The sequence below is a fragment of the Mesorhizobium sp. IMUNJ 23232 genome, from assembly GCF_044326205.1.
Lineage (GTDB): Bacteria > Pseudomonadota > Alphaproteobacteria > Rhizobiales > Rhizobiaceae > Kumtagia.
This window is the reverse complement of sequence record NZ_JBIRCY010000051.1, coordinates 1-52,006: the sequence shown is the minus strand read 5'-3', so window position 1 is coordinate 52,006 and position 52,006 is coordinate 1. Positions and strand designations below refer to the sequence as shown.

46 protein-coding genes are annotated in these 52,006 nt (G+C 64.4%); 16 read left to right on the top strand and 30 right to left on the bottom strand.

All coding sequences use genetic code 11. From position 1 onward, the window contains the following. The 5 genes from ACH196_RS28795 to ACH196_RS28775 all read right to left on the bottom strand — a co-directional run. The coding region (locus tag ACH196_RS28795; RefSeq protein WP_396650279.1) for a DnaA N-terminal domain-containing protein at positions 1-311 on the bottom strand (311 nt) is incomplete at its 3' end. An 878-nt stretch (positions 312-1,189) separates the two neighbouring features. Then, positions 1,190-1,456 carry a 30S ribosomal protein S20 gene (rpsT, locus tag ACH196_RS28790; RefSeq protein WP_396650278.1) on the bottom strand — a complete coding sequence of 89 codons (267 nt, stop codon included), beginning with the start codon at positions 1,454-1,456 and terminating at the stop codon, positions 1,190-1,192. Between the two features lie 167 nt (positions 1,457-1,623). Then, the gene (locus ACH196_RS28785; RefSeq protein WP_396650277.1) at positions 1,624-2,397 is read right to left on the bottom strand and encodes an enoyl-CoA hydratase; all 774 of its coding nucleotides are present in this window, start codon (positions 2,395-2,397) and stop codon (positions 1,624-1,626) included. A gap of 32 nt (positions 2,398-2,429) precedes the next feature. Then, positions 2,430-3,323, bottom strand: coding sequence for a bifunctional DNA-formamidopyrimidine glycosylase/DNA-(apurinic or apyrimidinic site) lyase (gene mutM, locus ACH196_RS28780; RefSeq protein ID WP_396650276.1), 894 nt, complete (start codon positions 3,321-3,323; stop codon positions 2,430-2,432). Then, entirely contained in the window at positions 3,316-4,554 is a 1,239-nt protein-coding gene (locus ACH196_RS28775; RefSeq protein ID WP_396650275.1) for a phosphopentomutase, read from the bottom strand. The genes mutM and ACH196_RS28775 overlap by 8 nt, the downstream gene beginning before the upstream one ends. 621 nt (positions 4,555-5,175) lie before the next feature. Here ACH196_RS28775 and ACH196_RS28770 point away from each other — a divergent pair. Continuing rightward, complete coding sequence (locus ACH196_RS28770; RefSeq protein ID WP_396650274.1) at positions 5,176-6,087, top strand: SMP-30/gluconolactonase/LRE family protein; 912 nt, start codon at positions 5,176-5,178, stop codon at positions 6,085-6,087. A 32-nt stretch (positions 6,088-6,119) separates the two neighbouring features. Here ACH196_RS28770 and ACH196_RS28765 read toward each other — a convergent pair whose 3' ends face one another. Further along, the gene (locus ACH196_RS28765) at positions 6,120-6,854 is read right to left on the bottom strand and encodes a cation transporter (RefSeq protein WP_396650273.1); all 735 of its coding nucleotides are present in this window, start codon (positions 6,852-6,854) and stop codon (positions 6,120-6,122) included. A gap of 272 nt (positions 6,855-7,126) precedes the next feature. Between ACH196_RS28765 and ACH196_RS28760 the strand changes: the two genes are divergently transcribed. Beyond that, positions 7,127-9,286: a calcium-binding protein gene (locus tag ACH196_RS28760; protein ID WP_396650272.1), complete on the top strand. Its 2,160-nt coding sequence runs from the start codon at positions 7,127-7,129 to the stop codon at positions 9,284-9,286. A gap of 172 nt (positions 9,287-9,458) precedes the next feature. Here the strand turns inward: ACH196_RS28760 and ACH196_RS28755 are convergent, their stop codons facing one another. After that, on the bottom strand, positions 9,459-10,166 hold the full coding sequence (locus ACH196_RS28755; RefSeq protein ID WP_396650271.1) for a response regulator: 708 nt from the start codon (positions 10,164-10,166) through the stop codon (positions 9,459-9,461). Positions 10,167-10,447: 281 nt separating this feature from the next. Between ACH196_RS28755 and ACH196_RS28750 the strand changes: the two genes are divergently transcribed. Beyond that, on the top strand, positions 10,448-15,184 hold the full coding sequence (locus ACH196_RS28750; protein ID WP_396650270.1) for a PAS domain S-box protein: 4,737 nt from the start codon (positions 10,448-10,450) through the stop codon (positions 15,182-15,184). Then, the gene (locus ACH196_RS28745; RefSeq protein ID WP_396650269.1) at positions 15,181-15,876 is read left to right on the top strand and encodes a response regulator transcription factor; all 696 of its coding nucleotides are present in this window, start codon (positions 15,181-15,183) and stop codon (positions 15,874-15,876) included. The genes ACH196_RS28750 and ACH196_RS28745 overlap by 4 nt, the downstream gene beginning before the upstream one ends. Before the next feature lie 12 nt (positions 15,877-15,888). Here ACH196_RS28745 and ACH196_RS28740 read toward each other — a convergent pair whose 3' ends face one another. The 12 genes from ACH196_RS28740 to ACH196_RS28685 all read right to left on the bottom strand — a co-directional run bounded on the left by ACH196_RS28740 (position 15,889) and on the right by ACH196_RS28685 (position 28,077). Continuing rightward, complete coding sequence (locus tag ACH196_RS28740) at positions 15,889-16,839, bottom strand: GGDEF domain-containing protein (protein WP_396650268.1); 951 nt, start codon at positions 16,837-16,839, stop codon at positions 15,889-15,891. A gap of 233 nt (positions 16,840-17,072) precedes the next feature. Beyond that, positions 17,073-18,395, bottom strand: coding sequence for an MATE family efflux transporter (locus tag ACH196_RS28735; RefSeq protein ID WP_396650267.1), 1,323 nt, complete (start codon positions 18,393-18,395; stop codon positions 17,073-17,075). Positions 18,396-18,435: 40 nt separating this feature from the next. Further along, positions 18,436-19,527 (bottom strand): NAD/NADP octopine/nopaline dehydrogenase family protein, encoded by a 1,092-nt coding sequence (locus tag ACH196_RS28730; protein WP_396650266.1) that lies wholly within the window; start codon positions 19,525-19,527, stop codon positions 18,436-18,438. A 73-nt stretch (positions 19,528-19,600) separates the two neighbouring features. Then, entirely contained in the window at positions 19,601-20,206 is a 606-nt protein-coding gene (locus tag ACH196_RS28725) for a helix-turn-helix domain-containing protein (protein WP_396650265.1), read from the bottom strand. 34 nt (positions 20,207-20,240) lie between these two features. After that, entirely contained in the window at positions 20,241-20,816 is a 576-nt protein-coding gene (locus ACH196_RS28720; RefSeq protein WP_396650264.1) for a peroxidase-related enzyme, read from the bottom strand. Further along, a complete protein-coding gene (locus ACH196_RS28715; RefSeq protein WP_396650263.1) occupies positions 20,813-21,247 on the bottom strand; it encodes a CMD domain-containing protein in 435 nt (144 codons plus the stop codon). The genes ACH196_RS28720 and ACH196_RS28715 overlap by 4 nt, the downstream gene beginning before the upstream one ends. Positions 21,248-21,319: 72 nt before the next feature. Continuing rightward, positions 21,320-22,783 (bottom strand): NAD(P)-binding domain-containing protein, encoded by a 1,464-nt coding sequence (locus tag ACH196_RS28710; RefSeq protein WP_396650284.1) that lies wholly within the window; start codon positions 22,781-22,783, stop codon positions 21,320-21,322. 26 nt (positions 22,784-22,809) lie between these two features. Further along, positions 22,810-23,895, bottom strand: coding sequence for an ABC transporter ATP-binding protein (locus ACH196_RS28705; protein ID WP_396650262.1), 1,086 nt, complete (start codon positions 23,893-23,895; stop codon positions 22,810-22,812). Further along, positions 23,895-24,689: an ABC transporter permease gene (locus ACH196_RS28700; RefSeq protein ID WP_396650261.1), complete on the bottom strand. Its 795-nt coding sequence runs from the start codon at positions 24,687-24,689 to the stop codon at positions 23,895-23,897. The genes ACH196_RS28705 and ACH196_RS28700 overlap by 1 nt, the downstream gene beginning before the upstream one ends. Next, entirely contained in the window at positions 24,689-25,672 is a 984-nt protein-coding gene (locus ACH196_RS28695) for an ABC transporter permease (protein WP_396650260.1), read from the bottom strand. The genes ACH196_RS28700 and ACH196_RS28695 overlap by 1 nt, the downstream gene beginning before the upstream one ends. An 88-nt stretch (positions 25,673-25,760) precedes the next feature. Then, a complete protein-coding gene (locus ACH196_RS28690) occupies positions 25,761-26,867 on the bottom strand; it encodes an extracellular solute-binding protein (RefSeq protein WP_396650259.1) in 1,107 nt (368 codons plus the stop codon). Positions 26,868-27,246: 379 nt separating this feature from the next. Next, positions 27,247-28,077 carry an alpha/beta fold hydrolase gene (locus ACH196_RS28685; RefSeq protein ID WP_396650258.1) on the bottom strand — a complete coding sequence of 277 codons (831 nt, stop codon included), beginning with the start codon at positions 28,075-28,077 and terminating at the stop codon, positions 27,247-27,249. Between the two features lie 121 nt (positions 28,078-28,198). Here ACH196_RS28685 and ACH196_RS28680 point away from each other — a divergent pair, with 121 nt between their 5' ends. Both ACH196_RS28680 and ACH196_RS28675 read left to right on the top strand, forming a co-directional pair. Next, positions 28,199-29,182, top strand: a complete 984-nt coding sequence (locus ACH196_RS28680) for a GlxA family transcriptional regulator (protein ID WP_396650257.1) — start codon at positions 28,199-28,201, stop codon at positions 29,180-29,182. Between the two features lie 420 nt (positions 29,183-29,602). Further along, entirely contained in the window at positions 29,603-30,466 is an 864-nt protein-coding gene (locus ACH196_RS28675; protein ID WP_396650283.1) for a hypothetical protein, read from the top strand. Between the two features lie 192 nt (positions 30,467-30,658). Here the strand turns inward: ACH196_RS28675 and ACH196_RS28670 are convergent, their stop codons facing one another. The 6 genes from ACH196_RS28670 to ACH196_RS28645 form a co-directional block, all read right to left on the bottom strand. Continuing rightward, entirely contained in the window at positions 30,659-31,684 is a 1,026-nt protein-coding gene (locus tag ACH196_RS28670; RefSeq protein ID WP_396650256.1) for an aldo/keto reductase, read from the bottom strand. 24 nt (positions 31,685-31,708) lie between these two features. After that, positions 31,709-32,806: an ABC transporter permease gene (locus ACH196_RS28665; RefSeq protein WP_396650255.1), complete on the bottom strand. Its 1,098-nt coding sequence runs from the start codon at positions 32,804-32,806 to the stop codon at positions 31,709-31,711. Continuing rightward, positions 32,803-34,380 carry a sugar ABC transporter ATP-binding protein gene (locus ACH196_RS28660; RefSeq protein ID WP_396650254.1) on the bottom strand — a complete coding sequence of 526 codons (1,578 nt, stop codon included), beginning with the start codon at positions 34,378-34,380 and terminating at the stop codon, positions 32,803-32,805. The genes ACH196_RS28665 and ACH196_RS28660 overlap by 4 nt, the downstream gene beginning before the upstream one ends. Positions 34,381-34,449: 69 nt before the next feature. After that, positions 34,450-35,406, bottom strand: a complete 957-nt coding sequence (locus ACH196_RS28655) for a substrate-binding domain-containing protein (protein WP_396650253.1) — start codon at positions 35,404-35,406, stop codon at positions 34,450-34,452. 314 nt (positions 35,407-35,720) lie between these two features. Beyond that, positions 35,721-36,179, bottom strand: coding sequence for a GFA family protein (locus tag ACH196_RS28650; RefSeq protein ID WP_396650252.1), 459 nt, complete (start codon positions 36,177-36,179; stop codon positions 35,721-35,723). Positions 36,180-36,246: 67 nt separating this feature from the next. Further along, positions 36,247-36,729 carry a hypothetical protein gene (locus ACH196_RS28645; RefSeq protein ID WP_396650251.1) on the bottom strand — a complete coding sequence of 161 codons (483 nt, stop codon included), beginning with the start codon at positions 36,727-36,729 and terminating at the stop codon, positions 36,247-36,249. Between the two features lie 329 nt (positions 36,730-37,058). Between ACH196_RS28645 and ACH196_RS28640 the strand changes: the two genes are divergently transcribed. Next, positions 37,059-38,318 (top strand): DUF763 domain-containing protein, encoded by a 1,260-nt coding sequence (locus tag ACH196_RS28640; RefSeq protein WP_396650250.1) that lies wholly within the window; start codon positions 37,059-37,061, stop codon positions 38,316-38,318. A 42-nt stretch (positions 38,319-38,360) separates the two neighbouring features. On the opposite strand, the gene ACH196_RS28635 is transcribed toward ACH196_RS28640, so the two are convergent. The 4 genes from ACH196_RS28635 to ACH196_RS28620 form a co-directional block, all read right to left on the bottom strand. Next, positions 38,361-39,473: an enolase C-terminal domain-like protein gene (locus tag ACH196_RS28635; protein WP_396650249.1), complete on the bottom strand. Its 1,113-nt coding sequence runs from the start codon at positions 39,471-39,473 to the stop codon at positions 38,361-38,363. Continuing rightward, positions 39,473-40,561, bottom strand: coding sequence for a malate/lactate/ureidoglycolate dehydrogenase (locus tag ACH196_RS28630; protein WP_396650248.1), 1,089 nt, complete (start codon positions 40,559-40,561; stop codon positions 39,473-39,475). The genes ACH196_RS28635 and ACH196_RS28630 overlap by 1 nt, the downstream gene beginning before the upstream one ends. 84 nt (positions 40,562-40,645) lie before the next feature. Then, positions 40,646-42,124: an ABC transporter substrate-binding protein gene (locus ACH196_RS28625; protein WP_396650247.1), complete on the bottom strand. Its 1,479-nt coding sequence runs from the start codon at positions 42,122-42,124 to the stop codon at positions 40,646-40,648. A gap of 61 nt (positions 42,125-42,185) precedes the next feature. Then, the gene (locus tag ACH196_RS28620) at positions 42,186-42,551 is read right to left on the bottom strand and encodes a hypothetical protein (protein ID WP_396650246.1); all 366 of its coding nucleotides are present in this window, start codon (positions 42,549-42,551) and stop codon (positions 42,186-42,188) included. Between ACH196_RS28620 and ACH196_RS28615 the strand changes: the two genes are divergently transcribed. Further along, positions 42,543-43,283, top strand: coding sequence for an NAD(P)-dependent oxidoreductase (locus ACH196_RS28615; RefSeq protein ID WP_396650245.1), 741 nt, complete (start codon positions 42,543-42,545; stop codon positions 43,281-43,283). The two genes, ACH196_RS28620 and ACH196_RS28615, sit on opposite strands and share 9 nt — an antisense overlap. Before the next feature lie 53 nt (positions 43,284-43,336). Here the strand turns inward: ACH196_RS28615 and ACH196_RS28610 are convergent, their stop codons facing one another. After that, on the bottom strand, positions 43,337-44,107 hold the full coding sequence (locus tag ACH196_RS28610; RefSeq protein ID WP_396650244.1) for a FadR/GntR family transcriptional regulator: 771 nt from the start codon (positions 44,105-44,107) through the stop codon (positions 43,337-43,339). A gap of 135 nt (positions 44,108-44,242) precedes the next feature. Here ACH196_RS28610 and araD point away from each other — a divergent pair, with 135 nt between their 5' ends. Genes araD through lhgO form a run of 8 tightly spaced genes read left to right on the top strand, consistent with a single transcriptional unit; the run spans position 44,243 to position 51,648 of the window. Further along, complete coding sequence (araD, locus tag ACH196_RS28605) at positions 44,243-45,967, top strand: L-arabinonate dehydratase (protein ID WP_396650243.1); 1,725 nt, start codon at positions 44,243-44,245, stop codon at positions 45,965-45,967. 25 nt (positions 45,968-45,992) lie between these two features. After that, positions 45,993-46,718 carry a ribonuclease activity regulator RraA gene (locus tag ACH196_RS28600; protein ID WP_396650242.1) on the top strand — a complete coding sequence of 242 codons (726 nt, stop codon included), beginning with the start codon at positions 45,993-45,995 and terminating at the stop codon, positions 46,716-46,718. A 39-nt stretch (positions 46,719-46,757) separates the two neighbouring features. After that, the gene (locus ACH196_RS28595) at positions 46,758-47,807 is read left to right on the top strand and encodes an ABC transporter ATP-binding protein (protein WP_396650241.1); all 1,050 of its coding nucleotides are present in this window, start codon (positions 46,758-46,760) and stop codon (positions 47,805-47,807) included. Continuing rightward, positions 47,704-47,916: a hypothetical protein gene (locus ACH196_RS28590; protein ID WP_396650282.1), complete on the top strand. Its 213-nt coding sequence runs from the start codon at positions 47,704-47,706 to the stop codon at positions 47,914-47,916. Before ACH196_RS28595 ends, ACH196_RS28590 begins: the two co-directional genes overlap by 104 nt. Further along, positions 47,861-48,655, top strand: coding sequence for an ABC transporter ATP-binding protein (locus tag ACH196_RS28585; protein WP_396650281.1), 795 nt, complete (start codon positions 47,861-47,863; stop codon positions 48,653-48,655). The genes ACH196_RS28590 and ACH196_RS28585 overlap by 56 nt, the downstream gene beginning before the upstream one ends. Then, the gene (locus ACH196_RS28580) at positions 48,652-49,572 is read left to right on the top strand and encodes an ABC transporter permease (RefSeq protein WP_396650240.1); all 921 of its coding nucleotides are present in this window, start codon (positions 48,652-48,654) and stop codon (positions 49,570-49,572) included. The genes ACH196_RS28585 and ACH196_RS28580 overlap by 4 nt, the downstream gene beginning before the upstream one ends. A gap of 2 nt (positions 49,573-49,574) precedes the next feature. Then, entirely contained in the window at positions 49,575-50,444 is an 870-nt protein-coding gene (locus ACH196_RS28575; protein WP_396650239.1) for an ABC transporter permease, read from the top strand. A gap of 19 nt (positions 50,445-50,463) precedes the next feature. After that, positions 50,464-51,648, top strand: coding sequence for an L-2-hydroxyglutarate oxidase (gene lhgO, locus ACH196_RS28570; protein ID WP_396650280.1), 1,185 nt, complete (start codon positions 50,464-50,466; stop codon positions 51,646-51,648). Positions 51,649-52,006: the final 358 nt, after the last annotated feature.

Below are 52,006 nucleotides of genomic sequence, written 5' to 3'. Positions count from 1 at the left end.
GCCTTGCGCGGGCCGCGCGCATCGCCGTCGGCCATCGCCGGCGCCGGGCGCGTCGCGCTGCGGATCACGAACTCGACCCTGAGCACGTCCGGGTCTTCCTGCTTCCAGATATCCAGCACAAGGTCGAGATAATGGCCGTTGATCCACGACCGCAGGAAAGCCGTCGGCACTGAGATGCGCACAAGCCCCTTGGCGGTCTCCGCGAGCTTCATGCGGGCGAACCAGCTCGAATAGACCTCGCTCCCCAGCCGGGCCTTCAACTGCGTCTTCACGCGTTCGAACACGCCGTCCACGCCGCTGGATGCCGCCATGCTGTTATTTTCCTCGATGAGATTCATAGGCAAAAGAAAGCCCGTCCTGGCTTTCCTCTCGACGCTGCTTTGCATTTGGTCCACCTCGTCTCCCTTCGCTGCCGTGCCCAGGTCCCCACCCGTACCCGCATCGGCAAGCCTCGTATGGTTCGCGCGCCGCAGCGCAAACCGCCCGCATCTTCTGTTTCGGCCCATGGCCGGACGACACCGCGCTTTCACCGCGCGGCAATAAACACCTCCCCCCGGCCGAGACCGAAGCGAACTCGTCTGCGATACCCCTAACCCCACTCGTCAATCGCTCGAAAGACGCATACCTTCTACGCGCACGGAAAACACCCGTGTCACACATCCCGCCGCTTTGTCAGGATTGGTTGGCCGCAAGCCCGTCTTATCGATGGGCAGACATTAACGAACCAAAGGGGGCTCTCGCAAGGGACGTATAAACTGTTTTTTAAACTTTGCCGGCAACGAAAACTCCTATTTCGGGCGCCATCCAATGGAATGCTGAAGCCAATGCGTTGTGATTCAAAATCTTATCCAAATCACCCTGCAAACAAGCGCGCCGGCGAAATAATTTAAAAGAATCTACTTGACAAAAACGCAAGCCCGGAGACCGGTTTGATGCTTGGGGATATCCTGTGGATAAATACAAGCCAAGAGACTGATTTCTAAAGGGAAAAATGCCTGTGGCAAATTTATGAACGTCATAATCGGCCAAGATGAACATTAGTAAAAAGAGATACGCGACGGTACTTTTGAGCGTGCCGCAACGTCACCTCCGGCGCGCCTAAAAAATAGCACGGGCAGGGCTTCGACGACAAACAAAAACCCGGCCTGGAAGGCCGGGTCGCAACGTCGCTGGAAAATGCTGTTTCAGGTCAGGCGGAAAGCGCCTTGACGCGCTGCGCGAGGCGCGAAACCTTGCGCGAAGCGGTGTTGCTGTGCAGCACGCCCTTGGTGGCGGCGCGCATCAATTCGGGCTGTGCCGCCTGGAAGGCGGCGGCTGCCGCGGCCTTGTCGCCGGAAGCAAGAGCCTCTTCGACCTTGCGGACGAAGGTGCGGACGCGCGAGCGGCGGTTCTTATTGATCGCGGCCCGGCGGGCGATCTTGCGCGTAGCCTTTTTGGCCGAGGACGTATTGGCCATGATGCCTCTTTCGTGTCTTAATGGTGGGCGCTCGAACGGGATCGTCCGGAGCACAAAAAATTCCGGGCAGCCAAAGGCCGCCCTGACTGGCGCGGCTTATAGTCGAGCTTTCCAATTCCGTCAACGTGGTTTCGCAGAGTTCTCGGCCCGCCGCAAACCGTGCCGGTTTAGCGGTTCTGGAAATTCGCCAACCGCTTCTCGGCGAAGGCGGCCATGCCTTCCTTCTGGTCCTCGAAGGCGAACAGCGAGTGGAACAGCCGCCGCTCGAAGCGCAACCCTTCGCCAAGCGTCGTCTCGTAGGAGCGGTTGACCGCCTCCTTGGTCATCATCACGGCGGGCAGCGAGAAGCCGGCGATCTTGGTTGCGGCCTTCAGCGCCTCCTCGATCAGCTCGCCCGCCGGCACGACGCGCGACACCAGGCCTGAACGCTCGGCTTCCGCCGCATCCATCATCCGGCCGGTCAGGCACATATCCATGGCCTTGGATTTTCCGACGAAACGGGTGAGCCGCTGCGAGCCGCCCATGCCGGGCATGACGCCCAGCGTGATTTCCGGCTGGCCGAATTTTGCCGTATCGGCGGCGATGATGAAGTCGCACATCATGGCGAGCTCGCAGCCGCCGCCCAGCGCATAACCCGCGACCGCCGCGATGATCGGCTTGCGCAGCCGCGTGAACTGTTCCCAGCCGCTGAAGAAGTCGGCGAGATACATCTCCGCATAGGTTGCCGACTGCATCTCCTTGATGTCGGCGCCGGCGGCGAAGGCTTTTTCCGAGCCGGTCAGCACCAGCGCGCCGATCTTGGCGTCGGCCTCGAACGCCTGCACGGCGACCAGCAGTTCCGAAAGCACTTGGGTGTTCAGCGCGTTGAGCGCCTTGGGGCGGTTGAGCGTGATCAGGCCGACCTTGCCCCGCGTCTCGACGATGATGTCCTGATAAGCCATGTGATCTCTCCCGTTCGCGCCAACCGAGTAAGCTATTTCTGGCAGGACCGGCAATAGAAGGTCGAGCGGCCGGATTGCACCACGCGCTCGATATGGCCGGGACAATTGGGGCGCAAGCAGGGCTCGCCCTCGCGGTCGTAGACCGAGAACGAATGCTGGAAATAGCCGAGCGAGCCGTCCGTCTGGATATGGTCGCGCAGCGACGATCCTCCGGCTTCGATGGCTTCGGCGATGACCGAGCGGATCGCCATGGCCAGCGCATCGCTGCGCGCGAAAGCCTGCTTGCCCTTGACCGCGATCGTGCCGGCGGCGCGCATCGGCGAGAGTTTTGCGCGCCACAGCGCCTCGCAGACATAGATGTTGCCGAGGCCGGCGATGGTGCGCTGGTCGAGCAGCGCGGCCTTCAGCGGCGCGATGCGGCCGATGAGCAGGTCGCGCAGCATGGCGCCGTCGAGCGCATTGCCTGTCGGCTCCGGGCCGAGGCCGAGGAGCATTGGATGGTTGTTCGCGCCATCCTCGGCAAACAGCATGAAGCCGAAGCGGCGAGGGTCGTTGAAGATGACCCGTGCCGGGTTCCCGGAAGGTTGGGCGAGGTGGAACACGACGTGGTCGTGCGCCGCCGCCTTCGAGCGCTCGTGTTGGAACTGGCCGGGCAGGGCGGCTGGTTCCTCGTCGCGCTCGATGCGGAACGAGCCGGACATGCCGAGATGGCAGATCAGCGCCGGTCCATCCTCGACCTCGACGATCAGATATTTGGCGCGGCGGCCGAGCGAGGTGATCGTTCGGCCGGCAAGCCTTTTGGCGAAGCGCTCGGGAAATGGAAAGCGCAGATCCTTGCGGCGAAGCTCGACGCGGTCGATGCGCGCGCCCTCCATGACCGGCTGCAGCCCGCGCCGCACCGTCTCGACTTCCGGCAGTTCAGGCATGCGCGGCAATGATCTCCGCGAAGGAAGTGCCGTGCGCACCCTTGTCCAGGCCGAGATACGCGGCGACTGTCTCGCCGATATCGGCATAGGTTTTTCGCAGGCCGACCGAACCGCCCACACCGCCGGGGATCATGCCGAAGATCGGTACGCGCTCGCGCGTATGGTCGGTGCCGCGCCAGGTCGGGTCGCAACCATGGTCGGCGGTCAGCAATAGCAGGTCGCCTTGCCTGAGTTTTGCGATTGCTTCCGGCAGCCGCCGGTCGAAGGCTTCGAGCGCTGCCGCATAACCCGCGACGTCGCGGCGATGGCCGAACTCGGTGTCAAAATCGACGAAATTGGCGAAGACCAAATCACCGTCGCCGGCGTCGTCCATCGCGACAAGCGTCTTGTCGAATAGCGGAAGATTTCCCGCGGCCTTGCGCACTTCGCTGACGCCGCGATGGGTAAATATGTCGCCGATCTTGCCCATGCACAGCGTGCGTCCGCCGGCCGCGACCACGCGGTCCAGAATGGTCGGCTCCGGCGGCGGGACGGCAAAATCCTTGCGGTTCGGCGTGCGCTCGAAGGTTGCGGCGGTCTCGCCGACGAAAGGCCGGGCGATGACGCGGCCGATGTTCAGCGGGTCGACCAGTTTTCGCACGGTCTTGCAGAGCGCCAGCAGCCTTTCGAGCCCGAAATGCTGCTCGTGCGCGGCGATCTGGATGACGGAATCGACCGACGTGTAGCAGATCGGCTTGCAGGTCCTGACGTGTTCCTCGCCGAAGCGTTCGATGACCTCGGTTCCCGATGCGTGGCAATTGGCAAGGATGCCGGGAACTTCGCCTTCGCGGATGATCGCCTCGACCAGCTCGGCCGGGAAGGCAGGCACGGTTTCGGGAAAATAGCCCCAGGCGAAGGGCACCGGCACGCCGGCGATCTCCCAGTGCCCGGTGATCGTGTCCTTGCCGTTAGACAATTCCTGCGCCGATCCGTGGAATGCGCCCTCGGCAAGCTTCGCCAATGGGAACGGGTCCTCGCCGGCGGCGACGCGCGCCGCCTGGCCGAGCCCGAGCGATGCCATCACCGGCAAGGCCAGCGGGCCGCTGCGCAGACCCTGGCGGTCGGCGGCCCCGGAAGCCGCGGCCCGCGCGATATGGCCGAGCGTGTCGGAGCCATCATCGCCGAAGCGCTCAGCGTCGGGCGCACCGCCTATGCCGAAGGAGTCGAGAACGAAGAGGAAGGCGCGCGCCATGATGTTTCGGCCCGGAGGGAACAGGCTGCTACACATAGGACTGGCGCAAAGGAATGGCAAATGGCGGCACCGGGGACGAATCCGCCATGTTCTACCCATTGCGTTAACGGTGTCGGAAACCAGATGCCGGGAATGCGGTCGGAAATATTTGAATTAACATTTCATAAAGGTGTTTGAACTGAGGCTGAACGGGCCAGCCGGCCTGGGTTCAGGACCGATGGCGCAAAAGAGGGCATGTCCAGTTCGAGGGAATGCCACATGTCTGTTGTGCGTATCGGCGCGGTCCTGCTGCTCGCGCTTTGTTTCGGTGTCCTTCTGTCGAGGGTCGTCAGCCTCGGTGTCGATCCTATGGAGACCCGGTCGACAATGAACCTTTGTGATTCCGGCGGCCGGCGGCCTTGCCCCTGAGAGGCGACGGCTGATCCTCGCCGGTTCAGCGGGCTCGGAAGGCGTCGGATTTTCCAAGGGAACAGGGCTCAATTTTGAGCGCGGCCGCCGAAAGGTTGCCGCTTGCAAGCCTGCCGGATCTCGGGAATATCGGTGGCCACGCAAAATCCGCGGGCGGCGGGCGTGTCGGCGGATGCCGATATGCCCGGACCGGCACTGACACGAGGGAGGACCATGGGCACCTATCACGAGATTCTCGACCCGCGCTTCGCGCGCCTGTTCAACGGCAGCGCTCAGGTGGACAAGCTCTTCACCGGATGCCGCTGGGCGGAAGGCCCGGCCTATTTCGCCGCCGGGCGCTACGTGGTCTGGTCCGACATCCCCAACAATCGCATGCTGCGCTATGACGAGACCGATGGCGGCGTCAGCGTCTTCCGCGAGCCATGCGGCAATACCAACGGCAACACCACGGACCGGCAGGGCCGGCTGGTGAGCTGTGAGCATAGCGGCAGGCGCGTCAGCCGCACCGAGTTCGACGGTTCGATCACCACCATCGCCGACCGCTGGAACGGCAAGCGGCTGAATTCGCCGAACGACGTGGTGGTACGCTCCGACGGCTCGATCTGGTTCACCGATCCGGCCTATGGCATCGAGACCGACTATGAGGGCGACAAGGCCGAGAGCGAGATCGGCGCCTGCTACGTCTATCGCGTCGATCCGGGAACGGGCGCCGTCGAGGCTGTCATCACCGACATGGTTCGGCCGAACGGTATCGCCTTTTCACTCGATGAGCGCCAGCTTTACGTGGTCGACACCGGCCGCACCCATGGTGCACACCACCCCGCCCATATGCGGGTTTTCGACGTCGATGAGGCCGGCAAGGTGTCTGGCGGCCGGGTGTTCGCCGAGTGCACGGCCGGGCTGTTCGACGGTTTCCGCCTCGACTCCGACGGCCGCATCTGGACGAGCGCGGCCGACGGCGTCCACTGCTACGATCCGGACGGCACGCTGATCGGCAAGGTCAAGGTGCCGGAAGGCGTCGCCAACGTCGTCTTCGGCGGGCCGAAACGCAACGTGCTTTATATATGTGGCACGACCTCGCTCTACAGCGTCCGCCTGATGGTGAACGGCGCGAAGACCTATTAGGCCCTCGTCGGTTCCCAGACAGCCTCGTAGAGCTACAGGCTTTCCGCGGCGGGCCGCCGGTTAGCCCTCCGCTTCGCCAGCGCGGCGGAGCGCGCCGACCTGCGCAGCGCGGTTCGCATGGCAAGCACTGTCTCGCGAACGACCGGGATCGCCCAGCGCGCCGTCGCGGCCGCGATGAGCAGACTGGCGACGGGATCGATGAAACGCGCCAAGGCCGTGTCGCCGAGCGTTATGGTCGCGACGAGGGCGGCCGCGATCAGCACATTCGACGACAGCTTGTCGGAGAACAGGCAGATCTGCGAGCGGACCAGCGCGGATGGGGCGTCGCGCCCCCGCGCCCTCCAGCGGCGGAGGATCCAGAAATTCATCACTCCATAGACGACGTTGAGTGCGGCCCCCAGCATGACGCCGCCTCCCTGCGGCACCATCCCGCCGGCCATGATCCTCTGAACAGCGACGATCGCCACGATCGTCATCGAAAGCGTCATGCACAGCGCTACCAGCGCGCTGGCGATCGTCTCGCCGCGCGCATGGCTGGAACTGCCGCCCGATCGCCGGTGCCGGCGCTCGGCCAGAACCCACACCGACACCAGGGCGGTCATGTCGAGGAAGGTCAGCGCCAGATCGGCGCGGATGGTCAGCGATGTGGAACTCGCCGCGGCAATCGCCGTCAGCACCAGGCCGGGCGCTGCCGCCAGCAGCGCATGGCGCGCCGTCCGCACGATCTGTTGCGTGTCGTTGCGTGTGCAAGGCGTATCGGTTCGCATCGGTCCAAAACCCTCCCGTGGTCCTGGCCGTGCTGATGAAGGTGTGATGTTGCCCGGATTTGCCTCGACCGGGCCTTATCGTTTCAGTTGTGTCGCGGAGGTTTCAGGCTGTGTTTCGGGCCGATGTCGCCCGGCCGGTTCACGACAGAGTTGAAACGAAGGGAGCAGGATTCCCGTCAAGCGCGACAAATCGTTGAAACAAACCGTTCCTAGGTCACCGCCCCGATCGGGCCGCGTCGTGCGGCCCTCCAACAACAGAACGGGATTTGACCATGGCCGTTTCGACCTGGAGCGCGGAAGCGCTCATCAACAACAACATTACCGGCAACCAGACCGATTCCTCGGTCGCCGCGCTGAAGGATGGCGGCTTCGTGGTGGTTTGGACCGACTACGACTCCAACCAGTTGCATGGCGGCGACGGCAGCGCCTCCTGCATCAAGATGCAGCGCTACGACGCCGCCGGCCAGAAGGTCGGCGACGACGAGATCGTCAACTCGCTCTCGCCGGAGGGCGTGCAGCAGCACCCCGACGTGGCGGTACTGGAGGACGGATCCTTCATCGTCGTCTGGGAAGACGGTTTCGGCTCGACTTCGACCGACCAGGCGATCGGCTGGAAACAGTTCTCGGCCGACGGTCAGCCTCTGTCGGACATTGCCCATTGGATTCCCAGCGCCTCGGTCAACTTTATCGGCCCGTCCGTCGTCGCCAAGTCCGATGGTGGATTCGCTATCCTGGTGGACAAGCTCGATGCCAATGGCCACTCGGTTTTCAACTACGACTCGGACGGCAATCCCGACGGCGTCGACTACAACTCGACTTCCGCCTTCTGGGACGAGCCGGAGTTGGCCTTCCTCAGCAACGGCCAGCATGCAGTGGCCTATGACAACGACAGCACCGGCAACATCGAGGTGCGGGTGAGTCAGGCCGACGGCAGCATTCGCCAGGTCGCCGTCTCGCAGACGGCAATGTCGTCGAACAGCGAGCCGGCAATCGTCGCGCTGAAGAACGGCGGCTTCGTCGTGACGTGGACGGACGAGAGCCAGACCAAGACCGACAACGACCAATCGGCGGTGTTCGGGCGCGTTTTCGACAATGAAGGCAACGCGCTTGGCGCCGAGTTCCAGGTAAACCAGCTCGTCACCGGCTACCAGAACGAGTCGGACCTCGTCGCCCTTCCGAGTGGCGGGTTTGCCGTCGTCTACTATGGGTTCAGCAACATTCGCGGCTCGATCTTCGACGCCAGCGGCCAGCGTGTCGGCGGCGAATTCAACGTCAACACGGACAACGGCACCCAGAATCGGCCGTCCATCGACGTGCTGGCCGACGGGCGGCTGGTCTTCACCTGGACGGACATGAATGACGGCACCGGCGATGGCGACCAGGGCGGCGTGGTGGTGAAAATCCTCGACCCGCGCGACGGCTCGATCTCCGGCACCGACTACGGCGAGACGATTTACGGTTCGGTCGGTGACGTTGCGGACACGATCAGCGGGCTCGGCGGCGGTGATACTATCCATGCCGGCGAAGGCAATGACATCGTCAAAGGCGGGCTCGGCGCCGACCATCTTAACGGCGGCGACGGCATCGACACGGCGTCCTATGCCAATGCCACCAGCGCGGTGGTCGCCAGCTTGGCCAATCCGTCGATCAACAGCGGCGAGGCGGCCGATGATACCTATGCCTCGATCGAGAACCTGGTCGGCTCGGCCCATGACGATGCGGTCAACGGCGACAATGCCGTCAACGTCATCCGTGGCCGCAATGGCCAGGACACGATCAAGGGTTATGGCGGCGACGACACGCTCCATGGCGACGACGCCAACGACGTGCTGATCGGCGGGACGGGAGCGGACACCCTGATCGGCGGCGCCGGCAGCGACACCGCCTCCTATGCGGGCGCCGGCGCGGGTGTGATCGCCAGCCTTGCCAACCCCGCCATCAACAGCGGCGACGCCGACGGCGACAGCTATTCGTCGATCGAGAACCTGACCGGTTCGAGCTTCGACGATTCCCTGTTCGGCGACAACAATGTGAACGTGCTGTCGGGCGGCGGTGGAGCCGATGTGTTCAAGAGCTATGGCGGCAACGACACTGTCACCGGCGGTGCCGGCGCGGATATCTTCGTCTTCAACGCGGCGCTCGATGCGGCAACCAATGTCGACACCATCACCGACTACAGCGTGGCCGGCGACACGATCCATCTGGAGAACGGCATCTTCACCGCCCTGATCGCGACCGGCGCGCTCGCCGCTTCCGCCTTCAAGGACATCGCCGTCGCCGCCAAGGACGCCAACGACCGCATCATCTACAACTCCGACACCGGCGCGCTCTATTACGACGCTGACGGCTCGGGTGCCGCCTTCGGCAACGTCAAGTTCGCCACGCTGAGCGGCGAGCCCGGCCTGACCGCGGCGGATTTTGTGGTGATCTGAACACGAGAACCGCCGGCCGCCGGGCACCCCGCGGGTGTCCGGCGGCCGTTGCCGCGTGCAATCGCGTATGCACGCATGGGCCGGAGGCTCGGCTGGAAACGTTAGAGAAGCACAAGGGCGGGCCGCAAACATTTGTTTCGCCCGCCCTCATCCTTTTCCGGTCAGTCACACTCTAGGAATGCGGCTTGGGAAAGACATATCCCGCGCCGCGGAGTGTCTTGATCAGGTCCGGTTTGGACGGGTCGGTTTCGAGGCGGCGGCGCAGCCGGTTGATGCGGCTGTCGATGCTGCGGTCGAACGGGTCATCGCCGCGCGGCGGCGCGAGGTCGAGAAGCTCGTCGCGGGTGAAGACGCGACCGGGATGGACGGCGAACGCCGCCACGAGGTCGAGTTCCATCTGCGTCAGCACGACGGGCGTGCCGGCGGGATCGGTGAGGTCGCGCTTCTTCGGATCGAAGACATAGGCGCCGAACGCCACGCAGCCCGGCGGCAGCGAGGGCAGGCCCTCGGCGGCGCGCGGATTGCGCCTGCGCAGGATGGCGGCGATACGCGCCTCCAGCTCCACCGGAGCGAAGGGTTTTGCGATATAGTCGTCGGCGCCGACTTCGAGGCCGGCCACCCTGTCGAAGGCCGAGTCGGCGCCGGTCAGCATGACGATGCCGAGATCATGATGCTCACGCAGCCAGCGGGCGAGCGCAAAGCCCGTCTCGCCCGGCATATTGAGGTCCAGCACCACCAAATCGGCGGGTTTGGCGGCAATTACCGCGCGCAGTTCCGCGCCGTCATGGGCGACGCGCACGGCATGGCCCTTGGCGCCGAGATAGTCGCCCACCATCAGCGCCACGGCCCGGTCGTCGTCGACAACGATGATGTCGGCCATTCCTCCCCCGGTCAGCAACCACGCATAGCTATAGCCGCCGGACGCCTTGACGCAACCGAGGCGGGGCGGCGATCGACACAATTGTTACAAACGGGCCGGTATCGGCATCGCCTTGAAACAAAAGCGGGCCTTGCTCGACCCCCGATCGATCAGGCCCAAACCCCGCGATGCGCAGTCTTCGACCGACAAGACTTGACAGTTCGCGAGCGCAATCGTCCCTTGCCGACGGTCGGGCGCGCGTGGCCGTTGGGACCGGCGGGCCGGCGACCGGGGTAGGGGCAATGCTGTCGTCTTCATATCTTCCGCTGTCGCGCCGCTATGCCGCCGTGGTCGCGGCATGCGCGCTGCCGCTGGTGCTGATCATCGGTGGGCTCGCTTATTTCCAGTCTGAAAGCCTGCGGCGCGCGCAGCTCGAGACCTTCGCCTCCGACCTGGCCGAGGCCAAGCTGGTCGTCGACGGCGTGACCAAGGAGGCACTCGACCATGTCAGCCAGTTGAAGGCGCAGGCGGAGGACATCCTTTCCGGAAGGATCGATGCCGGCAGCGCGCAACTGTCGGCGCTGCTCACCGCGCCGAGGATGCGGTCCGGCGAACCGGTTGCCGACGCGCTGACGCTCGACGGTATCAAGGGTACGCCGTTCGAACCAAGACTGGGCACGCTGCTGGCCGCGCCGAGCCGGCTGGGGCGTGCAGAACCGCATGAACTCGACATGGCGCTGGCCCTGTTCGAGCCGATGCGGCTGACGCACCAGGTCTCGCCTTATCTGCGATGGAGCTACTATTTCTCCGCGTCGGGTGCGTTCATCACCATGTTCCCTTTCGTGACGCAGGAGGAACTGGTCGCCGGCTACGGCCACAAGTCGGTGGCGGACATGGTCGATTCCTATCTGACCTACGATGTCTTCGTTGGTGTATCCCCTGCGAAGGACGATGCGAGCCGGCCATACTGGTCGCCGGTCTATCTCGATGCCGCGGGTTCCGGCTGGATGGTCTCGCACACGGCTGCCGTATCGGGCGAGCGCGGTTTTGCCGGTGTGGTCGGCACCGACCTGTTGCTCAGTTTCCTCGACGATACGCTCGGGCGCATACCGATGAGCGTCGGACAATTGTGGATCGTCAACCCAAAGGGCGAACTTGTCGCCGACCGTGCGCGCACGCCGATCGAGGGAGAGTCCACCCGCCATCTCTCCGACGTGTTGCCACCTGCCTTGGCGCAGGCCGATCCCGAATTCAGGACCATCCTGGCCACGGGGCAGACGCATCTGGCGGGTCATAACGTCTTTTCGGTCCCCGTCGCCGGAACACCGTGGTCGCTTGTCTATGTCGTCTCCGACAGGGAAGTGAACGGCATGCTGGCCGGCCGTCTCCTACCTTACGGGGTGATCCTGCTGGCGCTTGTCGTCATGCTCATCGCCGCGCACCAGATCCTGCGCCGGCAATTCATCTGGCCGGCGATGGCGCTGGTCGATCATCTCAACGCCGAGAGTGTCGGAGGTAATCCGCGCAGGAAGGACGTCCCGAAACTGTGGCGGCCATGGACCGACCTCGTCACAAACATCTTCGCCGAAAACCGGGCCGCGATGCGCAAGCTGGCCGCCAGCGAGGCGCGCTACCGCAACGTGGTCGAGGTACAGTCGGACTTCATCCTCCGCGTCGACCCGTCCGGCAGGATCAGTTTCGTCAACGACGCCTATTGCCGGCGGATCGGAAGGCAGCGCGAAAATCTGCTCGGCATGCGCCTGACGGATTTCATCGTGTTGTCTCCGGAGGATCGCAAAGCCTACGAGGCGCTGTTCGTCACGTTGACCCCCGACAATCCGATTTCGCAGACCGAAATCCGAAGCACGTCACCAGACGGGCGCGTTCTTCACACCCACTGGACCGACTGCGGCATCTTCGACGATGGCGGAAAACTCGTGGAAATCCAGAGCGTCGGGCGCGACGTCACCGAGCAGAAGCGGATTGCCGAAGCGCTTGCCGCAAGCGAGGAGCGTTATCGCAATGTCGTCGAGGCGCAGACGGAATATGTGGTGCGGTTCGATGCGCAAGGCCGCATGAGCTTCGCCAACGACGCCTATTGCCGCCTTGTGGGCAAAACGACGGAGGAACTGCTCAGCCCGGGCTGGCACTATATGGATGCCTACGATCCCGACCTTGGCGCGGGCTTCGCGGAAATCATCGGCCGCGTCAGCGCGGCAAATCCGGTCCGCCACACGGACGCGTGGGGCAGGTTGCGCGACGGCCGCATCGTCCATATCGGCTGGACCGACAGAGGCATGTTCGATGCCGACGGCCGGCTTCTGGAAATCCAGGCCGTCGGGCGTGACGTGACGGAGCAGAAACGCGCTGTAGAAGCGCTGGAGGCGAGCGAGCAGCGCTATCGCAGCGTCGTCGAGACCCAGACCGAGTTCGTTGTCCGGCAAAGGCCGGATGGCCATCTCACTTTCGTCAACGAGGCTTATTGCCGTGCCAGCGGGATGACGCGCGAGCAATTGCTCGACCCGAACTGGTGCGATTTCGATCGGCTGCCAGAAGAGGAGCGGGCGCGGCTTTTGGTCTATCTCGCGCAACTCACGCCCGAAAACCCAACCGGGACCATCGAGCTGCGCAACAGCGACGCCAGGCTCGATATGAGGTGGTCTTCCTGGACAGATCAGGGGTTCTTCGATGAGTCCGGCAGGTTGATCGAGACGCAAGCGGTCGGCCGCGACATCACCGAGCAGAAGCGCGCGCTCGAAGCGCTGGAAGCGAGTGAAGAACGCTATCGCAGCGTGGTCGAGGCGCAGACCGAGTTCGTGCTGCGGATGACGCCGGACGGCTACCTGACCTTCGTCAACGAAGCCTATTGCCGCTATTGCAACATGACGCGCGAGCAGATGCTCGATCCCGACTATTGCGACCTGGATCAGCTTCCGCGGGACGAGCGGCAGCGCTTCGCCACCCACATCGCCCGCCTCACGCCTGACAATCCGGTCGCCAGCATCGAGCTGAAAAACCACCAGATGTTGCGGGGCACGTCGTGGTCGGCATGGACGGACCGCGGCATCTTCGACGAAAGCGGAAAGCTGGTCGAGGTCCAGTCGGTCGGCCGCGACATCACCCAACGCGTCAGGGCCGAACAAGCCCGCGAGGAAGCGGAGAGACTGCGGCGCACGGTGCTGGAGGCGGCGCTCGACGGCTATGTCAGCATCGACAGCGAGGGGCGGATCGTCGAGTTCAACCCGGCCGCCGAACGCATTTTCGGACATAGCAGCGAGGATGTACTCGGCCGGCCGATGGTGGACCTGATCGTCCCTGCACATAGCCGCAACCGGCATATGGTGGGTTTCACCCGCCATCTCGAAACCGGACAGACGTCGATCATTGGCAAGACCCTCGAGGTCACCGCGCTGCACGCCGACGGGCACGAATTCCCGATCGAGATCGTCATCGTGCGCAGCGAACTCGGCAACAGCCCGATCTTCATCGCCTATCTGCGCGACCTCACAGAGCAGAAGAAGGCGGAAGCCGAGATCGCCGAGAGCGCCGCCCGCTTCCGCGCCATCGCCGAGGGCGTGCCGCTGCCGATCATCATCACCGTGCTCGACGAGCCGGAAGTGCTGTTCGCCAACGAACGGGCCCGTCAGATGCTTGGGCTGGAGGTCGGCCAGCGCGGCGCGGTCGCGCTCCTTTCCTGGCACGATCCGTCGCGCCGCAGGGAGATCGCCCGGATGCTGGCCGAGGAGGGCGCGGTCGACGCCTTCGAGGCGGCGATGCGGACGCCGGCCGGCGAGACGCTCGACGTGCTGATCTCGGCGCGCCGCATCCAGCATGAGGGCCGGGTCGCCATGTTCGCCGCCGTCACCGACATCACGGAGCAGCGGCGCGCGGAGGCCGAGATCACCCGTCAGCGTGAAAACCTGCATCAGAGCGAAAAACTGTCGGCGCTGGGCTCGCTGCTTGCCGGCGTCGCGCACGAACTCAACAATCCGCTTTCCGTCGTCATCGGCTATTCCTCGATGCTGAAGGAATTCGCCACGGATCCGGCTGTCTCGCTGCGCGCCGACAAGATCCACGATGCGGCGGAGCGCTGCTCGCGCATCGTCCGCACCTTCCTGGCGATGGCGCGCAAGAAGCCGCCGAGCCGCGGGCCGCTCGACATCGCAGAGGTGATCGCGGCCTCGCTCGAATTGACGGCCTACGGGCTGCGCTCGGCCGGCGTCGAGGTGGTGACCAAAATACCCGACGGCCTGCCGCCGGTGTACGGAGACGCCGACCAGCTTCCCCAGGTCTTCACCAATCTGCTGGTGAACGCCCAGCAGGCGCTGCTTTCCGTCCCTGCGCCGCGCCGCCTGACCATCGTCGCCTGCCAGGAGGCCCGCGGCGTGGAGATCGTTGTCGCGGACAATGGCCCCGGCATGAAGGCGGATGTGGCGAAGCGCATCTTCGAACCGTTCTTCACCACCAAGCCGGCCGGCGTCGGCACGGGCGTTGGCCTCTCCGTCTGCCAGGCGATCGTGACCGCGCATGATGGCCGCATCTCAGTCGAATCCTCGGAAGGAAAAGGCGCGCGCTTCACGATCTTCCTTCCTTGCGTGGACAGCGCGGCTGCGGCACCGGCCGCCGATGCCGGTGCGCAGCCACAACTTTCCCGCCATGCGCGCGTGCTGGTGGTCGACGACGAGCCCGACATTGCCGCTATGATCGCCGAGATGCTGCGGCATGACGGGCACGAGGCTGAGGTCGCCGGCAGTGCCGAAGCGGCACTGGCCGCGGTGCGCGGTGGCGGCGTCGACCTCGTCGTCAGCGACATCCGCATGCCCGGTCTCGACGGACCCGGCTTCTACCGCGCGCTCGAAGGCGCAGCGGAAGGCCTGGCCGACCGCGTGCTGTTCGTCACCGGCGACACGCTCGCGCCCGAGATCGATCGCTTCATCAGCGACACCGGCGCGCCGGTCATCGAAAAGCCGATCGACCCGATCCTCTTCCGAAAAGCCATCGCCGAAAGACTCGCCGAAATGACAAGGAGCCCGTCATGAGGAAACAGCGCATCCTGGTTGTTGACGACGAAGCCTCTCTGCGCGACATGGTAAGCGACTATCTCACCACCCACGGCTTCGACGTCACCGCCGTGGCGGGCGGCGAGGGCATGCGCGCACAGTTCGCCCGCCTGCCGCCCGATCTGGTGATCCTCGACGTCAACCTTGTCGGCGAGAGCGGCTACGATCTTGCCCGCGAGATCGTGGCGCGCAGCCGCGCCGGCATCCTGATGCTGACGGCGGTAGGCGATCTCGAACATAGGCTGGAGGGCCTTGCCGCCGGCGTCGACGACTACATGCCGAAACCCTTCGAGCCGCGCGAGTTGCTGGCGCGGGTGCGCAGCATCATCAGGCGGCTGGCGACCGACGAGGCCAACCCTGCGGACCTCATACAGCTCGGCCGCTGCATCCTGCATTCCGGCGAGCGCCGCGTCGTCACAAGGGAGGGAGCAGACGTCCCGCTGACGGCGATGGAATACGAGCTGATCTCGGTGTTCCTGCGCCACCCCCGCCAGATCCTGTCGCGGGAGCGGCTGAGCATGCTCGCCCACAACCGCGACCTCGAACCCGGCGACCGCAGCATCGACATCCGCATCACCCGGCTGCGCAAGAAGATCGAGGTCGACCCCGACGCGCCGAAGGTGCTGGTGACGGTCAGGGGCGAGGGCTACGTCTACGAGCCGGCGTCATAGCGGCGGGCTCGCTTAAGCGACGTTCGACGCGGCCCGGTCGACCTGGATCCGGCCGCGGCCATTCTTCTTGGCGGCATAGAGGGCTAGGTCGGCGCGGCTGAACAACGATTTGAGGTCGTCGCCGGGATTGGCCGACGCCACCCCGGCGCTGAAGGTGAAGTTGACGGGCGGATGCGAAGGCGTGCCTTCGTAAGGCCGCAGCGTGCGCATGAACAGGTCGAGAAACTGTTCGGCGAGCGACAGCGATGTCTCCGCCATGACGACGAGGAATTCCTCGCCGCCGAGCCGGCTGACCTTCGCGCGCGAGCCCATGCTGGCGACCAGCGAATTGGCGAAATGCAGCAGCACTTCGTCGCCGATGACGTGGCCATAGGTGTCGTTGATGAATTTGAAATGGTCGATGTCGAGTACGGCGAAACTCAGTGGCAGCCGGCTGACCTTGAACTCGTTCAGCGCGGCATCGGCCGTCGCCATGCCGCTCCGTCGGTTCGCAAGCCCGGTCAGCACATCCGTCTCGGCGGCTTGCAGCGCGACCGCATGCGCGTCGCGAAGCCTGCTTTCCTCGTTCTTGAGCGTGGTGATTTCTGTCGCGACGACCAGGGTCCAGCCATTGTCGAGCCGGCAGTCATTCACCCACCACCAGCTTCCGTCGAGCATGTCGACGGAGAAATTATAACGCGGCTCCCCGCTTTTGCGGCGCTGCTTTACCCTTGGAATGAACGTCTCCAGCGACATCGACACCAGCTTGATGCCACGGCCCGACCGGATGGCGTCGGCCAGCGCGTCGACGAAGTTGATGCGCAAATCCGACAAATCCGGAAAGAACGTCCTGCGGAACGTCTCGTTGACGTAGCGGATGTCGTCGCTCTCGTCGCACAGGCATACACCCGCCTGCCCTGATCCGAGGGCGGCCGAAAGCATGGCCATCACATCGGGGTCTATCTCAGCGTCCGAGGTTTCCACCCGAGCCTCATGAAGCGAAAACAAAGTGCGCTGGAAGCCCGAAGCTATCGAGGCGGCCCGTCAACATCCGCCCAATATCCCCTGACGCACAGCGGCATACCCCTGCCGAATGTATTACGCTTATCCCTGATCAATTCAACGATGATTAAGGCCACAGCTTGACGGCAAACGGAGAGGCATCCCGGCACAGGCTTTTACGTTGGCGGCTAGCCGCTGGATGACATGCCGGCTTGTCAGAGCGCCGCGAAGATGCGGCGCAGATAGAGTCCGAGCGTTGCGGTGCGGAACAGCATCAGCACGATCATCGCCAGCCACAGCCCGTGGTTGCCCCAGAGCTGCTGCAGGCCGTAGGCCGCAGCGAGGAAGAAGACAGTCGACAGGAACATGCTGTTGCGTAGCTCGCGCGTCCGCAGCGCGCCGATGAAGACGCCATCCAGGATGTAGCTGGCGACCGAGATTACCGGCAGCAGGGCGACATAGGGCAGGTACTCCGCTGCCACGGTGCGCACATCCTGCTGGTTGGTCAGCATCGCCACGATGGCGGTCCCGCCGAAGGCATAGATAAGCGCGAACACCACGGCGACGAGGCCGGACCAGAAGAACGCCGCGCGGATCACCGCACGCAGCGCGTCCCTGCGCCGCGCCCCGATGACCGAGCCGACCAGCGCCTCGGTCGCGTGGGCAAAGCCGTCGAGGCCGTAGGACATGAAGCCGTGCAGGTTGAGCAGCACGGCATTGGCGGCGAGGATCGCGTCGCCTTCGGCAGCCCCACTGCGGGCGAACCAGGCAAAGCAGATGAGCAGGAAGAAGCTGCGCAGGAAGATGTCGCGGTTGACGGCGAACAGGGCCATCAGCGCCTTGCCGTCGAAGATTTCCGGCCATGCGACGCGCGAAGCGCCGGCCAATGGCCTGACGATCAGCAGGCCGGCGATGAAGGCGGTCCATTCGGCAAGGGCCGTGCCGGCCCCGATGCCCGTCACGCCCCAGCCGAAGACCAGGACCAGCGTCAGCGTCGCCGCCAGATTGAGCAGGTTCAGCCCGATCTGCAGGGCAAGCGAGACGATCACCCGCTGCCTTCCAAGCAGATAGCCGAGCAGCACGAAATTGCCGAGGGCGGCGGGCGCCGACCACATGCGCGCCTCGGAATAGGCGACGGCGCTGTCGCGAACCGCGCTGCTGCCGCCGAGGATCGCCATGCCGAGTCCGATGATCTGCGATTTGAGCAGGACGATAACCAGTCCCGCCAGCAGGGCGACGAGCAGCGCGCGCAGCAGGTGCCGGCGCACCAATTGCGGGTCGTCCGCCCCACTCGCCTGCGCCACCAGCCCGGTCGTGGCCATGCGCAGGAAGCCAAAACTCCAGAACAGGAAATTGAAGAGCACGCCGCCCAGCGCCACGCCGCCGAGATACCGGGCGCCGGGGAGGTGGCCGGCGACCATGGTGTCGACCAGCGCCAGCACCGGCTGCGCCAGATTGGCAAGGATGATCGGAAGCGCCAGAACCAGAACGCGGCGGTTCCAGTTCTCCTGGCCTGGGATGGGGCCGGCCATGTTCATCGGTCACCCACCTGCGTCGCTGGCTGCGTCGACATCGCGGCTATGCTTGTGCCCCGTTAGCGGCATAGCCGTCGCGACACAGTTGACTCAGCGTCTCCAGCGACATGCCGTCGAGGTCTAGCGCCTGCAGCAGGTCGTTCTCGGCGAAGAAATCCCTGCCGTACATGGCCGAGAATATCCTAACGCCGGCTTCGTGCAGTTCCGCCGGGCGTCCGACCAGCCGTCCGAGCTTGACGGTCATGGCAAGGCCGAACGGCACGTCCTCAAGCACATAGCGGCTCTCGGCCGTCGCCGGCCCGGTCCCGCCGTTTCCGGCCGCGTGCATCTCCTGGTTCATCTGCGAGATCGAACTGATGGGCACATGGAACGACAGGTGGAAGTGCTGGAAGATGGTGCGCACTTCCAGGCCGAGCGCGGCGGCGATGGCCAGCCGCTCCTGGTCGAGTTCCTCGAGCAGCCGCCCGACATTGGGCGTGACGTTCTGTCCCTGGCTCCAGGTTTCACCGCGTTCCATGCGGGTCATGTTGCCGAGCGCGATGCCCATGTGGTTCTGCGGATTGAGGTTGCTGAGCGCGATGGCCATCAGGCTGCCGCGATCGACGAAGCGGTCGCCGAACAGCGCCTGGCAGACAGCAAGGCCGTCGGCGCTGCGGGAGGCGGGAACGGTGGCAAGGTCGATCTTCTTGCGCACCGTCGACAGATTGACTTCCGCCGGCCCCTTCTGGCGGCCGGCCACCGCAGTCGTGCCCCAGGCGACGACCGGGACAACGATGCCGCGGCGCGCCAGTGCCCGTGACAGGTAGAGCGCGCCGAACGATGCGTGCGAACTGATGATGACTGTCTGTCCGGCGCTGACGAAAGGCGCGATGGCGTCGAACGCGAATTTGTGGCCATAGGCCGGCAGTGCGATGAAGATGACCTCGGCGCCTTCGACGAGGGCTTGCACGGTCGGCGCGACGCCGGGATGGAAGGCGCCCTCGATTGCGCCGGTCGCGACCAGCGCGGCGCCGTCCGCCAGCGCCTTGGTGCGTTCGCCCGAAGGCGACCACAACACGGTGCTGTGGCCCTGCTGTTCCAGGAACGCCGCGACGCAAAAAGCAATCGATCCGGCTCCCACGATACCTACCCGCATGTCAGTCCATCCAATGCTGTTGAAATATGATTGCAGATACAATGGCCGCGCCGGCCGCCTTGCTGAGCGGCGGTCATTTCGAACGGCGGCCGCCGGCGGCCCTTTCCGCGAACACATCGGATGCGACGACCAGAAAGGCCTTCGCCGCCGCCGACCCGGTGCTGGTCAGCCCATGCGCGACGTCGGCCGCGTAGCGCGCCGTCTCTCCCGAGCGCACGACGATCTCCTGTTCGCCGCTGCGCACGACGATCTCGCCTTCCAGGCAATGCAGGTGCTCCATGGTGCCGGCCGCGTGAGGGTCGCTGAGCAGCGTCCCATGCGGCTCGAAGCTCAGCAGATACCATTCGATGATCGACACCATCGACGCCGGCGACAGGATCTGCAGCGTGCAACTCCTGTCGGCGCTGCGGATCGTCGGTGTCGAATGCTCCGTTTGGTGGTCGATCTGGCGGTTGCCTTCCTCGCTAGCCCCGTTGATCAGGCTGTTTAGATCGATGTCGAGCGCCCGCGTCAGGTGCCATAGCGTGCCGTAGGTCGGGTTGGCGTTGCCGCGCTCGATTTCCGAGAGCATGGAACGGGACACGCCCGACGCTTGCGCAAGCTCCGTCAAGGTCAGGTGCCGGTCCTTGCGATAGGCCTGCAGCCGCGGTCCGATCGCCGGCGGGGTGAGCGAATTCATGGTCTCCTCCCTCTCCAACTGCGTGCCTGACGGATCAGTCCGCGACCGGTTCACCCAATGTGTGCATAAGCCTGTTGGCCCAGCCGAACAGGGAGGTCGAAAGGATCAGGTCGAGTATCTCCTCATCCTCCAAGCCCGCCGTCCGCAGCGCCTCCATGTCGGCGGCGCTGGCATCGGAGGGGCATTGCGACAGTTTCGCGGCAAAGCGCAGGATCGCGCCGAGCCGCGGCTCCAGCTCGGCATCGACGCCATCGGCGAAAATCCTGGCGATCGCCGTTTCGTCCCTGGCGAGCTGGTTGTAGCGGCTGGCGTGGACGGCGGCGCAATAGATGCAACGGTTGACGACGGAAGCGCCGACGGCGCCGATCTCGCGCTCGGCGCGCGACAGGCCGCCGCCGTTGTACATGATGGCGTTGAACAGCGGCGTGCGATGCTTCAGCGTCTCGACGTCGTGGGCCAGCACCAGCACATAGTCCGAGACCTTGGTGTTGGAGGGGGTGACCTTCAGTGCGTCGAGCTGCGCCGGCGATGCCGAAGCGAGCGCGACCGGCGTGACATGCGGCCGCCATTGCGGGATAGTCGTGGTGAATTCATGCACTGTCTTTGTCACGTCGATGCCCGCATCAGTTTTAATCCCGCCACGACCCGGATCTGGTAGCTGACAAACGCGATCAGTTCGGACAGGCGCACGATGTCGGCGTCCGAAATGCCCGCCTGTTTCAATAGCTCGATATCGTTCTTCGTGGCGGACTTCGGATCATGCGCGACGAGATCGACATGGCGGATCAGCGCCCTTGTCCGGGCATCGCCACCGCCGTCGAACCAGGCTTCGGCGAGCCTGCGGACCGAATCGTCCGCATCCGCATCGTCCATGAGCTGTTCGAAATGGCGCTCGAAGCCGCTGTCGTCGTTCAGCCTGGCGATGCGGCAGGCGAACGCGGCACGCTCCGCGTGTGAAAGACCGCCGGGGTCGTCCGGTGTCAATGCTGCATCATGCGTCCTGTCGCTGAGGGCGAGGATGTCAGCGCGCTTGGCCAGCACGGCGGCGAGCCTGTTTCCCGGCTCGATGCCGGCGATCCTGGAGATGATGTTGTCTATCGCAGTCGCTCCTGCTTAGCCGGCCGCACGCGCCGGCACGGCTTCGTCCGGCAGGTCCGTCGCCGTCCACTCATCGCCGCGCAATTCGGGCGTGTCGTAGGCAAGCAGCCGCTGCCAATGCTGCTCGATGTCTTCGGCGTAGAATTTCGCGGCGATGGCGCGCGCCAGCCAGCTTGCGCCTTCGCTGATGCCCGGAATGTCGCCGCTGGTCTTGCCCAGGCTGACGCTGGCGCCGTAGTTGAAGCAGTGGATGCGCGAGAGCCATGGCCCAGTGCCGGGATCACGCTCCTGGAAGCTGAAATCGTCTGCCAGATAGGGAAACGCGCCGAGCTGGGCATGCTGCAGGCCGGCGGGCGACTGGTAGCGGTCGCGCCACAGCGCGATCTTGTCAGCGTAGCCGTCAAGTTCGGTCCGCGCCAGCGGTTCGACCAGGAAGCCGGTGCCGAGGATGACGGAGTCGGTGTGCAATATTTTGCCGTCGGTCGTGCTGATCACCACCTCGCCGTCGATAAATGCCATGCGTTCGATGTCGACGCCGAAATGGAAATAGGCGTTGGGGTGCCGGCTGACCCGCAGCGTCGAGCCGCGCGGCGCTGGCGTCTGCGTCTGGAACGAGTAGTGCATGATGCGCCAGCGCCAGTCGTCGCCGAGATCGGGAAAGGCCGCCGTGAAGCCGAACGAGCCGATGCCCATCAGCTTGTTGATCGTCGGCATCTCGCGCCGGCGCGCCAATTGGCGGACTTCCGCCGCGCCGGCCTCGAGCGCTTCAGCGGCATTGTCGACCGCCGAGGCGCCGACGCCGATGACAACGACACGCTTGCCCTTGAGGGCGGGAAAGTCGATGGCGTCGGACGAATGCGCCCAGCAGTGCCTGGGCAAGTCATTGACAAAAGCCGGGATATTGGCGCGGCCGGTGCCGTCGCGGCCGGTGGCCATGACGACGCGGCGCGCCAGAACGCTGTCTTCGCGCCGGCCATCGCCGCGCAGGTCGAGGCGCAGCAATTCGCCTTCCGGCACGATGCGCAGAACTTCGACTTCGTTCTCCACCGGCAACGCCAGCACGCGGCGATACCAGCGCAGATAGTCCATCCACATCGGCCGCGGGATCTTGTCGAGGGCGTCCCACGCCGCATCGCCATGCTGCGCCACGAACCACGCCCGGAACGTCAGCGAGGCCATTCCATAGGCCGGTCCCACCAACTGCTTCGGCGAGCGCAGCGTCTCCATGCGGGCATAGGTGACCCACGGTCCCTCGAAACCAGCCGGGGCGCGGTCGAAGATGCGCAGGTTGCGGATGCCGGCATTGCGCAGCGCGAAGCTGGCGACCAGTCCGCACATGCCTCCGCCGATGACCACCACGTCATGCACCGGCCTGCCGTCAACCGGCGGCGCGGGCACGACCCAGTTCGCGGGCGGCAGGCACAGGCATGCGAGGTCGTCCCGCACGCGCTGTTCCAGCGCCCGCAGGCTGCCCGCCATGCCGCTGTCGGCTCCGGTCTCGAAAGTCACTTCGCGGCCGCTTCGTCGCGGATCACGGTCGCGTTCCGCGACTGCCAGCCGATCCACACATCCTCGCCGGACAGCGCTTCGGTATCGACGGGATGGACCAGCGCATTGAGCCTGCTGCCGTCGGCGACCTCGACCATCATGGACGTATGATTGCCCTTGAAGACGCGCTGTCGGATCTTGCCGCGCATAGCATTGGCGACCTTGCCGGCGTCGGCGGAGAACTGGATCGCCTCCGGCCTCAGCACGAGGCAGACCGTGTCGCCGGCTCGGGTGCTGTGCACGGTGGCTGATGCCTCAACCTGCGCCCCGTTCCAGTTCAGCGCTGTCTTGTCCCCGTCCGTCCCGATCACGGTGGCGCGGAGCAGATTGGCCTCGCCGATGAAATTGGCGACGAACACGCTTTCGGGCCGCGAATAGAGTGTGTGCGGATCGCCCATCTGCTCGATGCGGCCATTGTTCATGACCACGATCTGGTCCGACATGGTCAGGGCTTCCTCCTGGTCATGGGTGACGAACAGGAACGTCTTGCCGGTCTTTTCCTGGATGGATTTCAGCTCGATCTGCATCTGCTGGCGCAGCTTGGCGTCGAGCGCACTGAGCGGCTCGTCGAGCAGCAGCACCTGCGGATCGGGCGCCAGCGCCCGCATCAGCGCCACGCGCTGGCGCTGGCCGCCGGAGAGTTCGGACGGCAGCCGGTTCGCGTAGGCCTGCAACTTCACCAGGTCGAGCAGTTCCATGACGCGGCGATGGATGGCGTCGGAGCCATGGCCCTGCAGTTCCAGCCCGAACGCGATGTTGCGGGCGACGTTCATGTGCGGGAACAGCGCGTAATCCTGGAACACGATGTTGACGTTGCGCTTGTTCGGCGGCAGTCGCGTCACGTCCTTGCCGGCGAGCAGGATGCGGCCCGAATTCGGGGTCTCGAAGCCGCCCAGCATGCGCAGCGTCGTCGACTTGCCGCAGCCCGAAGGGCCGAGCAGCGTGACAAATTTTCCCGGCTCGATCGACAGGTCGAGCCTGTCGACGGCCACCGCCTGGCCATAGGCCTTGGTGACGTTCTCGAACTGGACGACCGGCTGCATCAGCGGCTCCTCGAACGGCGTGTCATGTATTCGGCGTATAGGCCGACGGCGGCGGTGACGATGAGGACGAGCGTCGCCATGGCGTTGATCTCCGGCGACATGCCGCCCTGTACCTTGGCGAAGATCAGCATCGGCAAGGTCGGACGGTAGCCGCCGAGGAAGAAGGTGCGGACGAAGTCGTCGATGCTGAGCAGGATGCAGAAGATCATGCCGCCGCCGATCGCCGGGCCGAGATAGGGCAGGGTGACGCGGAAGAAGGCGACGACGCTGTCGGCGCCGAGATCGCGCGCCGCATCGACGAGGTTAGCCGGCATCGAACGAAGCCGCGTCAGCGCCATGACCACGACGAAGGGCACGGCGTGTACCGTGTGGCCGAGCACGATCGCCGCGCTGCCGGTCGGCATGTCGATGGTGGAGATGAAGATGCGCAGCGAGATCGCCGAGATCATGCCGGGCACCACCGCCGGCAGGCAGGCCAGAGCGAAAAGCAAAGCGCCCCAGCGGCCTTCCGTCGAGGCGATCAGCATGGCGATCCAGACGCCGATCACGGTGGCGGCAATGGTGGTCGCGGCGGCAATCAGGATCGAATAGACGCAGGCCTCCAGGAACTGCTTGTCCTGCATCACCTTGAGATACCAGTCGAACGTCCAGTCGCCGATCGGGAAGGCGACGAAACTGGCGTTCTTGAAGCTCATCGCCATCATCAGCGTGAGCGGCACCAAGAGGTAGAGCACGAAGGCCCAGTAGCCCATGGTGAGCAAGGTGCGCGGCGTATCGGGAAACAGCGTTCGCATCACATCAGCTTTGTCGATTTGCCGCCTACGAGGCGCATGAATATGCCGGCCGTGGTGAGTGCGGTGACAAGCATGATCAGCGCGAAGGCCGCGCCGACCGGCCATTTGTCGCTGGCGCCGTGGAAGAAGCCGCTGATCGTTTCGGGGAACATGACCGTTGTCGGCCCGCCGAGCAGCATTGGCGTGGCGAACACGCCGATCGTGGTCAGGAACACCAGGCTGCAGCCCGAGACGATGCCGTCGCGCGACAGAGGCAGGATGATCCGGCGAAACCGCGTCACCGGTCCGGCCCCGAGGTCGGCGGCCGCGTCGAGCAGGTGTTTCGGGATCTTGTCGATGGACGAATAGAGCGGCAGCAGCATGTAGAGGCAGACGAGATAGACCAGCCCGAAGCCCAGCGAGAACGGCGTGAACAGCATCGGGATCGGTCGGTCGATGATGCCGATCTCGCGCAGCAGGACATTGACCGCGCCGCGATTGGCGAGAAGCATGATGATCGAAAAGGTCCGGATGAGTTCGCCGGCCCAGAACGGCACAAGCAGCAAAAGCAGTGCCTTGGAACGCCGGTCGGGCCGCACGATCTTCGCCACGTAATAGGCGACGGGATAGATCACGACGAGGGTGATCGCGGTCGCCGTCACCGAGTAGATGAAACTGCGGATCAGCGGCGCGAAGTAGATCGATTCCGAGAAGAAGATCGCATAATTGGCAAGCGTGAAGCTCGCCGGCTGGCCGTGCTGGATCGGATATTGCGTCAGCAGGCTGATCTTCAGCATCTGGTAGATCGGCCCGATATGCAGGCCGATCAGCCAGAGCAGGGGCACGCCAGCCAGAAGGACGAAACGTCCCGTCCGGCTTGCCACCGCGGCGCCCAGCGTGGCCTGGTAGAGCCGCGAGTTCACGATGCCGGCGATGCGCGTCGAATAGCGCGGCGCGGCAATATGGCTGCTCATGCTCGCATGTACCGAGGGTGCGTCTGCCATCATGGTTTTCCGCAAGGGAGGCCGGTCACCGCGCGGCTGCGCGGCCCATCGCGGCCCGGTCCGGCCGGGGCAAGCCGGCGGCGGCCAATCAGGCCGCCTTCACCTCGGCGGTCGCCTTGTCGATCATCTCGTTCTTCATGTCGCGGTTGACCGACGAGAAGAACACGATGCGCTCGACCTGTTCCTGCGGCAGCGTGTTGGCGGCCCGTTCGATATCGGTGAGCACGTCCCCGACCCCCGAGATCGTCGAGGCGAAACCCGACTGGCGGGTCATCGAGGCGCCGACCTCCGGCGAAGCCAGGATCGCATCGATCAGCTTGTAGGCGTTCTCGGCGTTCGGCGCGTTCTTGACGATGTTCAGCGTATAACAGAAGCCGAACGTGCCTTCCTTCGGCACCGACAGCTTGATCGGATGGCCTTCGGCGATCAGCTTCGCGGCGGGGCCGGACCATGAATGCGCGAGATAGATGTCCTCGTTGATGAACATCTGCTGCACCTCGGAACCGGCGTCGTAATATTTGCGCACCATGTCCTTGTGCTTGATCAGGAAATCGCGCGCTTCGTTGGTCGCCTTCTGCGCCTCTTCGGCCTTGTCCGTGTAGGTGACGAAGTCGCCGTCATGGCCGAGATACTGCATGGTGATCGTCATGAAGTCGCTGACGATGTAGGAGGTCATGCCCTTGTATTGCGGGTCGAACATGACGTCCCAGCTCTGCGGGTCCTTGACGTAGTCGGTGTTGACCGCCAGGCCCTCGTAGCCGGCGAGGATCGGCAGGCCCCAGAGATTGCCGTTGACGCGCGCCCACGGCGCATCCTGGTAGGCGGGATTGAGGTTCTTCCAGTTTGCGACCTTGGCGGTGTCGAGCGGCTGCAGCAGGTCCGAGCTGATGAACTGCGAATAGCGATGCCCCGCCACCGTCACCATGTCGGTCGACGGGTTGGCTCCTTCGGCGGCCAGCAGATTGTATTGTTTGCCCTGGTCGTCGGTGAGGCGGATGTTGACCTGGATGCCGGTATCCTTCTGGAATTTGTCGATGAATTCGGCAGGCAGGAACTTGTCGTAGGTGGTGACGTTCAGCACGTTGCTCTGCGCCCATGAGGGGCGGGGGCGGATGATGTAGGGGAGCGCCAGCGCGCCGGCGCCGCCTCCAAACAGCTTCAGGGCGGTTCTGCGGTTCGTGATGAGTTTGCTCATTGCGTTCCCCTTTTACGATTGAAGCTGGCAGTCTGGCCTGCGGCATGCCCTTTCGGGCTTCCGAGGCTAAATACTGGGATCTGGCGGGCTTGGCTGTTGGCGTGGCTGGCTCGGCGACAAGGCGCCCGGCACTCTTCCGACGATGTTCGACAAACCGTATGGAAATTCCAACATATCGGAATAATCAACGCACGCGCCGGGGTGTCAAGCCATAACTTGCCGTCAGGAATTGGGCCACGGAGACGGCGCGCCGGCTAAATTGCTGGTGCTGGCGGTGGCGACGGAACGGTCAGCAAATCGGCGCTGCCGTCATCGTGGTCCTCAGATGCAAGAAAAATCGAGCCGGCGAACCGGCTCGACGGTTTATGCAAGACCTGTATCAGCCCTGGATGAAGGCGAGCAGGTCGGGATTGACGATGTCGGGATGCGTCGTGCACATGCCGTGCGGCAGGCCCTGATAGGTCTTCAGCGTGCCCTTCTTCAGCAGCTTGGCCGACAGCGGCGCCGAGTCGGCATAGGGCACGATCTGGTCGTCGTCGCCATGCATGACCAGCACCGGCACGTCGATGGTCTTCAGGTCGTCGGTGAAGTCGGTTTCGGAAAACGCCTTGATGCAGTCGTAATGGGCCTTCGTGCCGCCCATCATGCCCTGCCGCCACCAATTGTCGATGATGCCCTGCGAGACTTTCGCGCCGGGGCGGTTGAAGCCGTAGAACGGCCCGGCGGGAATGTCGATGTAGAACTGGGCGCGGTTGGCGACCAGCGCGTCTCGGAAGCTGTCGAACACCTCGATCGGCAGGCCGCCGGGGTTCTTGTCGGACTTCACCATGATCGGCGGCACTGCGCCGATCAGCACCGCCTTGGCGACGCGGCCGGGTTTTGCGCGGGCGACATAGTGGGCGACTTCGCCGCCGCCCGTCGAATGGCCGATATGGACCGCATTTTTGAGGTCCAGCGCCTCGGCCAGTTCGGCCACGTCGGCGGCATAGGTGTCCATCTCGTTGCCGGTCGCGGTCTGCGTCGAGCGGCCGTGGCCGCGGCGGTCATGGGCGATGACCCGAAAACCCTTGTGCAGGAAGAACAGCATCTGGTTGTCCCAGTCGTCGGCGCTGAGCGGCCAGCCATGGTGGAAGACGATCGGCTGCGCGTCCTTGGAACCCCAGTCCTTGTAGTAGATCTCGGTGCCGTCCTTCGTGGTGATCGTGCTCATCTCTCTTCTCCTGGTTTGTCCGAGGCGACAGGATCGCTCGCTCTCGATATGGACGAAATAGCCTTTTGCCGTCATGGTCACGATTGGCGGAACTGACAAGTTGCAAGGCAAAACTGACAGAATGACAGTCAATCCCAAAATCGTCGCCGAAATCGGCCTGCTCATCTATCCCGACGCGCAGCTCGCCGCGGTCCACGGCCTGACCGACCTGTTCCGCATCGCCGGCGACATGGCCGCGACGCATGACGAACCGAACCCGCCGGCGATCCGCGTCACCCATTGGCGGCAGGCGGGGCCTGAGCACAGCGTAGAGTGCGTCTATGACAGTTATCCCGGCGAACCCCACAGGCCGAGCCACCTGATCGCGCCGCCCAGCCTGGTGATGCCGGACAGGATGCAGCCGATGCACGGCTTCGCGGCCTGGCTCATCCAGCGCCACGCCGAGGGCTCGACACTTTGCTCGGTGTGCGCCGGCGCCTTCCTGCTCGGCGAGACCGGCCTGCTGGAGGGGCGCGAGGCGACGACGCATTGGGCTTTTGCCGACGCGCTCGCCGAACGTTTTCCGTCGATCAAGGTGGATGTCGACCGCATGGTGATCGACGACAGCGACATCATCACGGCGGGCGGCATTTTGGCCTGGACCGACCTCGGCCTGACGCTGGTCGAGCGCCTGCTGGGACCGGCCGTGATGCTGGAGACCGCGCGCTTCCTGCTGATCGATCCGCCGGGCCGGGCGCAGCGGCCCTACAATCATTTCGTGCCGCGCCTCGATCATGGCGACGCCGCCATTCTCGGCGTCCAGCACTGGCTGCAGGCGACCGGCGCAAAGGACCACGCGGTGCCGGCGCTGGCGGCGCGGGCAAAACTGGAGGAGCGCACCTTCCTGCGCCGCTTCCGCAAGGCCACCGGACTGCGACCGACCGAATACGCTCAGCAGATCCGCATCGCCAAGGCGCGCGAGGCGCTGGAACGCAGCCGCCGGCCGATCGAGCAAATCGCCTGGGAGGTCGGCTACGGCGATCCGTCGGCGTTCCGAAAACTCTTCCAGCGCCTCACCGGCCTCGCCCCGGCCGACTACCGCCGCCGCTTCGGCGTCGCGGCCTGAGTGCTGCGGGATGCGGCATCGGCACGCGCCGCGCCTCGATGTCCTGCCGGCATCCGCGAGGCGAAGCTCCCCTCAGGGATAGTTCCCACTTCCGATTTTGACGGGCGCGTCCCGATCCGCCGCCTTGTCGGCCTCTGTTGGTCATGCCTGTTGCGCAAAAATCCACGCGCGTCACCAACAACCCTCGGTTTCCGCTTGGTTTTACAAGCATGACGTTGTTTCGAACGGCCGTTCGCCCAGGTCGCAGGCGGACTTCCAGCTTCGCGAAAAACCAAGCTTTTTCAATGTGCTGCGCAGGAAACGATTCCAGGCTGGCCTTCCATCATTGTCAAGGATTATTTTCTTAGGTCGCTTGCGTTTGTTCCCTTTATGTTCCATATTGCATGCCGGTTTTGTCCGAAGGAGGCAGCGGTGGAGTTGATGGACGGAAATGCGGCAATCGAGACAAACCGGGAGGCGCTGAAGCGTATCCTTGCCATGCTCGTCGGCATGGCCGAGATGGCCGGCGGAGCGTCAACTCTGCCCCGCCACCTCTACCGCGCCATCCTGCGGCTGCTGCGTCCGGCCGAATCCGCCGCCCGCCGGTTGATCATCGCCGCGTCGCGCGGCATCGTGGTGACCCTGCCGCCGCTACGTCCGCGAAAGCCGAAGCCGGAGATTTCCGACACGGTGGCCGCCATGCGCCGCCTCGGCCTCGCCGTCAATTTGTCGAAGCAGGATTTTGCTCGTTACGAAGCCGAGCGGAAAGCCGCCGAACGGTGCGCGGCAAAACCTCGAATCATCAGCCTGCCGCTGTTCGATCCCCAAAAGTATCCGTTCCGCGTCCGCCGCAAATATGTGCCGGAGCACGCCATGCCGCGCATCTGGGTTCCCGGCTTCAGTGAGCGGCCTGTGCTGCCGTCGCCGCCGCCGCTGCCATCGCCGGACGACCCGATCGACGCGGCGCGGCTCGGCTTGCGGCTGGTCGCACTTGGTGCCGCCCTCGACGACCTGCCAAAACAGGCAAGACGGTTCGCCCGCTGGAAGGCGCGCTGCGACGCGGCGGTTGCGGAAATGCGGCAGATCGGCTGCGGCGTGATCGTGCGCGGCAGGACGAAGCGCGGCACGGTGCGGTTCCAGCGGACACGGCCGCTGTGGATGGGCCGGCCGCCGGGCGGCCGGCTATCGCCCTACGACCCGGCCCCCTGGCGCCGCAAGAACATCCGCGAGGTCGACGAGATTCTGGCGCATTCCCATGCGCTGGCCCTGGACGCGCTGGAACAGCCGCGCGCCGATACGTCATGACGCGCGGCTCGGGCCGAGCCATTTGTCGAAAGGTATTCCAGCACGCTCAAAGGCCAGACGGGATAAAAACCGGGCGCGGCGACGATTCCCGCTGTCGGAAAGTGCCGTTGCTTATGTGTTGGCGAAGCTGGCCAGACCTGCCCGGCCCGTATACCCGTTGATCAAAATTCCGCAGCGGCGCTGATGCACATTTCAGAAATCACAAGGCGCGTCCTCGGCCAACAGGCCCTTTGCCTTGAGGTCGGACCAGAGTGCCGCAGGAATTGGATGGCGGAAACTTTCAACGTTCTGGCGCACCTGGTCCGGGTGGATGGCGCCGGGAATCACCGCGGCGACCGACTTGTGCCCGAGCGGGAACTGCAGGGCGGCGGCGGCGAGCGGAACATTGTGCGCCTTGCACACTGCCTCGATCTTGGCGACGCGCTGCATGATATCCGGCGTCGCGTCCGCATAATTGTATTTCGCGCCCTCGACCGCGCCCGTCGCGAGGATGCCCGAATTATAGACGCCGCCGATGACGATGCCGACATTGCGCCGCTCGCAATTGGGCAGCTCGGCCTTCAGCGTCTCCTGCTCCAGCAGCGTGTAGCGCAGCGCCACCAGGAAGAAGTCGAGATCGAGCATGTCGAGGAAGCGCGGCATCATGCCGAGTTCGTTGATCCCCGCGCCGATGCCGCCGACCAGTCTGTGCGACCGCAGTTCTTCCAGCGCCCGCCAGCCCGAGGTGTAGAGCTGCGCGAGGTAGGCCGAGACATTGGCCTCGGTCTTGTGGAACCAGAAATCGAGATCGTGGATAATCAGCAGGTCGATGCGGTTCATGCCAAGCCGCATCTGCGACTGCTCGTAGGCGCGCATGATGCCGTCATAGGAGTAATCGTGGACATGCGCGAAGCGCAGCCCGCCCACCCAGCCCGGCGCGCGGAAATTATCGGGGTCCGCCGGCGGATAAAACCAGCGGCCGACCTTGGTGGACAGCACGAACTCGCCGCGCGGCTTGTTGTCGAGCAGCCTGCCGGTGCGCATTTCGCTCAAGCCGCTGCCGTAGAAGGGCGCGGTGTCGAAGTAGCGGATGCCGGCGTCCCAGGCTGCCGCCAGCGTCGCGGCGGCGGTGGCATCGTCGACCCGCACGAAAAGTTCGCCCAGTCCCGCGCCGCCGAAACCGAGCTGCGTGACCGACACGCCCGACTTGCCGAGGACGCGCTTTTGCGTGGGTTCCATCAAGAGTCTCCGTTTCTGTGGCCGTCAGGAGCGGCGCGAGATGCGGCGCTGCAAGGCTTCGAGCAGCACTGCCGCGAGGATAATTGCCCCGGTCGCGAAACCCTGCCAGAAAATCTCGATGCGCGCCAAATTCAGGAAGTTGCGGGTCAGCGCGATGATGACGACGCCGATGATGGTGCGCAGCACGCGCCCCTGTCCACCAGACAGGCTGGTGCCGCCAATCACCACGGCAGCGATGACCTCGAACTCAAGGCCCTCGCCGGTGTTCGGCGAGACGGCGCCGAGCCGCGAGATGCTGACCAGCCCGCCGAGCGAGGCGGTGAAGCCGACGATCATCAGGCAGATGATTTTCACGCGGTCGGCGCGGATGCCGGACAGCATGGCGACCGTGCGGTTCGAGCCGACCGCATAGACGCGCTTGCCGAAGGATGTGCGCTCCATCAGGAACCACGCGACCGCGTAGACGACGACCGCGACCCAGATGATGTTCTGCAAGGGCAGCCAGACGATCAGGTCGGCGAGCGAGCCCGTCTCAAGCACGCCCTTGACGTTGAAGGGCAGCGGAAGCTGCACCCAACGGCCCTGGCCGAATGCCCGGATGACGTTGGGGATGTCGGGGATCGGCTGGCCTTGCGTGACCACCAGCGTCAGGCTGCGCGCCATCATCAAGGTGCCCAGCGTCACGATGAAGGACGGGATGAGCGCCTTGGTGACGACCAGGCCGGCGAAGAAACCGATCAGCGGGCCTATGAACAGCGGCACCGTCAGACCGAGTGCGATGATCCACCAGACTTGGTCGTCCGCCGTCGGCACCGGAAACCAGCGCACCATGATCCAGCCGGCGACCGCCGCCGACAGGCCGACCACCGAGCCGACGCCGACGTCGAATTCCCCGGCGATCATCACAATCGTCATTCCGGCCGCCACAATCAGCATCACCGTCATCTGACCAAGCAGATTGCCGATATTGACGGGGGAGAGAAAACGGTCGTTGGCGATCTGCATCAGAATGATCAGCGCCAAGAGCACGCCCAGCGCCTGGATCAGGCTGTAGGATCGTTTCAGCCGGCTCATCAGCCGGCTGGGTTCGAGCGCCGGCGGAGGGGAGGTGACGCTCGTCATGCCGGGACCGCCAGTTCTTCGCCGCAGGCCGCGGCATGCAGGATGGATTCGCGCCGGATCGCCGCGCCGGTCAATTCCGTGACCAGTTGGCCGCGGAACATCACCAGCACGCGGTCGCACAGCGTCACCAGTTCTTCCAGTTCCGTGGTGATCAGCACGATGCCGACGCCGGCGGCCGCAATCTCGTCGATGATTGCCCGGATCTCCGCCTTGGCGCCGACATCGATGCCGATGGTCGGGTCTTCCATGACGAACACTTTTGGCCTCGTCTCCAGCCATTTGGCGAACAGCACTTTCTGCTGGTTGCCGCCGGAAAGCTGCGACGCCAGCGCCTCCGGTCCGGGCGCGCGGATGTGCAGCCGCGTGATGTTGCGCGTCGTCGCCTCGGTCATCGCCGCGCCGTCGAGGCGTCCGGCCGCCCCGGTGAAGCGCGACAGGATCGGCAGGCAGATATTCTCCTTCAGGGTGAAATCGAGAAGCAGGCCCTCGCGCCGGCGGTCGCCGGTTATCAGGGCAAGTCCCGCCTTCAGCGATGCTGCCGGATCGCGCGGCGGGACCGGCGCTCCGTCGAGGACGACGCGTCCTCCGAGCCGCCCGCTTGCCTCCGCGCCAAAAATCGCCTTGGCAAGTTCGCCCAGCCCCGAACCGGCAAGGCCGGTAATGCCCAGCACTTCGCCGTGCCCAAGCTCGAAGCTGATCGCGTCCAATCGAGCGGGGATGCTCAACGCCTCAACGCGCATCAGCGGAGCGGATGCTTCCTTGTGTCGAGGCGCCACCGCCCGCCGCTGCGTCTCGACATGGCGTCCGACCATGGCGGTCACAACCTGCGCCAGGCTTGTCTCCGACACCGGCCCGTCCGCCACCACTTCGCCGTCGCGCATCACTGTCAGGTCGTCGCAGACTGCGAAGATCTCGTTCAGATAATGCGAGATCAGCACGACCCCGACGCCGCTGTCGGCCAGACGGCGGATCAGGCGAAGCGCGACCTGCACCTCGGATTCGGTCAGCGAGGATGTCGGCTCGTCGAGGATCAGGATTTTGGGATCGAGCGACACGCCCTTAACGATCTGCACCATTTTCTTGAGGTCGTTGGGCAGTTCCGAGACGACCGCGTCGGGGTCGACGTCGATTTCGTAGAGGCGCAGCAGTTGCGAGACCTTGTCCGCCATCGCGCGTCGCCTGATGACGCCGAAACCATAGGTCGGCTCGTTGTTCAGCAGCAGGTTTTCCCCCACCGTCATGGTCTGGATGAGATTGATGTCCTGGTGAACCGTCACGATGCGCCGGGCAAGCGCGTCGTCGGCGCCCGAGAAGCGCATCGGCGCGCCTTCGAGTTCGAACGTCCCGGCATCCGGCGGATAGACGCCGGCGATGATCTTTACCAGCGTCGACTTGCCGGCGCCGTTCTCGCCGACCAGGCCGCGGACACGGCCCGCGTCGATTCCAAAATCCACCCCGCGCAAGGCCCAGACCGCGGCAAAACTCTTCACCAGTCCGCGGCAACGCAGGAGTTCGGCCGCCGGCGCGTGCGCTCCCTCGGCTCGAATTCCAGCTTGGTCGTTCGATGCTTGCACGGCTTGGTCCGGAGCTTGAATCGCGAGCGGCCGGAACCCGCACAGGATTCCGGCCGGTAAGGCGTGGCGTTACTTTCCGGTGACCTGCGGGTCTTCGGCGAACTCGGCCGCATTGGCCTTCGTCAGCAGTTTGGTGCCGAGGCCGATATCGTGCGGCACCTCGCCGCCGCCCAGCTTCGTAAGCACGATGTTCATGCCCTCGTAGCCCATTTTGTAGGGGTCCTGCACGACCAGCGCGTCAATCTTGCCGTCCTGCACCATCTTGTAGGACACCGGATCGAGGTCGAAGCCGATCAGCTTGACTTCGCCGGCCTTCTTGGCCTGCTCCAGTGCCTGGTAGGCGCCCTGGATCACCAACTGGTTGAAGGCGAACGCGCCCTTCACGTCGGGTTCGGAGACCAGCAGGTCTTCCATCGACTGCCGTCCGGCGTCGAGCGTCAGGAACGCCACCGGCTGCTCGGGAAGAACCTCAAGACCCAGTTCCTTGGCGCGGTCCTCAAAGCCCTTCTGCCGGGTCTGGCCATTGTCGTTGGTCGGCGCATGGTCGAGCGTCACCACCTTGGAACCCTTGGGCAGCAGCGTTGCCATATAGTCCGCCGCTTGCTGGCCGCCCTTGTAGTTGTCGGTGATGATCAGGCTTTCATATTTGCCCGAGCGGATGCCGATGTCGGTGATGACCACCGGGATGTCCTGGGCATTGAACGTGTTCTTGATCGGCTCTGCCACCATGACGCTGTCGCCGGGGAAAATCAGCACGCCGTCGACGCCCTGCGCGTTCAGATCCTCAAGATCGGACACCTGCTTGGCCTTGTCGGTATCGCCGCCATTGGTGACGATCAGGTCGACATTGACGCCCTTTGCCTTCCATTCCTCCGCCGACTTCTTGGCGCCGTTCACCATGGTGACGAGGAACGGGTTGGTTCCCCAGAATACGGAATAGCCGATCTTATAATCCTCGGCCGATGCGACCGACGTGGCGAACGCCGTCGCCAAGGCGACAGACGCGGCCCATTTGAGCATGCGCATGAAAAATCCTCCCTGTTTGCCTGTACGATCCCACCGAAATCGATCGGGCCAGGATTATTCGAGCTCGGAGCCAAGTCCTCCCGACTTTGATGGCTCGCTCACACCTCCCAGGATGCACGGCTAGTGAAATGATATCGTTTCAATAGTTCCTGTCAACCAGACAACGAAGGTTCAAAGAGAAGTGCCTTGGTCTTTAAGGTAAGAATTTGAATATTAAAGAATATTCACGATCTGTGTGATCATCGGTGCAGCTTGGATCGTTTCCAGCCTTTCTGCCTTCGCCGGATAACGAATGCGCTCACAAAAGGTCGAGTTTAACCTTCGTTTGACTCCAGCCCGCCGTTCCGGGACGCCTGGCGCCAGTCACCCGGCCCATCCGTTCGGTCCTTCTCGAACAGGTCGGTCCAAGGCATTTCAGGCAGCCACTCCTCGCGCCGGGGAACCCACAGTTCATAGGTCGGGATGAGATCGGAGGGCGCGTCCTCCAGGCTGCCGATCATGATCTCGGCTTCGTCCGGGCTGAGCGAGAACAGGCGCGATCCGCAGTTCACGCAAAAACTTCTGCCCTGATAGGTGCCGATGTGCCCGGTCATCTCGAAAGCCGAACGTGGCCAGATGGCGAAGGCGGTGAATGCCGATCCGCTATAGGTCCGGCAGTCCTTGCAATGACAGAGACCGACCCGGATCGGCTGCCCGCTGACGCTGAAGCGGACCTCGCCGCACATGCAGCCGCCAATCCGGCGAACGGTTTCGCGGCCTTCCGTTCCATCCATGGGGCTCTCCATCTTCGGGGTGGTCGGGAATGCCCTGCGGCCTCCTCGTCCATACAGCGCCGGAAATTCAGGCGGACTTGGTCTGGGCCTGCCGCTTGCGCCGGAGCACCTCCTCGACGCCGACGATCGGCTTCGACCGTCCCGATATGGCCGTGGAGACGACGGCCGGCGGATCGCTTGCGGGGAAAGAATCCTCCAGCCCGTGCTGAAGCTGTTCCTCCAGCGTTTGCGGATTCTCGGACCGCCCCGGCGTGCGCCGTGATTGGATGTCCTCGTTGGGCTTCCTGGACTCGGGGTGGTTCCGCACTTCGGCAACGGCGTTATAGAGACGCTGGATGGCGTATTCCTTCATCGCCGAAAAATCCGGATCGTCGCCGTCCATCGCGTCGATCCGATCGACCATCTGTCTTTCAAACTTGTCGAGACAACTGGTCGTGTGGGTCTCGCATAGCTTCCGGAGCGCCTCCTGGAGCAACAACGGTCCGAAATGAGACGCCGATTTCAGCTCGACAGCCTGAATCTGGTCGCTGTTTACGCTGGAACTCGTCATGACGCTCTCCATCGCCAGGAAGGTGTTTCAAACTAACTGCGGCGAAGGAACGGAGTTCCGCAGGTATGATAATTTCGCGAGGGGGATGGTAGAACGGAAAGGAGCGTGGCCAGACACTTCCGTGAAACTATTCCGGATAACCACGCTTCTTAACCGCGTTGGAGAATTTCACGGCCGCGATGATTTCGCCAGCTGCGATTCCATGGATGTGAGCGGCCCGGTCCCGGAGCGAACCCCTCCAGGATGTCTGGGAGCGGCGGCATATCCGCATTGGCGCGCCGTGCCATGGCTCCTACATTGGAACGCAATGCCAACGCCGGAATGATCGGATGACACAGAGAACGGGCAGTGCCGATCTGCCGCTGCATGGCGGCCGCGTCCCGAAATGGCTCGGCGACCGCATGACCCGGCTCGGCGCGGTTATGTGCGAGGCGATCATCCACCATTACGGCCGCGACGAGTTGCTGCGCCGGCTGGCACAGCCTTTCTGGTTCCAGTCCTTCGGAGCCGTCATGGGAATGGATTGGCATTCCTCCGGTATCACCACCAGCGTCGTCGGCGCCTTGAAACGCGGATTGACGCCGCTGTCGAGGGAACTTGGCGTCCATGTCTGCGGCGGGCGCGGCGCCCACTCGCGCAAGACGCCGCATGAGCTTGCTGCGATCGGCGAGCGCGTCGGCTTCGACGGAGACGCACTGGCCACTGCCAGCCGCCTGGTCGCCAAGGTCGACAGCGCAGCCGTGCAGGACGGTTTCGATCTCTACCTGCACGGTTTCATCGTCACCGATGACGGCCGCTGGGTCGTCGTTCAGCAAGGAATGAACGGCGACAGCAGGGTCGCGCGCCGCTATCACTGGCTGTCCGAAGGGCTGAAGAGCTTTGTCGACCAGCCTCACGCCGCCATCGAAGGTCAGAACCAGGGCGAGATCATCAATCTGACGGACCGCCGCGCCGAGGCGTCGCGCAGCGGACAGTTGGATCTTCTGCGGACGCTCGGGCCGGACGGCATCGTGCGCGAATTCGCCGGCCTGGAAGCGGCGCCCGTGCCGACGCCGGATCAGCCGCTGCTTCCGCATCTGGTGATGCCCGCCCACCACGATGTGCGGGAAAGCGACGTGATAATGCGCCGCCTGCATGGCAACATGGTGGCGGCGGCGGAACGCGGCCCATCGGACTTTTCCGACCTGCTTCTCGTGCCGGGCGTCGGCGCCCGCACGGTGCGGGCGCTCGCCCTCGTCGCCGAGGTCGTGCATGGCGCGCCGTGCCGCTTCTCCGATCCCGGCCGCTTCTCGCTGGCGCATGGCGGCAAGGACCGGCATCCGTTTCCGGTCCCGCTGAAGGTCTATGACGAGACGATCGGCGTCCTGAAGTCGGCGGTGGCGAAGGCAAAGCTCGGCCGCGACGAGGAACTCGGCGCCCTGAAGCGATTGGACGACCAGTCGCGACTGGTCGAGCGTTACGTGACCGGCCCGAGCCTCAAGGAAATCGTCGCCTGGGAATTCGAGCAGTCCCACCTGCTTGGCGGCCGCAGCGTTTACGGCTGGGAGCCTGCGCACGACCCGGTGCGAACGGAATCGTTGAAGGGATAGAGGGCGGCACAGACGCGCGGCGAGATTTGTCGCGCATGGACGTCAACGCAGGACGGCGACCGTCGTAGACTTGATCAGGTCGAAGTCCATCTGCACGCCCAGCCCTGGCCGGTCCGGAACCTGCACCATGCCCTGCGCGTCCACGACCAGATCGTCGACCAGCCCGTATTTTTGCACGTCGTCCGGCAGGATGACCTCAAAGAATTCCGAATTCGCGATGCCGCACATGACGTGCAGGTTGGCGACGTTGTTCAGCGAGTTGCCGCCATGATGGATCTCGAAGGTCATGCGGAAGGCCTCGGCCAGATGTGCCGTCTTGACGCAAGCGGTGATGCCCCCCTTCACCGCCACGTCGCCGCGCAGATAGTCGGTCGCCTGGGCAGTGATCCACGGCGCATAGGCATGAAAATCGCCGGGCGAGAACTCGGTCGCCAGGATCGGGATGTCGAGTTTTTGCCGGAGTTTTGCGCAGTTGTAGATGTCCTCCTCGGCGAGCGGATCCTCGAACCAGTAGAAACCCATCTCCTCGATGGCGCGGCCGACGCGCAGCGCCTCGGTGTAGGTGTACATCCAGGTGGAATCGAGCATCAGGCGGTAGCCGTCTCCCACCGCTTTGCGCACCGCCTTGCAGACCTCGATATCGCCCTGCCAGCCTTTTCGCGGCGGATGGATCTTGTAGGCATGATAGCCGCGCGCCTTGGTCTCCAGCGCTTCCTCAACATAGTCGCCCACGTCGGCATGACCGGGGGAACTCGCATAGGCCGGGACGCTGGTCCTGTAGCCGCCGACCAGTCGATGGATCGGCAGGCCGGCGATCTTGCCGGCAAGGTCCCAGAGCGCGACATCGACAGCGCCGATGCAGCGCCAGGTGGTCGAGCGGAAGCGCTTGCAGATATCCAGGTGAATGCGTTCGCGATCGAGCGGATCGCGGCCGAGCAGGATCGGCTTCAGCGTCTGGATGAGCGAAAGCGAGTCGAGTTCGGCGGATTTGGTGACCGACCCCAGGAAGGCGTGACCTTCCAGCCACTCGTCGGTGTGCAGTGTCACCAGTCCCAGCGTCGAGGTGCCGTTTGTCGGCGCGTTGTGCGGGCCGAAGGTGAGTTCTCGAATGCCCCGCTGCTCGAAATGGGTGACGGTGACGTCGGTGATCCTCATCAACCTGTCTGCGTGATATGGTCAGCAACGCCGTCGCGGTGGATATTGGCAGGCGGTTCGGCGCCGACCTGCCTGCCGGCTGCGACGATGTCGGACCAGCTTATCGCGTCGATCGGCACGCCTCCCGCCTTGCGCTCGTCCGTGGTCGCGGCTTCGAGGTCGCCGGGCAGCAGCACGCCGGCATTGCCGCCGGAGCGCACCCAGCCGACGAAGGTGTCAATCTCCGGTGAAATCACGTCCGTCGTGCCCAAATGTTCCGGTGAAATGATGATCGACAGCATGCAGTTTATGGTGGCGTTGCGTTTCTTCGGGCCGGACTGCGTCTTGCCGCCGGTGAGCGCCGCGCCAAGCAATTCGCAGACGAAGGAGAGGCCCCATCCCTTGTGGTCGCCGAACGGCAGAAGGATGCCTTTCGGCTGGCCGAACAGGATGGACGGGTCGGTCGTCGGCTGCCCGTCGGCGGTGAGCAGTGCGCCGGGCGGCAGCGGCTTGCCCTGGTTCATGGCCACCCGGACCTTTCCGACGGCGAGCTTGCTGGTGGCGAAATCGAGCACGATCGGCCGCTTGCCGTCGCGCGGGATGCCGACCGAGAAAGGATTGGTGCCGACGCGCGCCGCCACGCCGCCGAACGGCGCTACGGACGGGTCGCTGACGACATTGACGAAATGGATCGAGACCAGGCCGGCTGCTGCGCATTGCTCCGCCCAGTGACCGATGCGGCCGACATGGTGGCTGTTGCGCAGGCCGACCAGCGCCACGCCCTTGTCGCGCGCCTTGACGATCCCGATCGCAATCGCGTCATGCGCCATCACTTGGCCGTAGCCGCCATTGCCGTCGCAGATCAGCAAACTGTCGGTTTCGGTGACTGTTGTCAGGGACTGGTTAGGCAGAAGGTCGCCGGACTGTAGGTTGCGCACATAGATCGGGATCGAGCCGACGCCATGCGAATCATGGCCGCGCAGGTTGGAATCGACCAGATGCCGGGCGATCAGCCGCGCCTCGCGGTCGGAAGACGACGCAGCGAGAAAAATGTCGGCGACGTAATCATGCAATCTGCCTTCGTCGACGAGGACTGGCTCTACGGCCATTCAAGGACTCCGTGGGGTTGAGGGTGCGGCCAACGAAAACGGCTGCCCACAGCCAAGCGGGCGGCCGTTTCGTCGATTGCCGGTTCAGTTGACGGTGATGGAGGCGAGATAGGGTGCCTCGATCGGCGAGAATTGCAGGCCGGAGACGTTGGAGCGTGCCACGTAGACGATCTTCAGGTCGCCCCAGAAGACGCCGACCGCATCGTCCCAGATGATCTTGGTCGCCTCGGCATAGATCTGCTTGCGCTTTTCCTGGTCGCTCTCGGCCTTGGCCGCCAGCAGCAGCTTGTCGAGATCGGGATTGGCGTAGTTCATCTCCTTGTTCTCGGAATAGTAGAGCCGCCCGACGGTGTAGTCGGCGTCCAGCGTAAGCGCCGGATTGGACGACAGCACCATGTCCCAATTCATCTCGCGGAAATTCTGGGTGAAGATGGCGCGTTCCTGCTCCAGCGGCCGCACCTTCACGCCGATCGCATCCCAGTAGGAGATGAAGGTCTGGGCGAAATCTGAGATGCCGGGGAAGAAGTTCTGGCCGAACAGGATGCTGGTTTCAAAACCTTCCGGCAGGCCCGCCTCGGCCAGCAGCGCCTTCGCCTTTTCCGGATCATAGGCATAGGGGTCGAGCGGCGTGAAGCCGAACACCGTTTCCGGGATGACGTTGCGCGCCGGCGTGCCGGTCTCGGGCTTCAGGTCGCGCAGCACCTTGGTGGTGTCGATCGCGTACCACATGGCGCGGCGCACACGCGCATCGTCGAACGGTTTGCGAGCGGCATTGAACCAAGCGTAGCCGTAAGTGGCGCTCGGCACCACGTCCACCTTGACTGCGCTGTCGCCGCGCAACTGGGCGAGTTCGTCGTCCGAGAACGCCCACGCGATGTCGACTTCGCCATTGAGGATCGCGGTGACCCGCGCCGTCTGCTCGGGGATGTTGACGAATTGCAGGCCCTCGATCTTCGGCTTCTCGCCCCAGTAGTCGGGATTGGTTTCCAGGGTGAGGGTGTCGCCCGGCGAAAAATCCTCGATCTTGAACGGGCCGGTGCCTGGCAGAATGACGCCCGCGCCGTATTCCTCCGGACCCTTGGCAGTGACCCCTTCCGAGGGAGCAATCGACAGGAACGAGGTGATGCGCAGGAACGGGCCGACCGGATTCTTCAGGTGGATGACCACCGTGTGCGGGTCGGGCGTGTCGACGCTTTCCAGCACCTTCCACTGACTGGCGAGGCCGCCCTTGGCTTTCGACAGGCGCTCGGCCGACGCCTTCACATCGGCGGAATCGAAATCGGTGCCGTCGTGGAATTTGACGCCGGAGCGCAGCTTGAACTCCCAGGTCTTGTCGTCGATCTGCTTCCAGCTTTCGGCCAGCACCGGTACAGGCTGGTCGCCGTCGAATTTCACCAGTGTCTCGAAGATCTGGCGCGCGACGAGCACGGATTCGCGCAGCAGTGCGTTCGGCCCATGCGGATCGATGTCGATGATGGTGCGCGGCGGCGACACTTTTACCACCTGGGCCGAGGCGGCGGTGGAAAGCAGCGCCGCGGCCAAGGCGATCAGAATTTTCCTCATCTCTTCCTCCCAAAGAATGTGGTCGCCGGCGTACGGCGCGGCCGGCACCTAACCGTATTTGTCATAGACATGTCAAGACAGGTAGGAAAATTTGGTTGTAATTTGTAATTTTGGGCGATAGCTGCCGCACGAGACCCAGGCGAACGCCGAGCGATCGCGCTTTTGAGAAGCGTTCTTGCTCGCATGAAACGTGGAACAGCGATTTCTCGAACAAACAGATTACAAATTTGATATGACAGTCAGCCGCAAAATCCCTGTCCTCCAGATCGGCGCGATGCCACCCGCCGCGGAAGCGCTGCTCGCTGATCGGTTCGAGCTTGCTGCATTCGCCGATGAAGCTCAGGCTCTGGCGGATACAGGCGGCCTGAGAGGTGTTCGGGGCATCGCCACTTCGGGCAAAGCGCCGATCGGTGCCGAGTTGATCCAAGCGCTGCCGGGCCTTCGGGTCATCTCCTGCCTTGGCGCAGGATTCGATGGCATCGACGTTTCCGCCGCGCGGGCGCGAGGCGTCGAGGTCGCTACCACGTCGTGCGCGCTCGCGGCTGATGTCGCAGACGTCGCCATGGGCCTGATAATCGCCACCGCTCGCGCTTTTGTCGGCGCCGACCGCTTCGTGCGGGAAGGAGGCTGGGCGCGGGAGCGCTACCCGCTCGGGCGTTCGCTTGGTGGCGCAAGCATGGGCATCGTCGGCCTGGGCAATATCGGCAGCGCGATAGCGCGGCGCGCCTCGGCTTTCGACATACAGGTCGCCTATACGGCGCGGCGGCAGGTCGAAGGCGCACCCTGGACCTATTTCGCCGAACTGGCCGAACTCGCCCGCTGGTCAAGATTCCTCGTGCTGTGCTGCCCCGGCGGCCGCGAGACCTACAGGTTGATCGGCGAAAACATCCTGTCGGCGCTCGGGACCGACGGCATCCTGATCAACGTCGCGCGTGGCTCCGTCGTCGACGAGGCAGCACTTGCGCAAGCCATTGCGGTCGGCGCCATCGCCGGCGCCGGGCTCGACGTGTTCGAAGACGAGCCGAAACCGCACCCCGCGCTGCTGGCCAGCCCACGTGTCACTCTGCTGCCGCATATCGGCAGCGCTACGGTCGAAACGCGTCAAAAGATGGCGCAAGCCATGGTCGATGCGCTGGTGAGCGCGCTTGAGGTGGATTGAAACGCCTCCGAAGGGCCGGCCACACGCAACGTCAAGCGCCGACGATCCGCGATTCAGAGGTCGTCGGTCACCGGGATGCGGTTGATCATGTATTCGTAGGCGCTCTGGATATGATAGCGCATATACTCCCGCGCGTCGTCGGCCTGGCGGCGCTCGATCAGCCGCAGGATCTCGCGGTGTTCGCCATTGATCCGGGTGCGGTGTTCGACCGGGTCGGGCGCCTTGGTGGCGCTGCATAGCCGGAGATAGACCTGGAAGCCGGGCTGCGACCTGATCATCTGCATGGATTTTTCGAGGAAAGGATTGTCGGCCGCCGCCACGACGGATTTGTGAAAATCGAACGCTTCGAGCGGCTCCTGGCTGAAGGTCGGGAATGTATGGGTCGGCGGGTAGACACATTCGCTGATGCGCTTCAGTGATGCCGGCCCATGCCGCAGCGCGGCCAGATAGGCGGCCTCGCTCTCGATCAGCAGACGGAACTCGAAGCACCGCTGCAGGTCTCGGACGCTGCTGCCCTGGAAAACCTCGCTTCGCTTCGCCGCAGCGCTCTCGGGCTCCCGGATCACGACCGTTCCGGACCCCTGGACGGAGCGCACCAATCCCTTGCTGCGCAGCCTTGCGATCGCGGAGCGCACGACCGGGCGCGAGACCTGGAAATGCTGGCTGAGTTCGTTCTCGGTAGGGAGCTTGCCTTCGTAGGGAATGCGGCCCTCTTCGATCCAGCTCAGCAAGGATCGGTAGACGGCGTCGCTCCGGTTGCCCTCCCGCATCGATGGATTGGGGGGCAGACTATCCGCAGTCAGAGCGTCAGGGGTCGAATCCATGGCGCTGTATCTAGCATATGGAGCGCAAATTTGGCAAGTGTTGTTACAAATCAATTACAAATAGCTTGACAGCTTGTCGGCCCTGCGTAAGTTGCGGCCGGATTTGTCATGGGTCGCCGGGGTGCGCAAGCTGCAATGAAGAAAATCTCGGTCTCCGACCTGCGAAGCCAGCGCTGGTATAATTCGCCGGCGATGCGCACCTTCAATCATCGCTCTCGCACCTTCCAGATCGGCTATTCGAAGGCCGATTTCGAGAACAAGCCGGTCATCGCCATCATCAACACCTGGAGTGATTTCAACCAGTGCCATTCGCATTTCAAGCAGCGGGTGGAGGAGGTGAAGCGCGGCATCTGGCAGGCCGGTGGCTTCCCCATCGAGGTCCCCGCCATCTCACTCAGCGAGCCGATCATGAAACCGAGCACCATGCTCTACCGCAACCTGCTTGCGATGGAGACCGAAGAGGTGCTGCGCGCCCACCCTGTGGATGGCGCGGTGCTGATGGGCGGCTGCGACAAGACCACGCCCGGCCTGCTGATGGGCGCGTTCAGCATGAACCTGCCATGCATCTTCGTTCCCGCCGGCCCGATGCTCAATGCGCGCTGGCGCGGCCATACGCTGGGCAGCGGCAGCGACAACTGGAAGTTCTGGGATGAAAAACGCGCCGGCAACATCACCGACGCGCAGTGGCAAAGCATGGAGGAATCGATCGCGCGCTCGCCCGGCCATTGCATGACAATGGGCACCGCCTCGACGATGACAAGCGCCGCCGAAGCGCTCGGCGTGACGCTGCCCGGCGCGGCGTCGATCCCGGCGCCGGACTCCAACCATTCCCGCATGGCGTCCGATTCCGGACGCCGCATCGTCGAGATGGTGTGGGAGGACATGCGTCCGAAAAGCTTCATCGACATGCGCTCGTTCGAGAACGCCGTGAGTGTCGTCATGGCGCTCGGCGGTTCGACCAACGCGGTGATTCACCTCATCGCCATGGCGCGTCGGCTGTCGATACCGCTCGACCTCGAAACCTTCGACCGTCTGTCCAGACGCACGCCGGTGATCGCCAATCTGCGGCCATCGGGAAAATTCCTGATGGAGGATTTTTATTATGCCGGCGGCCTGCGGGCGCTGATCCGCAACATGCTGAGCCTGCTGCATGCCGACAGCATGACCGCCAACGGCCGCACGCTGGCGGACAATGTCGCCGATGCCGATTGTTTCGACACGGATGTGATCCGGCCGCTCGACAAGCCGATCCTCGCGGAGGGCGGACTGGTCGTGCTCAAGGGCACGCTGGCGCCGCAGGGCGCCGTGATCAAGCCGGCGGCGGCGACTCCGGCGCTGATGAAGCACCGCGGCCGGGCGGTCACCTTTTCCGACCGCGACGACCTGGCGAAGCGCATCGACGATCCGGATCTGGATATCAATGAAGACGACGTGATCGTGCTCAAGGGCGCGGGACCGGTCGGCGCGCCGGGCATGCCGGAATGGGGCGCGCTGCCTGTCCCGAAGAAACTGCTAGTCAAGGGCGTGCGCGACATGCTGCGCATTTCCGATGCGCGCATGAGCGGCACCAGCTTCGGCGCCTGCGTGCTGCATGTGTCGCCGGAATCCGCGCGCGGCGGGCCGCTCGCTTTGGTCAAGGACGGCGACATCATCGAGATCGACGTGGCCGAGCGACGCCTCGACCTGCTTGTACCCGAGGAGGAAATGGCGCGCCGCCGCGCCTCCTGGCGGGAGCCGCCGCCCTATTATTCGCGCGGCTACGGTGCGATGTTCGCCAAACATGTGACCTCGGCGGACCAGGGCTGCGACTTCGATTTCCTCGAGCCGGCGGGCGAGACGCCCGAACCCAAGATTTATTGATCCATTCGACACCGGGATAGTGCCCATGCCGACCGAAGCCGACACGGAAATCATCGACCGCCTGAAACGCTGCGGCGCCGCGACCCTGTCAACGATCATGACCAAGCGGGGGCTGAACCACGTCTTCATGACCGGCGTCGCACCGCTGCCGGGCTCGAAGCCGCGCATGGTCGGCCGCGCCTTTACCATGCGCTCCGTCGCCATGCGCGAGGACAAGCTGGCCGAGGACAAGGCGATGAACCCGCGCCTCAACATGCAGCGGCGCGCCACCGAGGAATGCGGCGTCGGCGAAGTGCTGGTGATCGACTGCCGGGGTGACGCCAACGGTGCCAGCGGCGGCATGATGCTGTTCGAGCGGATGCGGCTGCGCGGCTGCGCCGGCGTTGTCTCGGACGGCGGCGTCCGCGACGCCTGGGAGATCGCCGAGACCGGATTTCCCGTCTATGCCAAGGCCGTCTGTCCGCCCAACAGCACGCTTGCCCATCGCTTCATCGAACTCAACGTGCCCGTCAGTTGCGGCGGCGTCGCTGTCTATCCCGGCGACTTAATCGCCGGCGACCCGGACGGCGTGATGGTCGTGCCGCAGGAGATCGCCGACCAAGTCTCGCACGAGGCGCTGGCCCACGAGGAGCAGGAAGAATTCATCCTGCGTCGCATCCGCGCCGGCGCGCCGATCTACGGCACTTACCCGCTCGAGGGTGAGGGACTGGTGGAATATGAAGCCGAGCGCGCGGCGCGCCGCAAAGGTTGATTGGCAATGTCGGTGCAGGCCAGCTTAGGTCGAAGGCCGATGGCGATGCAGGGAGGCAATCAGCCGTTGACGGTGACAAACCTGAATGGCGAGGCCGGTCCGGCGGTTGTTGCTCCGCTGCTTTCGGTGTGCGACCTGTCGATTCGCGCCGGAAGTCTCGAACTCGTGCGTGGCGTGAGCTTCGATCTCCAGCCCGGCACCATGACGGCGCTGGTCGGCGAATCCGGCAGCGGCAAGAGCCTGATGGCGCAGGCGATCCTCGGGCTGCTGGATCGCGAGGTCTATGCGGTGACCGGTTCCGATCTGCGGTTTCAGGGCAGCCGGCTCGGCTTCGACGGCAACCGCCTGCCCAAGGGCTTTCGCGGCCAACTGACCGGCTATGTGATGCAGGACCCATCGTCGGCGCTCGACCCGACCATGACGGTCGGACGGCAGATCGCGGAGATGTTCGTCGTGCATCGCGGCATGGACATGCGCTCGGCGCTGAAGGAGGCGGCGAGAATGCTCGACTTCGTGCGCATACCGAACGCCGCAAGCCGTATCGGCGACTACCCGCACCAGTTTTCCGGCGGCATGAAGCAGCGCGTGCTGATCGCCATGGCCGTGGCGCTGTCGCCCCGCCTGCTGATCGCCGACGAGCCGACGACGGCGCTGGACGTGACGGTGCAGGCCGAGATCCTTGCGCTGATCGAAGATTTGCGTGTCCAACTCGACATGGCCGTACTGATCATCACCCACGATTTCGGCGTCGTCTATCAATGCGCCGACCGCGTGATGGTGATGTATGCCGGCAAGCTGGTGGAAGGCGGCGAGACGCTGCAGATCACCGAGAACGGGCGTCATCCCTATACGCGCGGACTGATCGCCTCCATTCCCGATCTTGACGATCTCGACCGGCCGGTGGTGGCCATCCCCGGCCAGCCGCCACGCCCGGAATCAAGCTGGATCGACAGTTGCGCCTTTCATCCGCGCTGCGCCTGGAAGGCTGAGCGCTGTCTCGCCGAGGCGCCTGACATGGAGCAGCTCGACGGCGGCGACATCGTCCGCTGTTTCGAGTGGCCACGCGTCGTCGCGGATGCACGGCCATGACCGCCGCGCTGGAAATCGAGCGCTTGAATTTCGCCTATCCCTCCAGCGGGTTGATGTCTTCCGGCGGGGCCGCACTCAAGGCCTTAGACGACGTCAGCCTGTCGGTTGAGCCGGGGCGCGTGCTGGGCATCGTCGGCGAATCCGGCAGCGGCAAGACCACGCTGCTGCGCACCATCGTCGGCCTGAACCGGGGATATTCCGGCGCGATCCGCTACCGGGGCCAGATGGTCGACCATGCGGCCGGCAAAACGCGGCTGGCGCCGTTTCGCGCCGGCGTGCAGATGATCTTCCAGGACCCGGGCGGCAGCCTCAATCCGTTCCGGACGATCCGCCAGACGCTGATGGCGGCGCTCGCTCGCGTTCCTTCCGCCGTGCCGGACGCAACACGCCTCGGCGCGCTGCTGGATCAGGTCGGCATCAACGCATCGGCGCTCGACCGGCGGCCCTCCGAATTTTCCGGCGGCCAGTTGCAGCGGCTTGCCATCGCCAGGGCGCTGGCCTGCGACCCGACCGTGTTCCTCTGCGACGAGCCCACCTCGGCGCTCGACGTCTCCATCCAGGCGCAGATCCTGGACCTCTTCGCGAAGCTGAAGAATGAAGGCCGCGCCTTCGTCTTCGTCACCCACAATCTCGGCGTGCTCGGCCACATCGCCGATACGATCGCCGTGATGTTCCGCGGCCGCGTCGTCGAGGCCGGACCGGCGCGCCGGCTGATCGCCGAGCCGAAAGAGGCCTATACGGCTGCACTGATCGCAGCGTCGCCCCGCCTGAAACATCGCGGCGTGCTGCTCGACAATGCCCGCCGCCGACTAGCGCCGCAGGCTGCCGCTGCTGGGAGCGCATTATGATCGGCTATGTCGGCTCCCGCCTGTTCAACGCCGCCGCCACCCTGGTCGCGGCCGTGATCGCCACCTTCATCATGATCCGCATCGCGCCCGGTGACCCGGTTCTGGTCCTGCTCGGCGACTTGGCGACACCCGACCAGATTGCAGCGGCGCGGATCGAATACGGGCTCGACCGGCCGATCTACGAGCAGTTGCTGATCTATCTCGGCAAGGCGTTCACGCTGGATTTCGGCAATTCGATCATCCAGGGCCGGCCGGCCGTCGATATCGTGGCGCAGCGCATGCTGGCGACGCTGACGCTGGGCGCCGTCACCTTTGCGCTGGTCATCGCGGCGGCGCTGCCGCTCGGGCTGCTCGCGGCGCTTTACCGCGACCGCTGGTTCGACAAGGCGACCTCCAACACATCGCTGGTGGTGCTGGGCATTCCCGATTTCTGGCTCGGGCTGGTGTTCATCCTGGTGTTCGCCCGCTGGATACAGGTCCTGCCAAGCTCGGGATGGTCGTCGCCGAGTTCGATCGTGCTGCCGGCCGTCACCCTTGCATTGCCGCTGATCGCGGTGAACATGCGGCTGATGCGCAACGAGGCGATCGGCGTTTTGAACTCCAACATGGTCAAGATCCTGCGGGCCAAGGGCATGCCGACATCGCGCATCGTCAGCCACCACGTGCTGCGCAACGCGCTGCTGCCGGTGCTGACCGTCGGCGGCGTGCAGTTCGGGCATCTTCTCGGCGGCGCCGTGATCGTCGAGACGGTATTCGGCTGGCCGGGGCTCGGCAAGGAACTGATCGGCGCCATCGGATACCGCGACTATGCGGTGGTGCAGGCCTGCATCTTCATCATGACCTTCCTGGTGGTGGCTGTGAATTTCGCAGTCGATTTCGGCTACAGGCTGATCGATCCGCGTCTGAGGCGGGCCTGACCATGGCGGCGACGGCTTTTTCCTCGCGCGTGCCCGGCATGCGGCTGGCTTTTTCCGAAATGCTGGCGCTGGGTTTTGTCGCCCTGTTCTTCATGGTCGGGCTGGCCGGCCCCTATCTGGTCGATTTCAATCCGGCCGCCACCGATACCGCGATGCGGCTGAAGCCGCCGATGACCACGCTGGCCAACGGCACCATCGCCTGGTTCGGTACCGACGCGGTCGGACGCGATGTCGTGCGGCAGGTGATCTATGGTGCACGCGTGTCGCTTTTGGTCGGTTTCACCTCGGCGGCGTTGGCGGCGGCCTTCGGCGTCGTCATCGGCGTGTGGGCTGGTTGGGCCGGTCGGCGGACGGAACAGGTGCTGATGCGCATCGTCGACATCCAGCTTGCTTTCCCGTCGATCCTGATCGCGGTCTTCCTGGCCGCCTTCATCCAGTCCAGCCTGCTGTCGGTGATCGTCATCCTTGCCGTGACGCGCTGGGCGGTGGTCGCCCGCGTCGCCCGCGCCATCACCGCGCGGTCGCTGACCAAGAGCTACGTCGAGGCGGCGATCATCTCCGGTGAGAGCACCCTGAGGATCGTGCGCGACTGCATCCTGCCGAATCTCTGGATCCCGCTGCTCATCCTGATGTCGGCGGAACTCAGCCTGATCATCCTCGCCGAGGCGTCGCTCGGCTTCCTCGGCTTGGGCACGCCGATCGACGTGCCGTCCTGGGGGCGCATCATCTCTTCGGGCCGCAACTATCTGGCCAACGCCTGGTGGATTGCCACGTTGCCCGGGCTGGTCATCGTCGTCGTGGTGGTGTCTATCGGCGTGGCCGGCGAGGTGCTGCGCCGGCGGCTCGGCCGCGGCGCCGGCGCTGCCCTGTGAACGTGGAAACCCTTTGATGATCTACGACTTCTGTGTGGTCGGCGGCGGCATCGTCGGTCTGGCGACGGCGCTTGAACTGCTCCGCCAGAGGCCCGGCGCCAGCCTGCTGCTGCTCGAGAAGGAAGCGCGCGTCGGCCAGCACCAGACCGGCCACAACAGCGGCGTCATCCATGCCGGTATCTATTATGCCCCCGGTAGCCTGAAGGCGAAACTTAGCTTCGAGGGCCTGCGCGCCACCAAGGCGTTCTGCGACGAGCACGGCATCGTCTACGACACCTGCGGCAAGCTCATCGTCGCCACCAACGACGTCGAACTGCGCCGCACCGAAGCCCTTTTCGAGCGTGCCACCGCCAACGGTCTGAAACTGTCGCGCATCAGTTCGGGCGAGTTGCGGGAAATCGAGCCCAACATCACCGGCATCGGCGCCCTGCTCAGCCCGGAGACGGCGATCGTCAGCTATCGGCAAATCTGCGAGAAGATGGCCGATCTCCTGAGGGCGGCGGACACCGAAATCCGCCTCGGCAATGCCGTCACCGGGATCAAGGAGGAGGCGGACGCCGTGCGGATCGAAGCCGGCGGCGAGACCTGGTCGGCGCGAAAACTCATTTGTTGCGGCGGACTGCAGTCGGACCGGCTTGCTTGCATGGCCGGGGCGAAGGTCGACTTCCGCATCGTACCGTTCCGCGGCGAATATTTCGTGCTGCCACCGGCGCGAAATCAGATTGTCAAACACCTGATCTATCCCGCACCTGATCCCAACCTCCCCTTCCTGGGCATCCATCTGACACGCATGATCGACGGCAGCGTCACGGTCGGCCCGAACGCCGTGCTGGGGTTTTCGCGGGAAGGCTATCCGAGGCTTTCCTTCGATTTTCGCGACGCGCTCGACCTGCTGACCTTTCCGGGTTTCTGGAAGCTGGTGGCGAAGAACCGCCGACACGCCTTTGCCGAACTGAGGAATTCGTTGTGGAGAAGCGGTTATCTGGAGGAGTGCCGCAAATACTGCCCGAGCCTGACCCTCGATGATCTGCAGCCCTATCCGGCCGGCATCCGTGCGCAGGCGGTGACGCCGCGAGGCGAGGCGATCCACGATTTCCTGTTCGCCGAGACGAAAAGGACGCTGCATGTTTGCAATGCCCCATCACCGGCCGCGACCTCGGCGATCCCGATCGGCCGGATGATCGCCGCAAAACTGCTTGGCTGACCCGAGTTGGCTTGACAATGAAGTGCCGTGATCTGGCGCGCAGACGAAACGGTCGTGCATGCCGGCTCGATCTGTCGTGACCACGTGCAAAGCAAGGGTCAATCCCGTCGGTGTCGTTCTGTGCAGGAGCCTCAAGCTGCCCCTTGCCGTTTGAGAGCCCGGCTGCGGAAGGAAACCGTCATGACTGAGAGCAACTCCAATACGATTTTGCCACAAACCCATGACCATGTTCTAAGGCCTGTTGAGATTCAGGATTCCGTCTGAGGCTTGATCGTGATTCAAGCCTCGGATGGAACGATTCGTACTGACGGACGCCCAATGGGCGAGGATGGAACCGCATTGTCTGGGCAAGCCGACG

Coding starts and splice junctions, on each gene's coding strand:
- ACH196_RS28685 (WP_396650258.1), bottom strand. CDS start 28,077: ATGAGCACGATCACCACGAAGGACGGCACCGAGATCTACTACAAGGAC.
- ACH196_RS28595 (WP_396650241.1), top strand. CDS start 46,758: ATGGCGATGCAGGGAGGCAATCAGCCGTTGACGGTGACAAACCTGAAT.
- ACH196_RS28765 (WP_396650273.1), bottom strand. CDS start 6,854: ATGCGAACCGATACGCCTTGCACACGCAACGACACGCAACAGATCGTG.
- mutM (WP_396650276.1), bottom strand. CDS start 3,323: ATGCCTGAACTGCCGGAAGTCGAGACGGTGCGGCGCGGGCTGCAGCCG.
- ACH196_RS28650 (WP_396650252.1), bottom strand. CDS start 36,179: ATGGATGGAACGGAAGGCCGCGAAACCGTTCGCCGGATTGGCGGCTGC.
- ACH196_RS28600 (WP_396650242.1), top strand. CDS start 45,993: ATGCCGACCGAAGCCGACACGGAAATCATCGACCGCCTGAAACGCTGC.
- ACH196_RS28705 (WP_396650262.1), bottom strand. CDS start 23,895: ATGCAGCCGGTCGTCCAGTTCGAGAACGTCACCAAGGCCTATGGCCAG.
- ACH196_RS28635 (WP_396650249.1), bottom strand. CDS start 39,473: ATGAGGATCACCGACGTCACCGTCACCCATTTCGAGCAGCGGGGCATT.
- ACH196_RS28665 (WP_396650255.1), bottom strand. CDS start 32,806: ATGACGAGCGTCACCTCCCCTCCGCCGGCGCTCGAACCCAGCCGGCTG.
- ACH196_RS28655 (WP_396650253.1), bottom strand. CDS start 35,406: ATGCGCATGCTCAAATGGGCCGCGTCTGTCGCCTTGGCGACGGCGTTC.
- ACH196_RS28690 (WP_396650259.1), bottom strand. CDS start 26,867: ATGAGCAAACTCATCACGAACCGCAGAACCGCCCTGAAGCTGTTTGGA.
- ACH196_RS28700 (WP_396650261.1), bottom strand. CDS start 24,689: ATGCGAACGCTGTTTCCCGATACGCCGCGCACCTTGCTCACCATGGGC.
- ACH196_RS28645 (WP_396650251.1), bottom strand. CDS start 36,729: ATGACGAGTTCCAGCGTAAACAGCGACCAGATTCAGGCTGTCGAGCTG.
- ACH196_RS28760 (WP_396650272.1), top strand. CDS start 7,127: ATGGCCGTTTCGACCTGGAGCGCGGAAGCGCTCATCAACAACAACATT.
- ACH196_RS28670 (WP_396650256.1), bottom strand. CDS start 31,684: ATGGAACCCACGCAAAAGCGCGTCCTCGGCAAGTCGGGCGTGTCGGTC.
- ACH196_RS28575 (WP_396650239.1), top strand. CDS start 49,575: ATGGCGGCGACGGCTTTTTCCTCGCGCGTGCCCGGCATGCGGCTGGCT.
- ACH196_RS28770 (WP_396650274.1), top strand. CDS start 5,176: ATGGGCACCTATCACGAGATTCTCGACCCGCGCTTCGCGCGCCTGTTC.
- ACH196_RS28750 (WP_396650270.1), top strand. CDS start 10,448: ATGCTGTCGTCTTCATATCTTCCGCTGTCGCGCCGCTATGCCGCCGTG.
- ACH196_RS28630 (WP_396650248.1), bottom strand. CDS start 40,561: ATGGCCGTAGAGCCAGTCCTCGTCGACGAAGGCAGATTGCATGATTAC.
- ACH196_RS28725 (WP_396650265.1), bottom strand. CDS start 20,206: ATGAATTCGCTCACCCCGCCGGCGATCGGACCGCGGCTGCAGGCCTAT.
- ACH196_RS28585 (WP_396650281.1), top strand. CDS start 47,861: ATGTCTTCCGGCGGGGCCGCACTCAAGGCCTTAGACGACGTCAGCCTG.
- ACH196_RS28640 (WP_396650250.1), top strand. CDS start 37,059: ATGACACAGAGAACGGGCAGTGCCGATCTGCCGCTGCATGGCGGCCGC.
- ACH196_RS28625 (WP_396650247.1), bottom strand. CDS start 42,124: ATGAGGAAAATTCTGATCGCCTTGGCCGCGGCGCTGCTTTCCACCGCC.
- ACH196_RS28675 (WP_396650283.1), top strand. CDS start 29,603: ATGGACGGAAATGCGGCAATCGAGACAAACCGGGAGGCGCTGAAGCGT.
- ACH196_RS28710 (WP_396650284.1), bottom strand. CDS start 22,783: ATGGCGGGCAGCCTGCGGGCGCTGGAACAGCGCGTGCGGGACGACCTC.
- ACH196_RS28695 (WP_396650260.1), bottom strand. CDS start 25,672: ATGGCAGACGCACCCTCGGTACATGCGAGCATGAGCAGCCATATTGCC.
- ACH196_RS28610 (WP_396650244.1), bottom strand. CDS start 44,107: ATGGATTCGACCCCTGACGCTCTGACTGCGGATAGTCTGCCCCCCAAT.
- ACH196_RS28785 (WP_396650277.1), bottom strand. CDS start 2,397: ATGGCTTATCAGGACATCATCGTCGAGACGCGGGGCAAGGTCGGCCTG.
- rpsT (WP_396650278.1), bottom strand. CDS start 1,456: ATGGCCAATACGTCCTCGGCCAAAAAGGCTACGCGCAAGATCGCCCGC.
- ACH196_RS28735 (WP_396650267.1), bottom strand. CDS start 18,395: ATGAACATGGCCGGCCCCATCCCAGGCCAGGAGAACTGGAACCGCCGC.
- ACH196_RS28580 (WP_396650240.1), top strand. CDS start 48,652: ATGATCGGCTATGTCGGCTCCCGCCTGTTCAACGCCGCCGCCACCCTG.
- ACH196_RS28755 (WP_396650271.1), bottom strand. CDS start 10,166: ATGGCCGACATCATCGTTGTCGACGACGACCGGGCCGTGGCGCTGATG.
- araD (WP_396650243.1), top strand. CDS start 44,243: ATGAAGAAAATCTCGGTCTCCGACCTGCGAAGCCAGCGCTGGTATAAT.
- ACH196_RS28745 (WP_396650269.1), top strand. CDS start 15,181: ATGAGGAAACAGCGCATCCTGGTTGTTGACGACGAAGCCTCTCTGCGC.
- ACH196_RS28680 (WP_396650257.1), top strand. CDS start 28,199: ATGACAGTCAATCCCAAAATCGTCGCCGAAATCGGCCTGCTCATCTAT.
- ACH196_RS28730 (WP_396650266.1), bottom strand. CDS start 19,527: ATGCGGGTAGGTATCGTGGGAGCCGGATCGATTGCTTTTTGCGTCGCG.
- ACH196_RS28775 (WP_396650275.1), bottom strand. CDS start 4,554: ATGGCGCGCGCCTTCCTCTTCGTTCTCGACTCCTTCGGCATAGGCGGT.